This window comes from Streptomyces sp. NPDC093221 (assembly GCF_044753885.1).
Taxonomy (GTDB): domain Bacteria; phylum Actinomycetota; class Actinomycetes; order Streptomycetales; family Streptomycetaceae; genus Actinacidiphila.
On sequence record NZ_JBIVOA010000005.1, the window covers coordinates 475,219 to 532,889 of the forward strand.

Below are 57,671 nucleotides of genomic sequence, written 5' to 3' on the forward strand. Positions count from 1 at the left end.
CGACCGGCTCCTCGGTCCCGACATAGTCCTGGACGATGGCACGCAGCACTTCGAGCCTGCGTTCGCTCAGCATCGCGCACCTCCAGCCGTATGGCCTCGTCCGTCTACCGGTCCTTAAAACCGCCCTGGCCTGGCACTCCTGCGTTTCGAGTGCCAGCCGCCCCGCAGCAAGTGTACGGCGAGGTAGCGAGGGCGAGGCAAGGGCACCGTACGGGTGGGCGAAGTGTGGCGGGATGGGCGGCGGTACGAGGCGACGGAGCGGCGGTCGGCGACGGGCGGCAGGGGACGGCGGCGGACGACGGGCGGCGCGGGCGCGGCGGCGATAGCGTCGGTCACGTGAGATCTGCGGAACCGGCGGAGCCGGTGGAGGGCACGGGGTGGGAGCAGCTGGCTCCCGGTGTCGCGCGGCGGCGGCTGCCGCATCTGGATGTGACCATCGGCCTGGTGGTCGGCGACGACGGTGTGCTGCTGGTCGACACCGGCTCGACGCTGCGGGAGGGCGCCGAGCTGCGGGCCCAGGTCGAGGCGCTGACCGGCAGGACCGTCACCCATGTCGCGCTCACCCACGGCCATTTCGACCACGTCTTCGGCACGGCGGCCTTCCCCGGCGCCGAGGTGTACGGGCAGACGTCGCTGGCCGCGCTGCTGCGGCGCGAGCGGGAGGCGCTGCGCGAGTCGGCGGTCGCCTTCGGCACCGACCCGGCGGAGGCGGCGCGGGCCGCCGAGGCCCTGGTGCTGCCCGGCCACCCGGTCAGCGGTGAGTACGCCCTGGACCTGGGCCGCGACCGTCCGGTGCTGCTGGTCCACCCCGGCCCCGGCCACACCCGCAATGACCTGGTGGTGGTCGTGCCGGGCGCCACCCCGAGCGATCCCGCCGTGGTCTTCTGCGGCGACCTGGTCGAGGAGTCGGGCGAGCCGCAGGCCGACGACGACGCGGCGCCCGACCGCTGGCCCGGCACCCTGGACGCGCTGCTCGCCCTCGGCGGCGAGACGGCCCGTTACGTGCCCGGCCACGGCGCGGTGGTCGACGCCCGCTTCGTACGGGCCCAGCGCGACGCGCTGGCGGCCCGCTTCGGGTCCGTCGCGTAGCCGCCCTGGTTACGATCTCCCTCATGCGCAGCAGGAGTTACGACGACCCCGACCTCACTCCCCCGTGGAAGCGGAGTACGCCCGCGCCCGAGGTGGCCGCGGAGCGGGATCTGGTGGTCGAGGAGGTCGGCACCGGTTTCTGCGGGGCCGTGGTGCGGGTGGAGAAGACCGCCGAGGGGCTGACGGTCACGCTGGAGGACCGCTTCGGCAAGCACCGCGTCTTCCCGATGGAGCCGCGCGGCTTCCTCATCGACGGCAAGCAGGTCACCCTCGTCCGCCCGCAGGCGCCGGGCCCGCGCGGGCCCCTGCTGTCCGCCTCCGGCTCGATCGCGGTCACCGGCGCGAAGGCGCGGGTGGCGCGCGCCGGACGGATCTACGTCGAGGGCCGGCACGACGCCGAGCTGGTCGAACGCGTCTGGGGGCACGACCTGCGCGTCGAGGGCGTCGTGGTCGAGTACCTGGAGGGGGTGGACGACCTCCCGGCCATCGTCGAGTCCTTCTCGCCGGGTCCCGACGCCCGCCTGGGCGTCCTGGTCGACCACCTGGTGCCGGGCTCCAAGGAGTCCCGTATCGCGGCGGCGGTCACCGGGGCGGACGTCCTGATCGTCGGCCACCCCTATATCGACGTGTGGGAGGCCGTGAAGCCGTCCTCCGTCGGCATCCGGGAGTGGCCGCGCGTCCCGCGCGGCGAGGACTGGAAGACGGGGGTCTGCCGCAGCCTCGGCTGGAACATGACGACGGGTGAGGCGTGGCAGCGGATCCTGGCCTCGGTCCACACCTACAAGGACCTCCAGCCGGAGCTGCTGGGCGCGGTGGAGCACTTGATCGACTTCGTGGCGGCGCCGTAAGGAGCCGCCCCGGGGCGGCTCCTGGTCGACTAGTCGACCAGGTCCCTGACGACGGCGTCGGCCAGGAGTCGGCCGCGCAGGGTGAGGACGGCGCGGCCGTCCGCGTAAGGACCGGCCTCCAGGAGGCCGTCCGTTACCGCGCGGGCGGCGGCGCGGGCGCCCTCCTCGGCGAGGAGGTCGAGGGGGCAGCCGTCGGCGAGGCGCAGTTCCAGCAGGACGCGCTCGACGCGGCGGTCCTCCGCGGTGAGGATCTCCCGCCCGGCGCCGGGTGAGCGTCCTTCGCCGAGGGCCTGCGCGTAGGCGCCGGGGTGCTTGACGTTCCACCAGCGCACGCCGCCGACGTGGCTGTGGGCGCCGGGCCCCGCGCCCCACCAGTCGGCGCCGGTCCAGTACAGCTCGTTGTGGGTGCAGCGCCCGGCGGGGGTGGTGGCCCAGTTGGAGACCTCGTACCAGGTGAAGCCCGCGGCGGCCAGCCGCTCGTCCGCGATGAGGTAGCGGTCGGCGTGCACGTCGTCGTCGGTCATGGGCACCTCGCCGCGCCGGATCCGCCGGGCGAGCTGCGTGCCCTCCTCGACGATCAGCGCGTACGCGGACACGTGGTCGGGACCCGCGGCGACGGCCGCGTCCAGGGAGGCGCGCCAGTCGTCGTCGGACTCCCCCGGCGTGCCGTAGATCAGGTCGAGGTTGACGTGCTCGAATCCGGCGGCGCGCGCCTCGGCGACGCATGCCTCGGGCCGCCCCGGGGTATGGGTGCGGTCCAGCACCTTCAGTACGTGCTGCCGCGCGCTCTGCATCCCGAACGACACCCGGTTGAAGCCGCCCGCGCGCAGTTCCGCGAGGTAGCCGGGGTCGACGGACTCCGGGTTGGCCTCCGTGGTGATCTCGGCGCCGTCGGCGAGGCCGAATTCGTCGCGGATCGCGGCCAGGGCGCGGACGAGGTCGGCGGCGGGCAGCAGCGTCGGGGTGCCGCCGCCGACGAAGACCGTCTCGACCGGGCGCGGGTCGTCGCCCAGGACCTTCCTGGCCAGCCGGATCTCGTCGGTGAGCACGTCCGCGTAGTTCTCGCGGGAGGCGAGGGCGCCGCCCGAGCCGCGCAATTCGGTGGCGGTGTAGGTGTTGAAGTCGCAGTAGCCGCAGCGCGTCGCGCAGTACGGCACGTGCAGGTAGAAGCCGAGCGGCCGGTCCGCCGCCCCGTCGAGCGCGTGCGCGGGCAGCGTCCCGTCCGCGGGCACGGGCTCACCATCAGGCAGTACGGAAGGCATCTGTCCAGTATCCGGTACGCGCGAGGTGCCCGAATCCGCGCGGTCGCCGGCCTCGCTCGGGTCGCGGTCCCGATCCCGCTCGGATGCCGGTCGCGGCCCCGCTCGGGTCCCGGTCCCGGTCCCGTTCGGACGCCGGTCCCGGCGCGCTCACCTCGCCTGGAGGACCAGCAGCGCCAGGTCGTCGGCGGGCGGCGCGTCGTCGTACTCGTGGACCGCGCGCCGGATGCGTTCCGCGACGGCGACGGCGTTGAGCCCCACACAGCCGCCGAGCGCCGCCGCCAGGCCGTCGTCGTCGTCGAACTGCCGGTGCCCGCGGCGGCGTTCGGTGACGCCGTCGGTGACGCACAGCAGTGTCTCGCCGGGGGTGAGGTCGAAGGACTCGCAGTCGTACCGTGTGTCGTCGCCGATGCCGAGCAGCATCTGCGGGCTCGCGGCCTCGCGTACCCGCCCGTCCGGGGTGAGGACCAGCGGCAGCGGGTGGCCTGCCGAGGCGAGCGTGCACCGGGCGCCGCGGCCTGTGGCGTACGGCACGATCTCGCCGTAGAGCAGCGACAGGAAGCGGGCCTGGCCGCCCTCCCAGTCGCCGGTCTCGCCGATCAGGGCGGTGGCGGCCTCGTCGGCGAGCGCCTTGTTGAGGCGGTCGAGGACGTCGGGGACGCCGTAGCCCTCGCGGGCCAGCAGCCGCAGGACCGGGCGGGCGATACCGGTCAGCGAGGCGGCCTCGGGGCCGTTGCCGCAGACGTCGCCGAGGGCGAAGCACCAGCGGCCGTCGCCCGCGGGGAACAGGTCGTAGAAGTCGCCGCCGACCCAGTCGCCGGCCGTGGGCTCGTACACCACGGCGTGGTCGACGCCGGGGATGCGGCCCGCGGCGGGCGGCAGCAGGCCGCGTTGCAGGACGGTGCTGATCATCGCCTGGCGGGCGTACTGCCGCGCGGTGTCCACGGCGAGCGCGACCCGGCGCCCGAAGTCCTCGACCAGGCCGACCACCTCGCCCGGCAGACCGAGCAGGCCGGTGCGGCCGAGCAGCAGCGTGCCGTGCCAGCGCCCGGCGGCGACCAGCGGTACGGCCAGCGCGCCGCCGTGCTCCCACATGTCGTCGGTGGCCGGCCAGGGCCACGGCATGGCGCCGCCGAGGCGGGTGCCGGAGCGCAGGCCCGGCGGGGGCGGGGTTTTCTCCAGTACGGCGCGCAGGCCGTCGATACGGTGCTCCGCGCCGTGCCAGACGCTGGACAGCCGTGGCCGGCCGCCGGTCCCGTAGAGCCAGACCGCGCACCAGTCCGCGAGCCGCGGCACGAGGAGCTGGGTCGCCAGCACGGCCACGTTGTCCTCGTCGAGCTGGCCCGCGAGCAGATCGGACGCCTCGGCGAGGAAGGACAGGGAGCCGCGGTTGATCCAGTCGGAGTCCGCTTTCCGGGCGGAGCCGGAGGGCGCGGGCGCCAGGATCTCGGCGGCCCGCAGGCCGCGCCGGAGCGGCTCCTCGCTCTCGTCTTCGCTCTCTTCACTTCCTGCGGCCGGGGGCGGGCCGGTGAGGTCGAGGCGGCACCAGACGGTTTTACGGTCGCGGCGGTAGCTGATGCCCCAGGCGTCGGACAGGGCGGCGACGAGTTGCAGGCCGCGACCGCCTTCCCTGTGGTCGCCGGGGTCCGGCCGGTCGTCGCCGCGCAGCACCCGTGCCGGGTACTGGTCGGACACCTCGATCACCAGACCGGGCTCCCGCGACCCGCTGTCCCCGAACGCCTCCGCCGCCGCCTGCGCTCTCGTCTCCAGTCGGCACAGGACGTCCACGGTGGTGCCCGCGTGGATCACCGCGTTGGTCACCAGCTCGCTGACCAGCAGGATCGCGTCGTCCACGACCTGTTCGGTGAACGCGGCGGCCTCCGGCAGGCCCTGGCTCGTCCAGTCGGCGAGCGCGGCCCGCAGGAAGCGCCGGGCGGCGCCCGCCGCGAGCTGATTGCCGGGCAGCGTGGTGCCGGAAGCGGTGCCGGTGCTGATACCGGCGCCGGTACGGGTGCTGGCGGTACGGGTGCCGGTGCCCTCGCGGGGGCGTGGCGGGTCGAGCCTCACAGGCGGCTCCCGAGGATGCGGCGACAACGCACACACCGTGACACACCGAACCCGTCCGAACGCGCCGCGTGACCCCCGGGGTCCCCCGAATCGGTCCCCGCCCGGCCAACTCCGGGCGCGGCGCGCCCGCGAGGGGTACCCTACGCGCCGCTCGCGGGGGCTTACGCCTCGCGCGCTCCGGCGTACATCTCCTCGATCAGCGGGGCGAATTCGCGCTCGACGACCGGGCGCTTGAGCTTCAGGCTTGGGGTGAGGTCGCCGTGCTCGATGTCGAGGTCGCGGGGCAGGACGCGGAATTCGCGGATCTGCTGCCAGCGCTGGAGGTTGTCGTTGACGCGCTGGACGTAGCCGGCGATGAGTTCGCGGACCTCGTCGGTGCCGACGACATCGGCGTACGAGCGGCCTTCGAGGCCGTGCTCCGCGGCCCAGACGAGGATGGTGGGCTCGTCGAGGGCGAGCAGCGCCGTACAGAAATTCCGGCCGCCGCCGACGACTAGGACGTTGCTGACGAAGGGGCACACCGCCTTGAACTGTCCCTCGACCTCGGCGGGCGCGATGTACTTGCCGCCCGAGGTCTTGATCAGGTCCTTCTTGCGGTCGGTGATCTTCAGGAAGCCGTCGGGCGACAGTTCGCCGATGTCGCCGGTGTGGAACCAGCCGTCGGACTCCAGCACCTCGGCGGTCTTCTCCGGCAGCCCGTGGTAGCCCTGCATGATGCCGGGGCCGCGCAGCAGGATCTCGCCGTCCTCGGCGATCCGGACCTCCAGGCCGGGCAGCGCCTTGCCGACGGTGCCGGTGCGGTAGGACTCGCCGGGGTTGACGAAGCTGGCGGCGCTGGACTCGGTGAGGCCGTAGCCCTCCAGGATGTGGATTCCAGCGCCGGAGAAGAAGTAGCCGATCTCGGGGGCGAGCGCGGCCGAGCCGGACACGCAGGCGCGCAGCTTCCCGCCGAACGCCTCGCGGATCTTGGCGTAGACGAGCTTGTCGGCGATCGCGTGCTTGGTGCGCAGGCCGACCGGCACGGTCGGGACGCCGGTCAGCCGCATGCTGTTCTGCGCGGCCTTGGCGTACTCGCGGGCGACCTCGGCCGCCCACAGGAAGATCTTGTACTTGGCGCCGCCGCCCGCCCTGGCCTTGGCGGCGACCCCGTTGTAGACCTTCTCGAAGATCCTCGGCACGGCGGCCATGTAGGTCGGCTGGACGACCGGCAGATTCTCGATGATCTTGTCGACGCGGCCGTCGACGGCGGTGACGTGGCCGACGGTGATGTGCCCTGCGGTCAGCACCTTGCCGAAGACGTGCGCGAGGGGCAGCCACAGGTACTGAACGTCGTTCTCGTCGAGCAGCCCGATCGCCTCGATGGCGCGCGCCATGTACGCCCAGCAGTCCTGCGGCAGCCGGACGCCCTTGGGGCGGCCCGTGGTGCCGGAGGTGTAGATGAGGGTGGCGAGCTGGTCCTTGGTGATGGCGGCGACGGCGTCGGTGACGGCGGCCGGGTGCTGCTCCAGGTAGGCGGCGCCGCGCTTGATCAGCTCGTCGAGCGACAGCACCCAGCCGTCGCCGTCCGTGTCGGCCGCCCCGGCCGCGTCCATGACCACGACATGCGTCAGCTCGGGCAGCTCCGCGCGGCGCTCGCGGGCCTTGGCGAGCTGCGCCGCGTTCTCCGCGATCAGGACGCGGCTGCCGGAGTCGGCGAGGATGAACGCGGTCTCGTCGGCGTTGGTGCTCGGGTAGACGGTGGTGGTGGCCGCGCCCGCGCACAGGATGCCCAGGTCGGCGAGGATCCAGTCGACCGAGGTGTTGGACGAGATCGCCACCCGCTCCTCGGGCCGGATGCCGAGGTCCATCAGGCCGGCGGCGATGGCGTAGACCCGCTCGGCGGCGGCGCCCCAGGTGAGCGCCTGCCAGGTGTCGGGGCCCTGGCCGCTCTCGGACGGGACGGGGAAGCGGTACGCCTCCGCGTCGGGGGTCGCCGTCACGCGCTCCAGAAAGAGCGTCGCCACGGAGGGCGGCCGATTCTCGATCAACGTCTGTGTGTCGGTCACGACAACCTCCGGGCCCGCGCCTGTGTTCTTAACTCACCAGTAACCTACGTCGGATCAGGGTAGAGGGCCGACGCCCGGCGCGTAAGAGGGGAAGGCCCGCCGGTTGCCCCGGATGCCCCGTTCGCCTCATCCCCTGCCGCTTCGGCCCCGGACCCCGCCCCTCACCTGCTTCTTCTACTTCTTCGCCTTCGACTCGCCCTCGGAGTCGGTCGACAGGACGGCGATGAACGCCTCCTGCGGCACCTCCACGTTGCCGACCATCTTCATCCGCTTCTTGCCTTCCTTCTGCTTCTCCAGCAGCTTGCGCTTACGCGAGATGTCACCGCCGTAGCACTTGGCCAGCACGTCCTTGCGGATGGCGCGGACGGTCTCGCGGGCGATCACGCGGGCGCCGATGGCGGCCTGGATCGGCACCTCGAAGTTCTGCCGCGGGATCAGCTCGCGCAGCTTGGCCACCAGCCGGACGCCGTACGCGTACGCCTTGTCCTTGTGGGTGATCGCGGAGAAGGCGTCCACCTTGTCGCCGTGCAGCAGGATGTCGACCTTGACCAGGTCGGCGCTCTGCTCGCCGGTGGGCTCGTAGTCGAGCGAGGCGTAGCCGCGGGTCTTGGACTTCAGGTTGTCGAAGAAGTCGAAGACGATCTCGGCCAGCGGCAGGGTGTAGCGGATCTCGACCCGGTCCTCGGAGAGGTAGTCCATGCCGAGCAGCGAGCCGCGCCGGTTCTGGCACAGCTCCATGATCGCGCCGATGAACTCGGTGGGCGCCAGCACCGTCGCCCTGACCACCGGCTCGTAGACCTCGGCGATCTTGCCCTCGGGGAACTCGCTGGGGTTGGTGACCGTGTGCTCGGTGCGGTCCTCCATGACGACGCGGTAGACCACGTTGGGCGCGGTCGCGATCAGGTCGAGGCCGAATTCGCGCTCCAGGCGCTCGCGGATCACGTCGAGGTGCAGCAGGCCGAGGAAGCCGACGCGGAAGCCGAAGCCGAGGGCGGCGGACGTCTCCGGCTCGTAGACCAGCGCCGCGTCGTTGAGCTGGAGCTTGTCCAGCGCCTCGCGCAGCTCGGGGTAGTCGGAGCCGTCCAGCGGGTAGAGGCCGGAGAACACCATGGGCTTGGGGTCCTTGTAGCCGCCCAGCGCCTCGGTCGCGCCGCGGTTCAAGGTGGTGATGGTGTCACCGACCTTGGACTGCCGTACGTCCTTCACACCCGTGATCAGATAGCCGACCTCGCCGACGCCGAGGCCGTCGTGCGGCTTCATCTCGGGCGACGAGACGCCGATCTCCAGCAGTTCGTGGGTGGCGCCGGTGGACATCATCTTGATCCGCTCACGCTTGGTGAGCTGGCCGTCGATGACACGGACGTAGGTGACCACGCCCCGGTAGGAGTCGTAGACCGAGTCGAAGATCATCGCGCGGGCGGGCGCGTCGGCGACGCCGACCGGCGGCGGCACGTCCTGGACCACCCGGTCGAGCAGCGCGTCCACGCCGACGCCGGTCTTCGCCGAGACCTTGAGCACATCGGAGGGGTCGCAGCCGATGAGGTTGGCCAGCTCCTCGGAGAACTTCTCCGGCTGGGCGGCCGGCAGGTCGATCTTGTTCAGCACGGGAACGATCGTCAGGTCGTTCTCCATCGCCAGGTAGAGGTTGGCGAGGGTCTGCGCCTCGATGCCCTGCGCCGCGTCGACCAGCAGGACCGTGCCCTCGCAGGCGGCCAGTGACCGCGAGACCTCGTAGGTGAAGTCGACGTGGCCCGGGGTGTCGATCATGTTCAGGATGTGCGTGCTGCCGGTGCCGTCGCCCGTGGTCGGCGCCCAGGGCAGCCGGACGGCCTGCGACTTGATCGTGATGCCCCGCTCGCGCTCGATGTCCATCCGGTCGAGGTACTGGGCGCGCATCTGGCGTGCGTCGACGACGCCGGTGAGCTGGAGCATCCGGTCGGCGAGGGTGGACTTGCCGTGGTCGATGTGCGCGATGATGCAGAAGTTGCGGATCAACGCCGGGTCGGTACGGCTCGGCTCCGGCACATGGGAAGGGGTCGCGGGCACGCAGGGTCCATTTTCTCGGGTCGGGCGGGCTGGTTGCTCGGGGCGAGCGGGGCTGGCGTAAGGGCTATCGTCCCATGGTTGCGGCACCGGCACCGGTTTGGGCCGTCCTGTGAACGGCTGGTAGCCTGGAGCACTGTGCCTCGTGCCCTCTAACCCGAGGCATCTGCTCGTTTCAGTACCAAGCGGCAAACCCCGAGCAGCACACCCCAAGCAGCAACCCAAGTATCAATCGAACCTGAGAAGGCTCTTTCGTGGCGAACATCAAGTCCCAGATCAAGCGGAACAAGACCAACGAGAAGGCGCGCCTGCGCAACAAGGCCGTCAAGTCCGAGCTGAAGACCGCGATCCGTCGCACCCGCGAGGCCGTGGCCGCCGGTGACGCCGAGAAGGCCACCGAGGCCGCTCGTCTCGCCGCCAAGAAGCTCGACAAGGCCGTCAGCAAGGGCGTCATCCACAAGAACCAGGCCGCCAACAAGAAGTCGGCGCTGGCTCAGTCGGTCTCCGCTCTCTGATCTCCGCTCTTTCGATTCATCGCGGGCAACCGGACCCAGCGGCCCCTCTACCGCCCGGACCCGCACTTCGCACCACCGCGGTCGCGCACGATCTGCGTTCGCCACGCGGGCGCGACCGCACCCAGTGAGAGCACTGACGTGAACCGCCCGTCCGGGAGTCCCGGACGGGCGGTTCTGTTGTCCGAGGGCCGCTGTCGGAGGGGTGCTGCCGCTGCACGAGGGGCGCTGCACGAGGGGCGCGCGGTCCGGTCTCCGGTCAGGAGCGGGCGCGGGACGCCTGGGCGATGGTGACGACGGCCTTCTCCAGGGCGTAGGCGGGGTCGGCGCTGCCGCCCTTGACGGCGGCGTCGGCCTCGGCGACGGCCCGCAGGGCGGTCGAGACGCCGTCCGCGGACCAGCCGCGGATCTGCTGCCTGACCCGGTCGATCTTCCAGGGCGGCATGCCGAGGTCCCTGGCGAGCTGGCCGGGGTTGGCGCCGCGCGGCGCGGAGGCGAGCTTGCCGATGGCGCGGACGCCGGAGGCCAGCGCGAAGGTGATGCCGGGCAGCGGCTGGCCGACGGACAGCGCCCAGCGCAGCCGCTCCAGCGCCTCCGCGGTACGGCCGGTGACGGCGAGGTCGGCGACCTCGAAGCCGGTGGCCTCGGCGCGGCCGGTGTAGTAGCGGGCGACCACGGCCGCGTCGATGGTGCCTTCGATGTCGGCGACGAGCTGCGCGCAGGCGCTCGCCAGCTCCCGCAGGTCGCTGCCGATCGAGTCGACCAGGGCCTGGGTGGCCTCGGGCGTCGCGGAGCGGCCCAGCGTACGGAACTCGCCCCGCACGAACGCCAGCCGGTCCGCGGGCTTCGTCATCTTCGGGCAGGCCACCTCGCGCGCCCCGGCTTTGCGCGCCGCGTCCAGCAGCGCCTTGCCCTTGGCGCCGCCCGCGTGCAGCAGGACCAGCGTGATCTCCTCGACGGGCGCGGCCAGATACGCCTTGACGTCCTTGACCGTGTCCGCCGACAGGTCCTGCGCGTTGCGCACCACCACGACCTTGCGCTCGGCGAACAGCGACGGGCTGGTCAGCTCCGCCAGCGTGCCCGGCTGGAGCGCCTCGGGGGCCAGGTCCCGCACATCGGTGTCCGCGTCGGCCGCGCGGGCCGCCATGACCACCTCGCGCACGGCGCGGTCGAGCAGCAGGTCCTCCTGGCCCACGGCGAGCGTGAGCGGAGCGAGCGGGTCGTCTGAAGCAGTCTTCCTGGCCATCGCCGCCCAGCATCCCACGGGGGTCGGACATCGCCGCACCGCGTCGGGGACACTGGTGCGGTGAGCGACGTACGACATGTGCTGGTGCTGCCCGACCGCGACGCCGCGGAGGAGGTCGCCGAGCTGCTGACCGCGCGCTTCGCCCTGCGCGAGGAGCCGCACCTGGTCCGGGACGCCCTCGCGGGCGAGGACGACGCCGAGGACGCCCAGTGGCTGGTGGTCGTCGAGGACAGCGACGCCCGTCTCGACACGTCGGCGCTGGACGCGCTGGCCGCGCAGTTCGAGGGCTGGCTGGAGTAGCGGGGCGGGGTACGCGGGGCGGCCTGCGCGGGGCGGCCTGCGCGGGCCTACGTCGCTGCCGCCGTCTTCCGATCCGCCGCCGCTTCCGTCTCCGCTTGCGCTTCCGCCGCCGGGTCGGGCTCCTCGTCGGGGAGTTCGCGTATGCGCGGTATCGGCGAGGGCAGCAGCCACAGCACGCTGAGCAGGCCGCCGACGGTGGCGATCCACAGCGTCGGGCGCAGTCCGATCGCGCTGCCGAGGGTGCCGCCGACGAGCGCGCCGAGCGGGCGGACACCGTAGTTGACGGTGCGGAAGGCGCCGCTGACCCGTGAGCGCAGGGCGTCGGGTATGACGGCGCTCTGCAAGGAGCCGCTGGCGATGTCGAGCAGCATCAGGCCGAAGCCGGAGGCGAATTCGGCGGCGAAGAAGGCGGCGAGCAGCATCGGTGTCGGCCCGGTCGCCAACGGGATCAGGATCAGCGGCGCGGGGAACCCTATGAATCCCAGGACCAGGGTCGGCCCGACCCCGATCGACCTGGCGATCCGTCCGGTGAGCACCGCGCCGATCACGCTGCCGACCGCGCCGGCCCCGATGGCCATGCCCAACAGCCCCGCGTTCAGGCCGAGCTGTTCGACGGCGTAGAGGATCACCAGGGTGTGGAAGACGAAGTTGAAGAAGTTCACCGTCGCAGCCGCCGCCGCGAGCGGGCGCAGCACGCGGGAGCGGACGATGAAGCGCAGCCCCGCCGTGAAGTGCCCTTTGCGCGGCGGCGCGGCCGGTGGTTCCACCGGGTCTATCCGCGCGAGCAGCACGGCCGAGACCAGATACGAGCAGGCGTCGGCGAGCAGCGCGAGCGGTGCGGCGAGCACCTGCACGAGCAGGCCGCCGACGCTGGGGCCCGCCACGAACGAGAAGGCCCGGCTGCCGCTGGTCAGCGAATTGCCCCGCACATACTCCTCGGGGCGCACCAGCGACACGAACAGCGTGGCGTTGCAGACGTCGAAGACGACGGCGAGCGTGCCGACGGCGAAGGCGACCGCGTAGAGCTGCGCCAGGGTGAGCACCCCGAGGGCGTAACCCACCGGGAGCGAGACCATCAGGGCCGCCCTCAGCAGGTCGACGGCGATCATGGTCTGCCTGCGGCGACCGCGTCGGTCGGCCCAGGCCCCGGCCGGGAGCGAGAACAGCAGCGCGGGCAGCAGGCCCGCCATCGACAGCCAGCCCATCTGGGCCGCGTCGGCGTGCAGCACGAGGACGGCGGCGAGCGGAATGGCCAGGAAGGTGATCTGGTCGCCGAGCAGCGAGACGGTCTGGCCCGTCCAGTACCGCCGGAAGGGGCGCTGCCTGAGCAGTTCCGGCACCACGGCGCTCACCTCTCCTCGGGGTCGGGTTCCGGAGGGCGGCCGTCCTCGGGGTGCTCGGGGTGCTCGGGGTCGACGTAGCCAATCTGGAGGTAGGGCACCCGCCGGGCGCCCTCGGGGCGGCGGGCCGGGTCGTTGATCCGGTCGGCGTACCGGGCCAGGAGCGCGTCGATCTCCTCGCCGAGCGCGGTCAGTTCGTCGGGCGTCACATACAGGGACGTGTCCGTGAAGCGCTCGGCCTCCTGCCATTTCCGGGGCAGTGCGCCGCGCGTCTCGATGGCCCGCGTCATCCGGTGGAAGTAGTTCTCGGCGACGGCTACCGTCAGCGCCTCGGCCGCCGACGCGACCGCCGTGTCCTCGGAGTAGCCGGGCCAACTCGTGAACTCGGCCGTCGCCCGCCACGGCTTCTCCCGCCCGGGTCCTGGCGGTGCCTCTTCCACCAGGCCGTATTTGGCGAGTATCCGCAGGTGGTATGAGCAACTGGCGACGGATTCGCCGGTCAGCTCCGCCGCCCGCGTCGCCGTGAACGGCCCCTCGCGGCGGAGCAGCCCGACGAGCGACATCCGCGTGGGGTGCGCGTAGGCGCGCAGGGCGCGCGGGTCGGTGAGCTGGACCTTGGACTCCATCGGCTTGTCCTCCATGTATCTAAAGCTATCTTTAGAAAGCTTCCCTTACAAGCACTCCTTTACAAAGAATCCTTTACATCCCTGCCCCCTTCCCGGCCACGCTCGTCCGCAGCTCCCCGCGCCCGTCCTCGGCCACCGCGATCGACCCGTCGGTGTCCGTCCGCAGCACCACCGCCCCCAGCGCCCGCAGCGCCGCGACCGTCCGGGCCGCCGGATGACCGTAGGGGTTGTCCGCGCCGACCGAGATCACCGCGAGCCGCGGCCGCACCCGGTCGAACAGCTCCTTGTCCTGATACGCCGAACCGTGGTGCGCCACCTTCAGGACATCGACCCGCGGCAGATCCGGCGCCTGCGCCAACAGCCGCTCCTGCGCGGCCGGTTCCAGGTCGCCCATCAGCAGCAGCGTCAGACCGCCGGTGCGGACCAGCAGCGCCACACTGGCGTCGTTCGGCCCGTTGTCGGGCAGCGCCGCCGCACTGGGCGGCGGCCACAGCACCCGCCACTCCAGCGGGCCGAGACCGCGCCGCTCCCCCGCCGCCGCGAGCACCATCGGCACCCCGGCCGCCGCCGCTTCCCGCCGTACGGCCACGGCCTGCCGCGGCGGCTCGCCCAGCACCGTCGTCTCGATCGCGCCCACCCTGCGGCCCCGCAGCACCCCCGGCAGACCGTCCACGTGGTCGGCGTGGAAGTGCGTCAGGATCAGCAGCGGCACGGAGGTGACGCGCAGGTCCCGCAGGCAGCGGTCGACCTTGTCCGGCTCCGGCCCCGCGTCCACCACGACCGCCGCGCCCGGACCCGCCGACAGCGCCAGGGCGTCGCCCTGCCCGACGTCGCACATCGCGAACCGCCACCCGCCCGGCGGCCAGCCCGCCACGAACCTCGGCAGCTCCACCGGCCGCACCAGCGCGAGCAGCAGCAGGAACGCGCACACCACGCACAGCCACGGCCTGCGCCGCAGCACCCCGCCGCCGACCACGACGGCCGTCGTCAGCACCGCCAGCAGCGCCGCGCCCGCCCAGCCGCCCGGCCAGGCGACCTCGGCGCCCGGCAGCGCCGCGCCGTGCCGGGCCACCGCCGCGATCCAGCCGGTCGGCCAGCCCGCGAGCCACGCCAGCGCGCGGGCGGCGGGCAACGCGACCGGGGCGAGCGCCAGTGCCCCGAACCCGAGGACCGTGGCCGGACCCACCGCCGGTTCCGCCAGCAGATTGCACGGCACCGCGACCAGGCTGAGGCGAGCCGACAGCAGCACGATCACCGGGCCGCACACCGCCTGCGCGGCCCCCGCCGCCGCCAGCGCCTCCGCCAGCCTCGGCGGCACCCCCCTGGCCCGTAACGCCTCGCTCCAGCGGGGCGCCAGCGTCAACAGCGCGCCCGTGGCGAGCACCGACAGCGCGAAGCCGTAGGAGCGGGCCAGCTCCGGCTCGTACAGCACCAGCAGCAGCACCGCCGCGGCCAGCGCCGGGAGCAGGGACCGGCGGCGGCCGGTGCCGATGGCCAGCAGCGTGATCAGCCCGCAGGCGGCGGCCCGCAACACGCTCGGGTCCGGGCGGCAGACCAGCACGAATCCGAGCGTCAGGCCCGTGCCGAGCAGCGCCGTCAGCCGGAGCGGCAGCCCCAAGGAGGCGGCCAGGCCCCGTCGTTCGGCCCTGATCGCCACACCCGGCGGTCCGATCAACAGGATCAGGACGATCGTGAGGTTGCCTCCGGAGACGGCCGTGAGGTGGGTGAGGTCGGTGGCCCGGAAGGCGGCCTTCAGGTCGGGTGTGAGGCCCGTGGTGTCGCCCACGACCAGCCCCGGCAGCAGCGCTCGGGCGTCCGCGGGCAGTGGGCGGCTCGCCTCCCGCAGTCCCGCGCGGAGTCGGCCCGCGACGCGCTGCGGCAGGCTCGGCGGTGCCAGGACGCGGGGCGGTCCCTGCGCCTTGAGCAGGGCGGCGGCCCTGTCCCCCGGCCGGTCCGCCGGGGCCAGCCGGGCCGTGACCGCGATCGTCGTGGACGGCAGCAGCTTCAGCCACCGCCCGACGTCCCCCTCGGCCAGCACCACCACCGGCGTCCGGACGCGCGTGCCGCCGACCCGTAACGCCTCTCCCCCGACGACGGCCGTCCGTGGCGCCTGTGCGGCTCCCCGGACCCGTGGGCGGGCCTCCGTCGGGTCGCCTGTCACCCGCAGCTCGACCTCCGCCACCGCCCCGCGCTCGGCCATCCCCGCCACCGGCCCCCGATACCGGTCCGCCTCCCCGAGCACGGCCGCGCCCGCCCCCACCGCCCCGCACAGCACCACCGCCGCCAGCGCCGCCCCCAACTCCCGCCGCCCGCCGCCCCTCACGCCTGCCGCCATCAACAGCGCCGCGCCCGCGAGGAGCGCCGCCAGCACCACCCCGATCCCGACGCGCGTCCCCAGTCCCGGCCCGACCGCCGCCCCGCCCCACGCCGCGACCGCGGGGCACACCAACCGCCAATCCGGCGGTCCCTCCTGCCGTGGGTTCGCGGCCCCGAGCCGCGAAGCCGCCGCCGCGTGCACAGCGGCCCGCTCGCTCGCCGCGGGCCCAGCGCCCTCCGGGTCGTCGCTGCCGGGCACGGGGCGGGTCATGGGTGGACCAGGGGCTTGAGGGTGGTGAATTTGCGGTCACCGATGCCGGGGACTTGGCGCAGTTGGTCGACGGAGGTGAAGGAGCCGTGCTGGGTGCGGAAGTCGAGGATGTGCTGGGCGAGGACGGGGCCGACGCCGGGCAGGGCGTCGAGTTGGGCGGCGGTGGCGGAGTTGAGGCTGACCGGGGAGGCGGGGGCGGCGGCTGCGGGGTCGCCGGGATCGGCCGGGGCACCGGGGGCCGGGGCGATGCCGACCAGGATCTGTTCGCCGTCCGTGAGGGGGCGGGCGAGGTTGAGGGTGCTGGTGTCCGTGCCGGGGAGGGCGCCGCCGGCGGCGGAGAGGGCGTCGGCGACGCGCGAGCCGGAAGGAAGCCGCCGTAGCCCCGGCTTGGCGACCTTGCCCGCGATGTCCACGGTGAGTTTCGGCGCGGGGGTGGTCGTGGCCGCCGACGCCATGGCCGAGGCGCCCACGGCCGTCAGCGGCCTCCCCGACGACGACAGCGGCGGCGGCACCGCGATCGTCCGGGGACGGCCCGCCACGAAGTGCTGCACCGCGAGGCCACCCGCGATGACCAGTACGGCCACCAACGCCAGCACCGTCTTGAACTCCAGCCCGCAGCGGACGAAGAGCCAGGTGCGCAGGCGTCGTACCGGACCGGTCGGTTCCTCGGCCACCGCGGGCCGCTCGGACAGAGGCAGCGGCAGCGGCTCAGGCGAGGGCTTGGCCGAGAGCGCAGGCGTGGACTCAGGCGAGGGCTCAGGCGTGGACTCAGGCGTGGACTCAGGCGACGGCCCCGACCGTTCCGGTGGTTCCGACCGCGCCCCCGGCGGCCCTTCCCGCGCGCCGCGCTCCACCGCCGTACCGAACAGCGCGGCGGCGCGTTCGCGCACCTCGGCCGGGTCGGGGCCGGACTTTCGTTGCGGACGGATGGCGGTGCGGATCGGTTCCAGAGAGTTCATGGGTCCGATGCTGGACCCGATCACCGCCGAAAGATGATCTTGGTCTGAATCTGTGGACAACTCGGCGATTGTGGATAACTCCGTCACCCGTGAGGGTGATTCAGGCCCCCGGCCGACGGCCCCGCCGACCGCTCACACCGCGCGCATCGCGCAGGCCGCGCACCTCACAGGCCGCGCACACCGCTCACACCGCGCAGGCCGCCCACGCCGCCGAAGCCCCATGCCCCGCGTGCCCCCACCCCGCTCAGTGCGGCGAGATGACGACCCCGAGCAGCCCCGGCCCGGTGTGCGCGCCGATCACCGCGCCCACCTCGCTGACCACCAGGTCGTCGAGGCCCGGCACCCGCTCCCGCAGCCGGTCCGCGAGGGCCGCCGCGCGGTCGGCCGAGGCGAGGTGGTGGACGGCGAGGGTCACCCGGCGGGTGCCCGCCTGCTCGACGACGATCTCCTCCAGCCGGGTGATCGCCTTGGAGGCCGTCCTGACCTTCTCCATCAGCTCGATCCGGCCGTCGACGAGGCGCAGCAGCGGCTTCACGGCGAGTGCGGAACCGAACAGCGCCTGGGCGGCGCCGATCCGGCCGCCCCGGCGCAGATAGTCGAGCGTGTCGACGTAGAAGTACGCGGAGGTGGCGTCGGCCCGCTTCTCGGCGGCAGCGACGATGTCGTCCGGGGTGCCGCCCGCTTCCGCCGTCTCGGCCGCCGCGAGGACGGTGAAGCCGAGCGCCATCGCGACCATTCCGGTGTCGACCACCCGCACCGGTACCGCCGCCTCCTTCGCCGCGAGCAGCGCCGCGTCGTAGGTGCCGGAGAACTCGCCGGACAGGTGGAGCGAGACGATCGCCTCCGCGCCCGCGTCCGCGACGGCCTCGTAGACGGCGGCGAATTCGGCCGGGGACGGGCGGGAGGTGGTGACCGGATGTCGCCGCTGGAGGGCTCGTGCCACGGCGGGGGCGGAGATTTCGGTGCCCTCTTCGAGGGCTTCGTCGCCGATGACCACGGTGAGCGGCACGACGGAGATGTTGTGCCGGCGCACGGCCTCGGGGTGGAGGTAGGCCGTGGAATCCGTGACGATGGCGACATGCGGGGACATGACGGGGAGGTTACCGGTGCGCAGGTCGGGGCGGTACTCGGGCCCTCACTGCCGGGCGGGCCGGTCTCCCCCGGCTGCCGCCGGGAAGTGCCCCACAAACGCCTGACGGGCTGATGGTTCGCTTCCGGCGCCCCGCCCCAGCCCCGGGGCCCGCCCGCACACGCCGGACGGGCTGACACGTCGCCTCTGGCACCCCGCCAGGCTCGGGCTTCGGCCGCACACGCCGAACGGGCCGCATTCCGCTTCTGGCGGCCCGCCAAAAAGGCTCACCCCTCGCACCCCGCCAAAGGGCCTACTCCGCAGTCGGGCTCAGCTTCGGCGGAGCCGCAGGCTCCCAGTGGCGGAGGGCGGCCGATTCGATGTCGATCTGGTGGCGGAGTGCGGTGAGGTCGTCGGAGGCGAACTGGTGGGCGCGGTCCTGGGCGGCCCAGCGCAGGGAGTCCGCGGAGTGGGTGATGCGGTGGGCGCGGGTGGAGAGGTCGGGGAGGAGCGCGGCGAGGCGGGCGCGGTCGGGCTCGCGCTCCAGGAGGGCCAGCTCGCGGTCGAGGGTGCGGGCGTGGTCGTTGAGGCGGGCCATGAGACCGGCGGCCTCCGTCAGCGACGGGTCGTGTTCGAGGGCGCGGAAGGTGCTGTCGATGGCGGTGCGCAGGTCGAGACGGAGCTGCGCGACCTGGCCCGCGGGGCCGGTGGTGGTGTAGCGGCGGGCCTTGAGCTGGGTGTCCTCGATGGCGCGGCGCGCCTGGGCCGAGGCGCGGGCGACACCGCGGCGCGCGGCGCGCACGGTCTTGACGGTGGCCACGACCCCGAGCGTGACGAAGGCGAGGAAGAGCACCAGGACGACGAAGCCTGCGATTTCCACGGGCGCTCTCCTCCAACCTCGAACGGCGGACACTCCACCATCCACCGTAGACGTCTCCACCGTAAACGGGAGGGGCAGGCCGCGGGATCCGGCCGATCCCCCAACCTGCCCCTTAAGGGTCGCGCTCCGCGAGGCGGCGCCCCTGCGAAGAAGCCGCGGCCTCACACCACGATGTTGACCAGCTTCGGCGCCCGCACGATCACCTTGCGCACCGCCGCACCGCCCAGCGCCGCGACGACGGCCGGGTCGGCCAGCGCCTGGGCCTCCAGCTCGGTGTCGGAAATGGTCGGAGGAACCTCCAACCGTGCCCTGACCTTGCCCTTGATCTGGACGACGCACACGACGGCCTCGTCCTGCGCCAGGGCGGGGTCGGCGACCGGGAAGGGCTCGTGCACCAGGGAGGAGGTGTGGCCCAGCCTGCTCCACAGCTCCTCGGCGATGTGCGGCGCCAGGGGCGCGATCAGCAGCACCAGGGGCTCGGCGATGGCGCGCGGCACGGGGCCGCCCGTCTTCGTCAGGTGGTTGTTCAGCTCGGTGATCTTGGCGATGGCGGTGTTGAAGCGCAGGCCCGCCATGTCGCCGGTGACACCGTCGATCGCCTTGTGCAGCGCGCGCAGCGTGGCCTCGTCGGGCTCGGCCTCGGAGACGGTCACCGCGCCGGTGGCCTCGTCCACGACATTGCGCCACAGGCGCTGCAACAGCCGGTACTGGCCGACGACCGCGCGGGTGTCCCAGGGGCGGGAGACGTCCAGCGGGCCCATCGCCATCTCGTACAGGCGCAGGGTGTCGGCGCCGTATTCGGCGCAGATCTCGTCGGGCGTCACGGCGTTCTTCAGGGACTTGCCCATCTTGCCCAGCACACGGCTGACGGGCTCGCCCTGGTAGAACCAGCCGCCGTCCCGCTCCTCGACCTCGACGGCGGGCACCGCGATGCCGCGCGCGTCACGGTAGACGAACGCCTGGATCATGCCCTGGTTGAACAGCCGGTGGAACGGCTCCACGGACGAGACGTGGCCCAGGTCGTGCAGCACCTTGTGCCAGAAACGGGCGTACAGCAGGTGCAGCACCGCGTGCTCGGCGCCGCCGACGTACAGGTCGACGCCGCCCGCGGGCTGCCCCTCGCGCGGGCCCATCCAGTACTGCTCGATGGCCGGGTCGACCAGCCGCTCGCTGTTGTGCGGGTCCAGGTAGCGCAGCTCGTACCAGCAGGAACCGGCCCAGTTGGGCATGGTGTTGGTCTCGCGGCGGTACGTGCGGACGCCGTCGCCCAGGTCCAGCTCGACCGTCACCCAGTCCTCGTTGCGCGACAGCGGCGGCTCCGGGGAGGTGTCCGCGTCGTCGGGGTCGAAGGTGCGGGGGCTGTAGTCGTCGACCTCGGGCAGGGCGACGGGCAGCATCGAGTCGGGCAGCGCGTGCACGACGCCGTCCTCGTCGTAGACGACGGGGAAGGGCTCGCCCCAGTAGCGCTGACGGCTGAACAGCCAGTCGCGCAGCCGGTAGTTGACGGTGCCCTCGCCGATGCCGCGCTCGGCCAGCCAGGCGGTGATCACGGCCTTCGCCTCGACCACGCCCAGGCCGTCCAGGGACACCCCGGACCCGGCCGAGTTGACGATCGTCGCGTCGTACGACCCGAAGGCGTCGTCCCACTGGGCAGGGTCGGTGCCGCGGCCGTCGGTGGGGGCCACGACGCAGCGCATCGGCAGTTCGAAGGCGCGGGCGAAGGCGAAGTCGCGGGCGTCGTGGGCGGGCACGGCCATGATGGCGCCGGTGCCGTAGCCCATCAGCACGTAGTCCGCGATGAAGACGGGGACATTTTCACCGCTGACGGGGTTTACGGCGAAGGCGCCGGTAAAGACGCCGGTCTTCTCCTTGGCGTCGGCCTGCCGCTCCACGTCGGACTTCGAGGAGGCGAATTTGCGGTAGGCGGCGACGGCCTCGGCGGGCGTGGCGTGGCCGCCGGTCCACACCTGGTGGGTGCCCTCGGGCCAGGCGTCGGGGACGATCGCGTCCACCAGGTCGTGCTCGGGGGCCAGCACCATATAGGTGGCGCCGAACAGCGTGTCCTGACGGGTGGTGAAGACCGTGATCGGGCGGTCGGCGCCGGCCACGGGGAAGTCGACGCGCGCGCCTTCGCTGCGCCCGATCCAGTTGCGCTGCTGCTGCTTGATGGCGTCGGGCCAGTCCAGCAGGTCCAGGTCGTCCAGCAGCCGGTCGGCGTACGCGGTGATGCGCATCATCCACTGGCGCAGATTGGCCTTGAAGACGGGGAAGTTGCCGCGCTCGGAACGGCCGTCGGCGGTGACCTCCTCGTTGGCCAGCACGGTGCCCAGTCCGGGGCACCAGTTGACCGGCGACTGGGCGACGTACGCCAGCCGGTGGCCGTCCAGGACACCGGCGCGCTCGGCGACGGTCAGCTCCGCCCACGCGCGGCCGTCGGGGGTCGCGCGGACGCCGCCCTCGTACTGCTCGACCAGCTCGCTGATCGGGCGGGCGCGGGCGGCCTCCTCGTCGTACCAGGAGTTGAAGATCCGCAGGAAGATCCACTGGGTCCAGCGGTAGTACTCCGGGTCGATCGTGGCGAAGGAGCGGCGCTTGTCGTGGCCCAGGCCCAGCCGCCGCAGTTGCGCCGTCATCGTGACGATGTTGGCCTCGGTGGTGACCCGCGGGTGGGTGCCGGTCTGTACGGCGTACTGCTCGGCGGGCAGGCCGAAGGCGTCGAAGCCCAGGGTGTGCAGCACATTGTGGCCGGTCATCCGCTGGTGGCGGGCGTAGACGTCGGTCGCGATGTAGCCCAGCGGGTGGCCGACGTGCAGTCCCGCACCCGAGGGGTACGGGAACATGTCCATGATGAATTTCTTGGGGCGCGCGGCCGTCTCGGGGTCGCCGTCCAGGTCGCCGCTGGGGTTCGGCGCCTCGTAGGTGCCGTGGGCCTGCCAGAAGTCCTGCCAGCGGCCCTCGATGTCCGCGGCCAGTTCGGCCGTGTAGCGGTGGGGCGCAGCCGTCTCGGCGGCCGGGGTGATCTCGCTCATCGTCCTCGGTACTCCATCGATGTCTTGACGGCTGCGGCCCGGAAGCCTGCTGCCCGTCGCTGCCTGCGGAAACAAAAAAGCCCCTCGCGCAGGAGGGGTGCCGCACTGACGGGGTTCTCGGTCAGCGCGGCTCGCTAAGCAGGAGGCTCACAGCTCGCATGGCATCAGGTTACCGCAGCGGGGGCGGGGCCCGCACCGAGGATCGCTCCCCGGTACGGGCCCCGCTTCACCGCGTCCGAAACGCTTCCGAAGCGCGTCCGCACGCCTCGGATCCGCGCCGGATCGGCGTAGAACCATGTCCGAAACGCGGAGGCGCGTCGGACCAGAACCGCGTCACACCGTTCTCAGAACCGCGTCACACCGTTCAGTGCTTGCCGTTCTTCTTCGGCGGCAGGTACGACTTCACGTAGTCGGCACCCGGGGTGCCGACGCCGGTGACGTCGTCGTAGCCGACCGTGGCGTGCAGCGACGCGTCCGCACCGAGGGTACGGAGCGAGGTGATCGTGCCGTCCGAGGCGTCGAAGGCGTTCGCGAAGTCGACACGCACGACGGCGAGACCCTGGCCCTGGCCCAGCGGGTGGTCGGTCACGTCGTGGTACGCGGACGTGCCGTACTTGTTGTAGATGAGCGGGTTGGCGAAGCCGATCGCGATGCCGTTACGGGCCTGCTGCGACAGCGCCTGGACGCCCGCGATCACCGGCGCGGCGAGCGAGGTGCCGCCGATCCGGTACTCGCTGTACTGGAGCGACCCGTCGGGGAAGGTCTGGGTCTGGCCGACGAGGAAGCCGGTGTTCGGGTCGGCGACCGCGGCGATGTCGGGCTCGACACGCTGCTTGACGGTGCCGCCGTTGGCGAGCGCCAGCGAGTCGGGGACGACGCCGCGCTGGTAGTACGGCTGCGCGTACAGCTTGCTGGTGCCGCCGCCCGCGCCCGAGGTGTACGGGCCGGGGAAGCCCACCCAGGACTTGCCGTCGGCCGACAGCGGGGCGCGCTCGGTGCCCCAGCCGGTCTCCCACTTGTACTTGTCGTTCTTGCCGACCGCCAGCGAGGTGCCGCCGACGGAGGTGGCCCAGTCGGAGTTTCCGGGGGTGTCGGCCTGCTTCACACCGGTGGAGGCGACGTTGTCGCCGTTGTCACCGGAGGAGAAGTAGAAGCCGATGCCCTCGACAGCGCCCTGCTGGAAGACCTGGTCGTAGGCCGCGGCCACGTCCGGGGTCTCGTTGGCCTCGACGTCGCCCCACGAGTTGGAGACGATGTCGGCCAGGTGGCCGTCCACGACCTTGTTGAGCGTGTCGAGGAAGTCGTCGTCGTAGCAGGAGGCCGCGCCGAGGTAGACGATGTTCGCGTCGGGGGCGACCGCGTGCACGGCCTCGACGTCGAGCGTCTCCTCGCCGTACCAGCCGGACGCGCCGCACTCGTCGGTGTTGGTGAACTCGCTCGGCAGGACCTGCGAGAGCTGGCCCTTCTTGTACTTCTGGTCGCCGTTGCGCTTGGCGTACTGCGAGGCGTCGGCGGCGATGGTCGGCGAGGCGTACGCGTCGGTGATGGCCACCGTCACGCCCTTGCCGGTGTACTTGCCGGCGCCGTACGCGGCACGGAGCTGCTCACCGGTGTAGCCCTTGATCGCGTAAGGCGCCTTGGTGCCGTACGCGTTGGGGAGCTTGTTGTTGGTGTTCGAGCCGAAGTACGTGGAGAAGGGTCCGGCGTTCTTGAAGACCGCGTCCGGAGGCGGCAGCGTGTCGTCGTGGCTGGACTTCTTGGGTGCGTTGTCCAGGCCGGTGACGGTCAGCACCGCGCCCTTGAGCGAGGCGGGCGCGGACGCCGTGGTCGCCGGGGCGTGGTAAGTGTGGCCCGCCTTGGAGTAGTTGTGGAGCTGGGTGCCGAAAGCCTTCTCCGCGGCGGCCACGTCACCGGTCACGGCGATGTAGTGCTGGGAGGTCGCGGTCACCTTCAGGCCGGAGGACTTCAGCCAGTCGGTGACCTCGGCTATCTGGGCCTTCGTCGCACCGTAGCGCGACTGGGTCTGCGCGGTGGTCAGATAGTGACCGTAGTCAGCCGAGTTCGGATCCGAGACGGACTTGGCGTAGGCCGCGAGGCCCTTCGCGTCCCGTCCGGCCAGATAGACGCGGACGGACACCTTGCCGGTGTTCGCGGTCGCGCCCTTGTCTGCCTGGGTGGTGGCCCACTGCGGCTTGGTGCCGGAGAGGAGTTGGCGTCCGCTGGGCTGGTCGGCCGTGGCGGACTGGGTGCCAAGCGCGAGCGCGCCGGCGACCAGGGGCAGCGCGGCGGCCGCCACCAGTCCCACACGCGTTCTCTTGCGCTCAAATCTCATGAAACCCCCATGCGAAGCGAGTTGTCGCGAAGTGCGGTGTCGCCGCTATCCGTACGGCTCGTACCGCAGAGCGACACTCTTTCGCTGATCGGTTCATGTCAGGGGCATGGTTTTCCCAAGAGCGGGTCAAGGAACGGTAGCCACCGCCCGTCGTGCGTATGGCCGTTCAGGTCGCGTGCCCGATCGGGCACGGGGCCCGTCGGGGCCGCCCGCCCGGTCAGGCGGGGTGCTCGTCCAGCTTCTGGAACAGCCGGTGGAAGCGCAAGGTCGATCCCGCGGGAACGTCGGGAAGTTCACGCGACCGCAATCGCCAGGCGGCCACGACCGCGGCCGTCAACTCCGTACGGCAGGTGTCGCGGTCCATCTCCGGCACGCCCTGACTCTTGGCGTAGGAGCGGTACATGACCATGTCCCGCTCGGTACGCGGGCTGACCGGCCAGCCGCGCAGCAGCGTCTCGACCGCGCGCACCCCGCGCGCGAACCGCTCGTCCCCGGTGCGCGCGGCCAGCGCCTTGAACCCCGGTACGAAACCGGCCATCCGCCACTCGACGTCCCGCTCGTCGCGCAGCGGATCGGCCCACGCCAGATCGGCCAGCGACACCGCGGTGAGCCAGCAGGCGATCTCGGGGCGGCCGGACTTGCCCTCCGCGATCGACCACTCGTAGAAGAACCGCCGGGCCGCCTCACGGGAGTTGACCATCGTACGGATCCGGCCGACATGCTCCTGCGCGACCGCCGTCAGCTCGTCGTTCATGGCGTTGTGCCGCAGCACCACGACGAGGTTGACCACCCGGCGCAGGTCGTCGGGCTCCTCCTCCACGGCCGCGCGGGCGGAGCCGATCGCGTACTCGGGCGAGCTGCTCAGCTTCTGCGACATGTACCGGAACTCCTTGGCGTCCAGGCCGCTTCCGGGCCGGGTCGCCACGCGGATGCCGACGCGGGTCAGGCGCGCGTAGATGTCCTTCATGTCGACGCCGAGGCTGCGGGCGACGCGCAGCGCCGACTCGGCGACCGCGCGGTGCCTGACGAGCAGCCGGTCGCCCGCGCGGGCCGCCGCCGCCTCCTCACCGAGCGGGATGACGATCTCCTCCTCGACCCGGCTCACGTCGATGTTGAGCGCCTCGGCGAGCAGCCGCGGCGACATCTCCCGCACATTGATGCCGTGCAGGGCGGCGATCATGAAGAAGGCGTACGCGAGCGTGCGGCCGTTGCTCAACGGGTAGTGGACCAGGCGTCCGAGCATCTGCTGCACATGGCCGTCGAGCCGGTCGCCGACGCGGACCCGGAGCATGCCGCCGAGCAGCGCGCCGTCCTCCAGGCTGGCCTCCTCGCCGCGGACCGCCGCGAGCAGCGCCGCCACGCGGTCCTCGACCTGGTTGTACGAGGCGAGCTGGCCGAGCGCCTGCGACCGCGTCCACGCCTCGACGATCTCCCGCGCGTCCACGCCGTCCTTGCCGAGGCCGCGCAGGGCGATCCGCTTCGGCGTGACGTTCAGCGTGTTCCACGGCAGCGAGTCGGCCCTGACGGCCCGCCAGTCGGTGTCCCGCGCGGCCAGCAGGAAGTGCAGGTCCGAGCGGCCCTCAAGCCGCCGCAGGACGTCGAAGCAGCCGGTCGCGATCTTCTCCGCGTCGTCCGAGACGAAGAGCGTGTTGCGGTCCGGGTCCAGCTCCGCGATCCACTTCAGGTCCAGGGTGTCGCCGGAGTCCCGCCAGTACACCCGCCAGTCCTCGTGGCTGCTCGCGAGATCGACGGCGACCTGCCGGATCAGCGTCGACTTGCCCTCGCCGCTGGGGCCCACCACCAGGTGCACGGTGCTCGCCGAGCCCCGCTCGTACAGCAGATTCCCGGTGATACGCGAGACCGCCTCGCGGCGCGGCACGTCCGCCAGCACCGTCTCCCAGGTCGGCAGGGCACCGTCGAAGTAGCGGACCAGACTCTCCCGCGAAGCCTCGCGCCGACCGGCGAGGAACTCACGGTCGATCAACTGCCAGTCCAGCTGGTCCAAGAGGTCTCTCCCCCGTCGCTTCCGCCCTGTGCGCCCAGGGTAGTTGACCAGCCGTCAGGCCGGTCGGGTGACGGATCCCGCGGCCGGTCAGAACAGACCGGGCCCGCGGCCGGTCCGAAGCCGCGCCCCGGATCCGCGCCCCTCAGGGTGCGGCCGCCGCGCAACGGAAAAGAGCGAGATCCGTCCGCCTTCTGCGGACAGGTCTCGCTCTCTCACTCGTGGAGCTACGGGGAATTGAACCCCGGACCTCTTGCATGCCATGCAAGCGCTCTACCAACTGAGCTACAGCCCCGCGTGGTGTCGGGCGGTGGGCCCGGCGACTCGGGATACATTACACGGCCGCGGGCCGGGACCGCCAACTCGTTTCCGGCCGGTGGCGGGCCTCCGACCTCGGGGTTCTGTGACGGCGGGAGGAGCGTGGTGGCGTGGGCGCGGTACGGCGGCGGCAGGCGGCGGTGACCGCGGCCGGGGTCGGCTGCCTCGCGTCCTTCGCCGGGTTCTGGGCGGCGCAGCGCGGCGCGCACGTGTCGATGATCGACCTCATGGTGTACCGGGCCGAGGGCCTGACGGTACGCGGCGGCGGTGACCTGTACGCGATGCGCGCGACGTACGCGCGGCTGCCGACGACGTATCCGCCGTTCGCCGCGCTGCTGTTCGTGCCGCTGACGTGGCTGCGGCCCGGAGCGATGCGGACGGCGGCGACGGCCGGGAATCTGCTGCTGCTGGTGGCGCTGGTCGCGCTGTCGCTGCGGCTGGCCGGCCGTCCCGTACGCGCGCCGCGGGCCGCGGCGGTGCTCGCCGTGGCCGCGGCGGCGGTGTGGTGCGAGCCGGTGTGGACGACCCTGCGCTACGGGCAGGTCAATCTGCTGCTCGCGGTGCTGGTGCTGTGGGACCTGACCCGCCCTGCCGCGCACCGCTGGGCGGGGGCCGGGATCGGGATCGCCGCCGGGATCAAGCTGACGCCCGCGCTCTTCGCCGTCTTCCTGGCCGTGGCGGGGGCGGCGGCGCTGCGCCGGGAGGGAAGCGGCGCGCCCTATGTGCGGCGCGCGCTGGTGGCGGGCGGCACCTTCGCCGGTACGGTCGCGGTCGCGGCGCTCGCGCTGCCGTACGGCTCGCGGCGGTTCTGGACCGGGGTGGTGCTCGCGCCGGACCGGGTCGGCTTCGGCGAGGACACCGCCAACCAGTCGCTGCGCGGGGTGGTCGCCCGGTTCCAGCACACCGGGGACCCGGGGACGGTCTGGCTGGCGGGCGCCGCCGTGGCGGGTCTGGCCGGGCTCGCGGTGGCCGTCGCGGCGCTGCTGGCCGGGGACCGGCTGCCGCACGGGCCCGCGTGGGCGGCGGTGGCCTGTGCCATGACGGCGCTGCTGGTCAGTCCGGTGTCGTGGTCGCACCACTGGGTGTGGGCGGTGCCGATACTGGTGCTGCTCGGCTCCGAGGCGCTGCGCCGCGGGGACTGGCGGTGGGCGGCCGGGACGGCCGCGGCCTGCGGTCTCTTCTGCTCCTTCGCGCTGTGGGCGGTGCCGCACGGCCCCGGACGGCTGGAGCTGCGGCAGAGCGCGCCGCAGATACTGCTGTCGGCCGGTTATCCGCTGGCGGCCGTGGCGTTCCTGGCGCTGGCGGGCACGCTGGCCGTCCGCGCGCTGCACACCATGCCCTCCAGGCGCGTGTCAACCGCCGAAAGGCGTCGTCCGGCGCCGATTCCGGAGGCGGCTCCCGACCCCGCGCCGCCCCTGGTCACGGCGCCCGCTCCCGCTCCGGCCGCTCCGGCCGGAAGTTCATGAATCCTCAACATTTCCGGGGCGGATCCGCGGTTACGGTGGCTTTCGGCCGACTACGAGCCCCGCCGCCGGACGAGCCTGGAGACCGCTTTGACCACCGCGTTCGACCCCCTCGACCTCGGCGGTGTGCGGCTGCCGAACCGTATCGTCATGGCACCGATGACCCGCAGCAGGGCGTACGGTCCCGGACTCGCCCCGACCGACGCCGCCGTGCGCTACTACGCGCAGCGCGCCTCCGCCGGGCTGATCGTCACCGAGGGCACCCAGCCCTCCCCCGTCGGCCAGGGCTATCCCGACACTCCCGGTCTGCACAGCGACGAGCAGATCGCCGCCTGGCGCCGGGTCACCGACGCCGTGCACGCGGCGGGCGGCCGGATCTTCGCGCAGCTCATGCACACCGGCCGGATCGGCCACCCCTCCCTGCTGCCCGACGGCCTCGTACCGGTCGGCGCCTCGGCCGTCGCCGCCCAGGGCACGGTCTACACGCGGGACGGGCCGAAGGAGTTCGTCGTCCCCGAGGAGCTGACCGAGGACGGCATCCGGCAGACCGTGGCCGACCACGCCGCCGCGGCCCACAACGCGATCACGGCGGGCTTCGACGGCGTCGAGGTGCACGCGGCCAACGGCTATCTGGCGCACCAGTTCCTCGCGCCCAACTCCAATGTCCGCACCGACGACTGGGGCGGCTCCCCCGAGCGCCGGATACGGTTCGCGGTCGAGCTGGTCACGGCGGTGGCCGGGGCGATCGGCGCCGACCGTACGGGCCTGCGCGTCTCGCCCGGCAATCCGCTCGGCGACCTCCACGAGCCGGAGCCGGGACCGACGTATGTCGCGCTGGTCCAGGCGATCGAAGCGGTCGGCCCCGCGTATCTGCACCTCATCGAGAACGACGACCGGGCGCTCACCCTGGAGCTGCGCAAACGCTTCTCCGGCGCCCTCATCCTCAACGCCCGTACGGTCGGCCGCCCTTCGGGCCCGGAGGAGCTGGCGCTGATCGAGGACGGCACCGCCGACATGCTCTCGTACGGCGCCCTCTTCCTCGCCAACCCCGACCTGCCGCGCAGGCTCCGCGCGGGCGGACCGTTCAACACCCCGGACCGGGCCACGTATTACGGCGGCGACGAGCGCGGCTACACCGACTACCCGTCCCTGGACGCGGAGGCCGCGCAGGACGCGTAGGACGCACCGGCACAGGCCCCGTGCCTCAGGCCCGGCGCCGCCCGCTCCGCCGCCACTCGACCGCGACCACGGCGCCGACCGACGACACCGCCGCCATGGCCGCCGACGTCACGGCGTAGGCGTGGGCCCGAGGACGAGCGGCACGGTGAGCAGCGTCACCGCGGCGCCGAGCACGACCAGGCCCGGCAGGTCGAGACCGCGCCGCACCGCACCCGCCGCCCCCGGGGTCCCGGCGCCCGTGGCCGCGCCGGGCAGGCGGGTCAAGGTCTTCCGGCACCCCGCGGTCGGCACCGTCAATCTGTCGTCCAGCTCGCTGAGCATCGACGGCATGGCCGAGCACCGCGTCGTCGTCTACACCCCGCTCGGCGCGCAGGACACCCGCCGGATCGAGCGCCTGCGCGCCATCCCCGACCCGGTCGTCGGCTGCCCCGAGCACGGCCGCCCGCTCTCCGAGATCCTGCGCGAGAAGGCCGAGCAGGCCACGCGGGAGGGCCGGAACGCAGAGATCCCGCTCCCCCGGTGAGGGAACGGGACCTTCGTACGTCGCGTGTGGACCCTGTCCCCGGGTACTCCCGCCTCGGCGCCCGGCCCGGCCGACCCCACGGTGGCGAAGCCCCCGCGGCGCGAGGCGCAGCCGGGCAGAAACGACAGAGGGCGGAGTGACTCGCGTTATCCGCGAGCACACTCCGCCCTCGACCTTGTGGAGCTACGGGGAATTGAACCCCGGACCTCTTGCATGCCATGCAAGCGCTCTACCAACTGAGCTACAGCCCCGCGTCAGCGCGGGTTTCCCCGGCGACGAGAAGAAGCATAGCCGGTGAGCGCGCCGGAAACGAAATCCGCTGCACCGCCGCGCGCGGACGCGTCCCGGACCCGGTCGAGGGCCGTCCGGAGGCCGCCGCGAGCACGGTCCGGCGCGCGCTCAGGTGTCGTCGCCGAGGACCGGCTCCGGCAGGGTGCCCGCGTTGTGCTCAAGCAGCCGCCAGCCGCGGGCGCCCTCGCCGAGGACGGACCAGCAGCAGTTCGTCAGGCCGCCGAGCGACTCCCAGCTCGTCGACTCCAGGCCGAGCAGCCGTCCGATGGTGGTGCGGATAGTGCCGCCGTGGCTGACGACGACGAGGACGCCGTCGTCGGCGAGCTTGTCGGCGGCGGTCAGCACCACGGGCGCGGCCCGGTCGGCGACCTCGGTCTCCAGCTCGCCGCCGCCGCGCCGCACCGGCTCGCCGCGCTTCCAGGCCGCGTACTGCTCGCCGTAGCGCTCGACGATCTCGGTGTGGGTCAGGCCCTGCCAGGCTCCGGCGAAGGTCTCGCGCAGGCCCTCGTAGTGCGTGACCGGCAGGTGGGTCACCGCGGCAAGCTCCGCGGCGGTGCCCGCGGCCCGGCGCAGGTCGGAGGCGATGATCGCGTCCGGCCGCAGCGCCGCGAGCAGCCGGGCGGCGCGGCGCGCCTGCGCGATGCCCTCGGCGGTCAGCTCGATGTCGGTGTTGCCCTGGAAGCGCTGTTCGAGATTCCAGGCCGTCTGGCCGTGCCGCCAGAGCACGATCCGGCGGCCACGGCCGCCCTTGTTCCCGTTCAGTTCAGGTCTCCCTCGTCCTGCGCCTCCTGCGCCTGGGCGTGCTCGGCGCCCTTGCCGCGGGTCGCGACCGCGTCCTGCGGCAGCTCGATCTCCGGGCAGTCCTTCCACAGCCGCTCCAGGGCGTAGAAGACCCGCTCCTCGGAGTGCTGCACGTGCACCACGATGTCGATGTAGTCGAGCAGCACCCAGCGGCCGTCCCGCTCGCCCTCGCGCCGTACCGGCTTGGCGTCCAGCTCCTTGGCCAGGGTCTCCTCGATGCCGTCGACGATGGCCTTGACCTGTCGGTCGTTGGGCGCGGAGGCCACCAGGAAGGTGTCGGTGATGGAGAGGACGTCGCTGACGTCGTAGGCGATGATGTCGTGCGCGAGCTTGTCGGCCGCGGCCTGGGCGGCGGTACGGGTCAGCTCGATGGAACGGTCCGTGGCGGTCACTGAGGAGACTTTCGGGTCGGGGGCTGGTCACCCAAGGGTCTCACGACCCTCGGACAGCCCCCGACCCCTTTTCGATCACCGCGCGCCGGTCACCATGCGCCGGTGACCGCGCGCCGGTCACCATGCGCCGATCGCCGCGGACCGGTCACCACGCTCGGTCACCGGCGACCGGAGCCCGCGGCGGGCGCTCACTGGCCCGTCTGCTTGTAGTCCTTGCCGAGCACCACCGAGATGTCCGCGGTCGCCGGCACCGTGCCCTTCTTCACCGCGCTCGCGGGCAGCCCCAGGGTGGACGCGACGTCCTTGGCCGCGGCCAGCCGCGCGTCGTCGCCGTAGACGATCTGCGAGAGGGCCTGGGACTTGTCCGCCGTGCCGCCCGGCACATAGGTGTACGTGCCGCCGTTGACGATCGCGGCCTGCGCCATCGGGCCCGACTTCTTGTCCCCGGTGGCGTCCTTGATCTGCACGCGGGCCTGCGCGGTCGCGTCGGAGGTCTTGACCGTGCCGCCGAGGATGTCCTTGACGACGCTGTCGCTGGTCTTCGCGGTGAGCGTGCCGTCCTTCTGCACCGGCAGCATCGCCGTGTCGTACGCGCCGGTCTTGGCCAGCTCCGCGAGCTGCGCGAGCGACGCGCCGAGCTGCTGGTCGGTCAGTGACGGGTCGAGGATCTGGGCCAGCGACTGGACGGTCTTGGTCGCGGACGCCGCGTCGCTGGGCATCTTCTTCAGCAGCGCCTGCATGACCTGCCCGAAGCGGCTGAGCTGCTTGGTCTGCGGCTCGCCCGGCGCGAGGTAGGTGGCGTACGCGACGGCCGCCTGGCCGGTCAGCTCGGTCTGCTTGCCCTGCCGGACCAGCGTCTTGTCCTTGTCCTTGCCGGTGCCCTTCACTTCGGCGTCGGTGTCGACGTAGACGTCGCCGAGCGAGTCGACCAGCAGTTCCAGATACGGGGTGTCCAGCCGCCAGGTGCCCTTGATGTCGGAGCCGAGCAGCGAGTTGAGGGCGTCCCTGGTCGGGCCGACGCCGTCGCCGACCGCCTTGTCCAGGGTGGTCGACGTGCCGTCCTCGGTGGTGACGTTGAGGGAGTTGGGCAACAGGACCGTCGTGCCGCGGCCCTTGGTCTCGTTGTCCACCAGCAGCGCGGTGGCGGGCGCGCCCTTGTCGACCGGCATCAGGTGCACGACTATGACGTCGCGCTTCTGCGCGCCGCCCGCCGCCGCGGCCGGGCCCTTCGAGTCGCCGAGGCCGGGCAGCTTGCCCGCCTGCCACAGGTAGCCGACGCCGCCGAGCATCGCGAGCACGACCAGCAGGATCAGGCCGACCTTGCGGTTCTTGCCGCGCCGCTTGGCCTCCTCGCGGCGCTCGGTGCGCGACTCGGAGAACTTCAGCCAGTCGATGACCTCTTCCGACTCCTCCGAGTCCTCGTCGATGAAGGCGAACTGCTCGGTCAGATACTGCCCGTCGGGCCCCTTCGCCCCGCCCGCGGCGGCCGGCGCCTGCCGCGTCCCGGGCTCCTCGTGGAAGACCGGCTGCTGCCCGGTGTCGTACACGGGCGGCTGCTGCCCTGTCTCGTACACCGGCGGCTGCTGCCCGGTCTCGTACACGGCGTGCCGGCCGGTGTCGTAGACCGGTTGCTGGCCGGTGTCGTAGACGGGCTGCTGTGGACCGGTGTCGTAGACCGGCTGCTGCCGGCCCGTGTCGTAGACCGCGTGCTGGCCGGTGTCGTACACGGGGGGCTGCTGGCCGGTCTCGTAGACGGTGTGCTGCCCGGTGTCGTACGCCTGCGGCTGCCCGGCGCCGTAACCCTGGCCCTGTCCCTGGCTCTGGCCCGGCGCGTGGCCCTGGCCCTGGCCGTAGCCGCCGGGGCCCGGTCCCTGTTCGTAGTACGGCTGTTGGGGCTGCTGCGGGATCCAGCCCTGCTGCTGGCCGGCGTAGGTCTGCGAGGGGTCGCCGTAGTACGGGTCCTGGTAACCGGGGTGCGGCTGCTGCTGGGGGACGTGCGGCGGCGCCTGCTGAGCGGCCTGCTGCCGCGGCTGCTGCCCCTGTTGCTGCTGCGCGGGATGGGGCTGTGCGTACGGGTCGTAACCGTAGGGCTGCTGCTGGTAGTAGGGGTCTTGCGCGTAAGGGTCTCTCTCGTTCTCAGGACCGCCCTCGGCTTGCTGCCAACGGGGGTTTGCGTCGTTCACGAGGAACCCCTTCACGTGGTTCGTTGCGGAGCTACCCGGTCGCGTCCCGGTACAGCGCGCGTTTGTCGATGTAGCGCACTACACCGTCCGGAACCAAGTACCAGACAGGATCCCCCTTGGCCACCCGCTGGCGGCAGTCCGTGGAGGAGATCGCCAGCGCCGGGACCTCCACGAGCGAGACACCGCCCTCGGGGAAGCCCGGGTCCGACAGCGTATGCCCGGGGCGTGTGACCCCGATGAAGTGCGCGAGAGAGAACAGTTCCTCCGCGTCCCGCCAGGAGAAGATCTGGGAGAGCGCGTCGGCACCGGTGATGAAGAACAGCTCGGCGCCCGGGTGCTCGGCGCGCAGATCGCGCAGGGTGTCGATGGTGTACGTCTTGCCCGCGCGGTCGATGTCGCTGCGGCTCACCGAGAACTGCGGGTTGGACGCGGTGGCGATCACCGTCATCAGGTAGCGGTCCTCGGCGGCCGACACCTTCTGGTCGCTCTTCTGCCACGGCTGGCCGGTCGGCACGAAGACCACCTCGTCGAGGTGGAAGAGGCTGACGACCTCGCTGGCGGCGACCAGGTGACCGTGGTGGATGGGGTCGAAGGTGCCGCCCATCACCCCGATGCGGTGCTTCGCGTCCGGCATGGTCAGTCCCGGTTGAAGCGGGTCACGATCCACAGCAGGAGCAGCAGGGCGGCCAGTGCGCCGAAGCCGGTCACGTACGGGCTGAGGCTGTTGTGGTTGCCGCCCCCCTCGGCGAGTGTGGTCAGGGCGGAGGCTGCGTTGGACGACATGATCAGCGGGACCCTTTGCGATATCGGGGACGGGGGAGAAGACTCTCGGGCACATCGTACGGGCGGGCGGAAGGGAACTTCGCGCAGGCTCCGCGCGTCCAGAGTATGTACCGGTTGGCTATCAGGGGGTTGGGCCAGTATGTCCGTGCCGAATGGACCGAACGACACGCAGGACGGTCAGAAGAACCTGCCGGGGCGCAACCGCAAGCGCTTCCCCGGCATCTCGTCGCGGGCGTACGAGCACCCGGCCGACAAGTCCGCGCTGGTGGCGCTCCGCAAGCTCAGCGGCTTCGACACGGTCTTCAAGGCGCTCAGCGGTCTGCTGCCCGAGCGGTCCCTGCGGCTGCTGTTCCTGTCGGACTCGGTGCGGGTCAGCGACGAGCAGTTCGCGCATCTCAACGCGATGCTGCGGGACGCCTGTTACATCCTGGACATGGAAAAGGTCCCGGCGATGTACGTGACGCAGGACCCGCAGCCCAACGCGATGTGCATCGGCATGGACGAGCCGATCATCGTGGTCACCACCGGCCTGGTCGAGCTGCTCGACGAGGAGGAGATGCGGGCGGTCGTCGGCCACGAGGTGGGCCACGCGCTGTCCGGCCACTCGGTGTACCGGACGATACTGCTCTTCCTCACCAGCCTGGCGCTGCGCGTGGCGTGGATTCCGCTGGGCAATCTGGCGATCCTGGCGATCGTCACCGCGCTGCGCGAGTGGTTCCGCAAGTCGGAACTGTCCGCGGACCGCGCCGGTCTGCTGGTCGGTCAGGACGTGCAGGCGTCGATGCGCGGTCTGATGAAGATCGCGGGCGGCAACCATCTGCACGAGATGAACGTGGACGCGTTCTTGAAGCAGGCCGACGAGTTCGAGGCGGCGGGCGATCTGCGCGACTCGGTGCTGAAGATCCTCAATGTGCTGCCGCGCAGTCACCCGTTCACCACGGTGCGCGCCGCCGAGCTGCGCAAGTGGGCGGGCAGCCGGGACTACCAGCGGCTGATGGACGGCCACTACCCGCGGCGCGAGGAGGACAAGGACACCTCGGTGTACGACTCCTTCAAGGAGTCCGCGACGCATTACGCCGATACGGTGAAGAGCAGCAAGGACCCGTTGATGGGGCTGATCCGGGACATCTCGTCCGGGGCGGGCGACATCGGCGGCAAGCTGCGCGACCGCTTCACAGGCTCGGGCTCGACGAACGGGGCGGCGGGGGCGTCAGAAGGCTCGGGCGACTCGCCCGAGGACTCGGGGCCGCCGTCCGAGCCGCAGCCGGGGATGGGCTGACCGAGGGGCTTCCCGGCCCGCCGGGCGCGCCCGCGGCGCCCCGCGGCAGCCATGTGGCGTTCGGCAGCACGCCCTGCGCCGTCGTGCTCGCGGTGGCCGGCGGCTGCCCGGTGGTGGCGTCGGTCAGCGGGGCGCAGACCGCGCCGACCGGCCGGTCGTGGCGGTACGGATCGGCTCCGGCGACCGCGCCGGGCGCCGACTGGCCGGCCAGTATCGGCCGGAAGTAGTTCTGTACGGCCGCGCCGCAGGCCAGCGGTCCCGCCGCCACATCGGCCTGGACGACCTGGATCTGGCGCTGGCGCAGGTCGGCGTGGCTGAAGCGGAATCGCATCTGGCGGCGCACGGTGAACAGCGACACGGCGTTGTCGGCGAATCCCGGCCGGTACAGCGCGTAGACGAACGTGTGGTCCGCGGCGATCTCCAGCTCGTCGTCGCCGGTCTCGGTGGCGTCCAGGGTGCCCTGCACGCGGATGCCGTCCCGGACCAGCCGCACCCGCGCCGCCGGGTCGAAGCGGACCAGCCAGCCGGTCGCCTCGTGGGTGCCGTCGGTGTACGGCCGGGTCAGGCTGCTGTCGAACTGGTCGAGCTGTCCGGGGTCGAGCAGGGCGCGGACACTGCTCACATCACCGCCGGTGACCGTCTCCTGATTGATCGACGAGTCGGTCAGATAGAGCTTCGCGGTGCTGAAGGCCTGCGTCACCTCGCCCACGCCGTAGTCGCCGATCCGGTGGATCGCGGGCATCGTGATGCCCTCGGCGCCGACCCGGTACGCCTCCGCGCGCTGTCCGCGGAAGGGCTCGGTCGCGGAGACCGAGGCGACCTTGCCGGACGGGACCAGCGGGATGACGGTGGCCCTGAGCTGTTCCGTGGCGTCCTGGCCGCGGCCCTTGTAGGGGTGCCTGACGCCCATGTAGATGGCGAAGCCGAAGGCGACGACGATGAGCGTGATGAGGGCGACCGCCTGCCGGGCGAGGCCGCGCGGCAGCGCGTGCCGGACGCGCACCGCCCGGTCGGCGTCGTCCAGCCGCTCCTGGGCGGAGAACTCCTGGATCCGGGCAGCCCGGACGAACGACTCGTCGAACACGACGGATCGGTACTCGTCCTCACCGCCTCCGGGGACGCCCTCGGGCGTGCCCTCAGGAGGATTTCCAGGCCCGCTCATATCACAAGGTTAAGTCTCTGGGCGTGCGAATAAACGCCCTGGTACCGGTCAACTTATGACAGGAGATCAGGGAAGCCGGTTCGCGGCGACCGGAGGCAGGCTGCTCTGTGTGCCGACCGGGCCGCTGGACGGCGGGGGGACCACCGGTGGTCGGGTCGCGCCGCCCGCGCCGCGGTAGACCGCGGCGAAGGTCAGGGCGACCACCCCTATGCCCATGACCACGGCCAGGGCCCAGGCCACCGGACGGTGCCAGCGGGTACTGCTCCCGCGGTACGGCCGTCCGGCCGGGTAGAGGTCGTCGGAATCCGGTACTCCCGCTTCGTCCAGTTCGGGGACAGCGGCGTGAGCACCGGCTCGATTCCGACCCGGCCAGCCGGGCGGTAGCGCGGGACCTTCGGCGACGGCAAGCATCCGTTCCTTGGCCGAGGGCTCATGGAACAGAGCGGACCGTACGAATTCTTCGTCGAGGACTACGGAGGCGAACTCGTCATCGTCCGGCATCTGTCCAGAGTAATGCGGAAGTTGGTCCTTTGGGCAGGGGAATCCGGACTGTCTGTGGGCCGTCCGGAGGACACTTCCGCGTGTCGGCGGGTGTCAGCGGATGTGTCCGTCACCCGTGACGACGTACTTGGTGGAGGTCAGTTCCGGCAGTCCCATGGGGCCGCGGGCGTGCAGTTTCTGGGTCGAGATGCCGATTTCGGCGCCGAAGCCGAACTGGCCGCCGTCCGTGAACCGGGTCGAGGCGTTGACCAGCACCGCGGCGGCGTCCACCCGCTGGGTGAAGCGGCGCGCGGCGGCCTGCGAGGACGTCACGATCGCCTCGGTGTGGCCGGAGGACCACAGCCGGATGTGCTCGACGGCCGCGTCCAGGCTCTCCACGACCCCGGCGGCGATGTCGTAGGACAGATACTCCGTCTCCCAGTCCTCCGCGGTGGCGGGCACGACGGTGGCCTTGCTGCCGCTGCTCTCGGCCAGCGCCTGCACCCGCGGGTCGCCGTGCACGGTGACCCCGGCCTCGGCGAGCGCGTCCAGCGCGCGCGGCAGGAAGCGGTCGGCGATGTCGCGGTGCACCAGCAGGGTCTCCGCCGAGTTGCAGACGCTGGGGCGCTGTGCCTTGGAGTTGATCAGCACCTCCACGGCCATGTCGATGTCCGCCTCGGCGTCCACGTACACATGGCAGTTGCCGGTGCCGGTCTCGATCACCGGAACGGTCGAACCCTCGACGACGGTACGGATCAGGGCGGCGCCGCCGCGCGGGATCAGCACGTCGACCATGCCGCGGGCGCGCATCAGCTCGGTGACGGAATCGCGGCTCTCGCCGGGCACGAGCTGGACGGCGTCGGCGGGCAGTCCCGCGCCGCCGACCGCGTCGCGCAGCACGGTGATGAGAGCGGTGTTGGAGGCGTACGCGGAGGAGGAGCCGCGCAGCAGCACCGCGTTCCCCGACTTCAGGCAGAGCGCGGCGGCGTCGACCGTCACGTTGGGCCTGGCCTCGTAGATGATGCCGACGACGCCGAGCGGGACGCGGACCTGCCGCAGCTCCAGCCCGTTGGGCAGGGTGGAGCCGCGCAGCACCTCGCCGACCGGGTCGGGCAGCCCCGCCACGTGCCGGACGTCGGCGGCGATGGCCGCGACCCGCTCACGGGTGAGGATGAGCCGGTCCACGACGGTGTCGCCGGTCCCGGCCGCGCGGGCCCGCGCCACGTCCTCGGCGTTGGCCGCGACGATCTCCTGCGTGCGGACGATCAGCGCGTCCGCGATGGCCAGCAGGGCGTCGTCCTTGACGGACCGCGGCAGCGGGGCCAGGTCCGCGGCGGCGGCCCGCGCGCGGTACGCGGCGAGCAGCACGGGGGACTTGGGCAGCGGCGAGGGCAGCGGCGGGTGGGTCATGGAAGCAGGGTACCGGCCCGCCACCGGCCGGTTGGCAGGTCCCGCGACAGTGCTCCGCGGGGACGGGCCCTAGAACGGGTGTACGCCCACCGGGACGGCCGGCGGCGGTCCGTAGCCCTCCGCGACGCGCTGGTGGTAGGTCGCGCGGTCGATGACTTCCAGGCCGACGGTCTCCCAGGGCGGCAGGCCCGCCGTCGAGCGGTGCTCGCCCCACAGCCGCAGCGCGATGGCGGCGGCGTCGTGCAGGTCGCGGGCCTCCTCCCAGTAGCGGATCTCCGCGTGGTCGGTGGCGTACCGGCTGGTGAGCAGGAAGGGGTGGTCGTGGGCGAGCTGCTCAAGACCGCGTCTGACCTCGGTCAGCGGGGTCTCGGGGCCCGAGACGCTGAGCGTGACGTGCCACAGCCGGGATATCGCTCGTTCGGCGGGAAGCGCTTCCCGCTCGGGGTCCCCGTCGATGTCGTCACTGATGTCGTTGCCGACGCTGACCAGCGTGCGTTCCCCCGTACCCCTGGTCAATGGCCCTGGGCGCCCTCGTCTCACCGGCGGCCTCCCTGTGGGTTGCGTTCCGCGAGCGCCGTCCGCACCGGTAAGCGCTGACGACTCCTCCGCATCAAAGTTGACCAGGCTCCGGCGGGCCGCGGGGGCGTTTTCGGCAAGAAGGCCCGAACCAAGGTCCTGAGGAGATCCCCGGACATTGACCGGGGAGTCGAGGGTTCCGGGGGCTCAGGGGCGCAGAAGTACCAGGTCGTCACGGTGGACGACCTCGCGTTCGTAGGCGGGGCCGAGTTCGACGGCGAGGTCGCGGGTGGAGCGGCCGAGCAGCCGGGGCAGTTCGCGGGCGTCGAAGTTGACCAGTCCGCGGGCGACCGCGTGCCCGGCCTCGTCGAGCAGGTCGACGGGGTCGCCCGCGACGAAGTCGCCGTCCACGGCGGTGACCCCGGCGGGCAGCAGCGAGCTGTGCCGCTCGGTGACCGCGCGGACCGCCCCGGCGTCCAGCCGCAGCGCGCCACGCGGGGTGGAGGCGTGCGCGAGCCACAGCAGCCGGTCGGCGGAGCGTTTGCCGGTGCGGTGGAAGTGGGTGCCGGTGGGGCGCCCGGCCAGCGCATCGGCGGCGTGCACGGCGGAGGTGAGGACGACGGGGATGCCCGCCTCGGCGGCGATCCTGGCGGCCTCGACCTTGGTGACCATGCCGCCGGTGCCGACCCCGGCCTTGCCCGCGCTGCCGATGGTGACGCCCGCCAGGTCCTCGGGTCCGGCGACCTCGGTGAGCAGGGTCGCGCCCGGCGTACGCGGGTCGCCGTCGTAGAGGCCGTCGACGTCGGAGAGCAGGACCAGCAGGTCGGCGCGGACGAGGTGGGCGACGAGGGCGGCGAGCCGGTCGTTGTCGCCGAAGCGGATCTCGTCGGTGGCGACGGTGTCGTTCTCGTTGACCACCGGGAGGGCGCCCATGGCCAGCAGCTGGTCGAGGGTGCGGTAGGCGTTGCGGTAGTGGGCGCGGCGGCTGACGTCGTCCGAGGTGAGGAGCACCTGGCCGACGCGGACGCCGTACCGGGCGAAGGAGGCGGTGTAGCGGGCGACGAGCAGGCCCTGGCCGACGCTGGCGGCGGCCTGCTGCCTGGCCAGGTCGCGGGGGCGGCTGGCCAGGCCGAGCGGGGCGAGTCCCGCGGCGATGGCGCCGGAGGAGACCAGGACGATCTCCTTGTCCGGCCGGCCGCCCGGTCCCGCGCTCGCGCCGGTGCCCGAGCCGCGGACCGAGGCCAGGACGTCGACGAGCGCGTCCACCCGGTCGGCGTCCAGTCCCCCGGCGGCCGTGGTCAGCGACGACGAGCCGACCTTGACCACGACCCTGCGGGCCTCCACCACGTCCTGCCGTGCCGTTGTCACGTACGTCCCTCGTATCGCCGCTGTCACGCCTGTCCCGAACCGGCGCTCCGGCCGGTGCCGTCGCGCGCCCCGGCCCCCGGCCGTCTCCGGTCCGTTTCCGGTCCCTCTCCCTCTCCGGTCCGTCTCCGGTCCCTCTCCGGTCCGTTTCCGGATCGCGTCCGGAGGACCGGCTACCGCGGCGGGTGCTGGAGCTGCCAGGCCGCCCAGGCCGAGGTGACCATCGCGCGCACGTCGTACTGGGCGGTCCAGCCCAGCTCCCTGCCGATCGCCTCGGCGGAGGCCACGACACGGGCCGGGTCGCCCGCGCGGCGCGGGGCCAGTTCGGGTTCCAGCTCAGTGTGACCGGAGACCTCGCGGATCAGGTCGACCATCTCGGCCACCGAGACGCCCTGGCCGCTGCCGATGTTCAGCACCAGCGACGCCTCGGGGTCGCGGGTCAGGCGGCGGGCGGCGGCCAGGTGCGCGCCGGCCACGTCCTGGACGTGGACGTAGTCGCGCACGCAGGTGCCGTCGGGCGTCGGGTAGTCGGTGCCGAAGATCAGCGGGCGGCGGCCCTGCGAGATCCGCTGGAAGACCAGCGGGACGATGTTGGCGGCGCCGCGGTCGCCCAGTTCGGGCGCGGCGGTGCCCGCCACGTTGAAGTAGCGCAGCGACGCGGTGGCCATGCCGTGCGCCCGGCCGGCCGCGGCGATCAGCCACTCCCCCGCGAGCTTGCTCTCGCCGTACGGGCTCATCGGCGCGCAGGGCGTGTCCTCGGTGACCAGTTCGACGTCCGGCATGCCGTACACCGCGGCGGAGGAGGAGAAGACGAAGCGCCGCACGCGCGCGTCGACCGCCGCCTCCAGCAGGGTCTGAAGGCCGGTCAGATTCTCCCGGTAGTAGAAGAGCGGTCGCTCGACGGACTCGGCGACCTGCTTGCGGGCGGCGATGTGCACGATGCCCTCGACCGCGTGCGCGGCCAGCACCCGGTCGAGCGCGGCCCGGTCCAGGACGCTGGCGCGCTCCACCGGAACTCCGGACGGCAGCCGTTCGGTGTCACCGGCGGTGAGGTCGTCGAGGACGACCACCTTTTCTCCGCCGTCCACCATCGATTTGACGACATGCGATCCGATGTATCCGGCTCCGCCGGTGATCAGCCAGGTCATTGCCCCAGTCTAGTCGGCGTCACCGCGGTGAATTCAGGGGCGCTTGATCGGCACGCGGTCTAGGGTCTGTCGGACCCCTCACCTAGACTCGCCGCGTCCGAACCGGACGGGTCTTCGCATCGGGTTCGGCATTCATCACACTCACATCCCAGGGGGGATTGTGTCCGAAGCACAGCCGGTGCGCTTTTCTAAGCGCCGCCGCCTCGTCGCGGTGTGCACCACCGGCGTCCTCGCTCTCGGCGCTCTGGCGCTGAGCACGAACGCGCAGGCCGACAGCGGCCCGCAGCACAGGATCACCCGGCCGACGGCGCCCAGCGGGCCCGCGCCGACGCTCACGCTGCCCAAGCAGGCCAAGCAGTACTCCACGAAGGCGGCGGCGGGGCCGCTGCGGTACGACCCGGACGGGGACGGCTACGCCGACCAGCTCTACCGGGGCAACAACCGGCACTACTACAACTTGCTCACCAAGGACAACGACGACGACGGCGACCTCGGCGCCAGCAGCGACGGCACCCTGTACAAGGACGTCCTCACCCCGGGCAGCCTGGACGGGCAGGGCACCGGCATCCTCGCGCTGACCAACTCGGGCCGCCTGTCGTACTTCGGGGCGGGGAGCTTCCCCAACGGCGCCGCGCGGTGGACCGGCACCGGCTGGTACGTCTACAACAAGCTGGTCGCGACCGACGACATCACGGGGGACGGCAAGCCCGACATCGTCGCGCGCACGCCGGCCGGTCAGCTCTATCTGTACGAGGGCACCGGCAACGCTTCCGCTCCGTTCAAGGGCAAGGTGCTCGTCGGTTCCGGCTGGAACCAGTACGACCAGCTCACCAGCCCCGGTGACATGAACGGCGACGGCATCAGCGACCTGATCGCCCGTAAGACGGACGGCACGCTGTACTTCTACGCCGGTACGGGCAACGCCACCGGTCCGTACGCGGCCCGCGTCGCCATCGGCACGGGCTGGAACGCGTACAACCAGCTCGTCGGCACCGGTGACGGCTCGGTCCTGGCGAGGGCCACGAATGGCACTCTCTACATCTACCGGCAGAACGGCGCGGGCGGTTTCGCGCCCAAGCAGGGCGGCTACAAAGACTGGAACGTGGAGCTGTTCGCGGGCGCGGGTTCCAACCCGGCCTACGGCAAGAAGGAGCTCTACGGTCTGTCGACCGGCGGCACCTTCTACTGGTACTACACCAACAACAACGGGACGCTCGCCGCGCGCCAGCAGGTGTCGGGCGGCTCGGGGGGGTACAGCACCTTCGCACTGGCCTCGTCGCTGGGTGACTACGGGTACGCCGACCTGCTGTTCCGGGACGGCACCAACCTGTGGAACCTGGATTCCGACGTGAGCAGCCCGCTGGCCACCGGCTGGGGCGGCTACAACCTCTTCGTCGGCCCCGGTGACCTCAGCGGTGACGGCAAGGGCGACCTGCTGGCCCGTGACACCTCGGGCAACCTGTACCTCTACCGGGGCCAGGGCACCGGCGCGGCGCTGACCGGCCGCCTGCTGGTCGGTCCCGGCTGGGGTGCGTACAACGCCATCGTGGGCGCCGGTGACTTCACCGGTGACGGCCTGGCGGACATCGTCGCGCGCACCGGCGACGGCACGCTCTACCTGTACAAGGGGACGGGCGTCAGCTCCCGCCCGTTCGAGACCCGCGTCAAGATCGGCACGGGCTGGAACCGCTACAACAAGCTGGCGTCGCCGGGCGACATGGACGGTGACGGCCGCGCCGACCTGCTCGGTGTGGACGCCAGCGGCAATCTGTTCAGCTACAGCTCCACCGGCACGGGCCAGTTCAAGGCTCCGGTGAAGCAGGGCGGCGGCTGGAACGGCTACAGCCGTCTGTTCTGAGACGTCCTGTGGTGTCCGCCGCCTGTTGAGTGGACGGACGAGGGCGCCCGCACCTTCCAGGTGCGGGCGCCCTCGCGCGTCCCGGCCGACAACCCGTGCTATCTCGTGGCCAGTTGGGTGAACGTGCCGGTGCCGTGGACGCGGGTGACGCCCGGGGTGGCGTTCACGGTGAAGGAGACCAGGGCCGTACGGTCGGTGCCCGCGACGAGCACGTCGGGGCGGCCGACCGCGAAGGGCTCCGTCGGGGTACTGGCTGTGGCGGCGGCCGGTCCCCTGCCGTATTCACCGTGCACCAGCAGCGCGTTGCCGAAGTCGGCGCGTACGGCCAGCAGCGGGTTGGTCTCCGCGCCCCGGCCGCTGAGCAGGGCGACCGGGCCGAAGCCCGCGTCGCGCACGGCGGAGGCCGGAATCCAGCGACCATGCCGTCCCGCGGTGAGGCGTTCGACCGCGATCTCGGCGGTCTCCGGCCTGCGGAAGGCCAGCAGCAGCGAACCGTCCGCCGCGGTCACCGCTTCGGGCACTTCGCCGGGCACGCCGGTGTGCCGCAGGGGACGGCCGACCAGTTCGGCGCTCGGGGTGGACTGAGTCCACTGGTGGACCCCTTGGTGGCCCGCGGCGAAGACGTGGATCCGGCCGTCGTGGTCGACGGTCGCGGTCAGTCCCTCCTGGACCTGGCCGCCGGCGAGTTGCTGCCACGGCGACCACTGACCGGAGGCGTCGCGGACCCGCGTGCTCAGACCCTTGGAGGCGTTGCGGACGAAGACGTGGATCCGGCCGTCCTTGCCGATCACAGCGGTCGGCGGCCCGACCCTGCGGCCGCGGACCGGATTCGCCTCGGGGCTGCCGAGGCTGCGCCAGCCCCGGATCGCCCGGTCGCCGTCTTCGGCGGCGGACTTGCCCGAGGCACCCACCTGCTGGTCGAGCACCACGACCTCCCGGGTGTTGTCGCCCGGCGCGGCCGACAGACCGGAGAAGCGCAGGCCGAACAGCAGATGGTGGCCGTGCTTGTCGGTGACGACGCTGAGCGCGGGGGTCAGCGGGCCCCCGCCGAGGTCCTCAGGCGCATTCCAGTGTCCGCTTGCCGGCGCGGTCTCGGTCCAGCGGGCGGCCCGGGTGCCGAGCACGCCGTACACGGTGAGCCTGCCGTCCTTGGCGGCCACCGCCTGCGGACCAGAGGTCGGGTAGCGGTAGTGGGTGCTGCGGACCCAGCCGCGCGGGGACTTCAGCGCGTCGCCCTGGCCGACGCTGTAGTCACCGCAGCCGCCGGTGTCGCCGCACTTCCAGCCCGGAGCGCCGCCGTACACATCGAGCACGTCCGCCTTGAAGCGGACGGTGGCCTGCGGGAGATTGTGCGGCCAGCGCTGGTTGTAGTAGCCGCGGTAGGCCTCGGTGAGGAAGGTCGGGACCGGGCCGCCGCTCGCCGCGGCCTTCTCGGTCCACTGCGCCATGGCCCGCCAGGTGAACAGCGCGGTGGCGGTGTGGTCACGGTGGTCGGAGTAGCCGACCTGGTCGCTGTCGCGCGGGTACCGCGCGTTGTGGACCTGGATGTCCGGGTCGGGGTCCATGGTGCGGATCAGCGTCGGCCGGAAGGTGGTGAACAGGAAGGCGAGCGCGTCGATCAGCGTCTGCCGGTCGAAGGTGTGGGCGGCGCGTACCGGGCCGTCGGGCAGCGGTACCGTCCGTACCGTCCCGTCCACGGCCCAGAGCTTGTCGATACCGAAGGTGCCGCCGCCGCGCACCGGAGTGTGCATGTCGATCCGCAGGAAGACCAACTCGGCCCGCCTGCCGTCGTGTTCGAGGGTGTTGACCTCGGCGGCGCCGCCGTGAGGCAGGGCGAGCGCGGTACGCGTCCACGGCGTGAAGATCTCCGCGCCGAGCATCCGCGCGTACGCCTGCCGCAGCCCCTGCTGCCGCGCGGAGACGTACGCGGGTACGTTCGGCAGCGGGCGCGGGTGGCCGGGGGCGCGGTTCACGCCGAAGGAGTCGCCGCTGGTCACGTAGACCGTGACGACCGGCACATGACGGTCGAGGGTGGCGGCGGTGTCCGGATTCATGAAGTACAGGTCGTCGTCGGGGTGCGCGACCACTTGCATCACGAGCGGTGCGGCGGGGGCGCCGAAGGTGACCCGCGCGGAGGCGGGCAGTACACCGCCGGTCGGGGGCGGCCCGAAGACGACCGGCGCTCCCGTCATCCTCGGCTTGGCCGCGGTGCTCCGACCCGTACAACCCGCGACCGTGGCCGCCGCGAGTGCGCCCGCCATCGAACCCACCACGACCCGGCGTCCGGGACCCCTGCTTCCTTGTTCCAGCATTCGGTCCAACGTTCCGGCTCCGTTCACCTCTCGTGTGATCATTTCGACCACCCGCTGCACAAGAGGGACAATTTCGAGCCGGGGTTTCTTCGCTTTGATGTGACCGTCATCACATGTCCGGGTCAGGCAAGTACCGGAAGCAAAAGCCGAAAAGGCCGGAATGCATTGACCTGCGGAACCGGCTGGTCAGCCGCATGAAAAAGGGGAGCCGGACTCACCGCGAGTGAGTCCGACTCCCCGAATCGGAATGGCGCGCCCCGGTTACTCCGGGTGTCGCAACTGCCAGCCCGCCCAGGCCGAGGCCACCATCTCGCGCACGTCGTAGACGGCCTTCCAGCCCAGTTCCCTGCCGATCGCGTCGGCGGACGCCACGACCCTGGCCGGGTCGCCGGGCCGACGCGCGGTGACCTCCGGGGCGATCCCGGTGTGACCCGAGATCTCCTGGATGATGCCGACCATCTCCGCCACGGAGACGCCCTCGCCCCGGCCGATGTTCAGCACCAGGGCCGCCTTCGAGTCCTCGGTGAGCCGGCGGGCGGCGGCGACGTGCGCGGACGCGATGTCCTCGACGTGGATGTAGTCGCGGATGCAGGTGCCGTCCGGCGTCGGGTAGTCGTCGCCGAAGATGAGCGGAGTCCGGCCGCGGGAGAGCCGGTCGAAGACCATCGGCACCAGGTTGAAGATCCCCGGGTCACCCAGCTCGGGGGCGGCCGCGCCCGCGACGTTGAAGTAGCGCAACGACGCGGTGGCCATCCCGTGCGCCCGCCCGACCGCGGTGACCAGCCACTCGCCGGCCAACTTGGTCTCGCCGTACGGGCTCATCGGCTCGCACGGGGTCTGCTCGGTGACCAGGTCCACGTCGGGCATTCCGTATACGGCCGCGGAAGACGACAGGACGAAGCGCTGCACCCGCGCCTCGACGGCGGCCTCGAGTACGGTCCGCAGACCCTCGACGTTCTCCCGGTAGTACCACAGCGGGCGCTCGACGGACTCTCCGACCTGCTTCTTCGCCGCGATGTGCACGATGCCCCGGACGTCGTGTTCGCTCAGCGTCCGGTCGAGCAGCGCCCGGTCCAGGACGGTGCCGCGCACCAACGGCACACCGGCCGGCAGGCGTTCGGGATCTCCGGTGCTCAGATCGTCGACGACGACCACCTGCTGTCCATCGGCAACGAGCGCCCTGACAACGTGCGAACCGATATAACCAGCGCCGCCGGTAATCATCCAGGTCATGGCCGAACCCTACCAACGGCGACCACGGGGAAGACCTGCCGGACCGAGCCGCCGCTCAGGGCGCGCACGGCAAGCGGGGCCGCACGGACGACTCCGGGAATCGACTCGGCGTTCCCGCCGCGTTCACCCGCTGTGCGATCATTTCCACCGCCTCGACTCACAGCGGGTGGCAGTGACACGGCTCCGGCGGAACCAGTGATCCACTTCACACATTCGATTGGCCCGCAGGTGAACAGCCATGGTCAGGAATTGCAACATTCGGCCAACTTGCTGATGTTTGGCATCCTTGACAGGATGCGTTGGCTGACCAATGAGAATGGGAGACACGTGCGCCGTGAGTGATTCGCTCCTGCCCTACGCGGTGGGCGCGGTAAAGCGCGCCCGCACCCTGGCGGTACGAGCCCGCCGCAAGGTCGAGCGGATGAACACTGTGCCCGCACTCGGTACAGGCATCAGACCGCGACCGATGATCACCCCGGTCCACCTCTCAGTGCTCGGCGGCCGCACGCTGAACCTCGCGGTGCCCGTCTCCCGGCACACCGCCGACCCCTCCGCGGCCCGCCTCGAACTGATCCACGGCAACCATCGGGTCAGTGTCGACCTCGCCCTGGAGCCGGAGTCCGACACGTCCCTGCTGCTCACCGCGACGGTACCGCTGCGGTACACCGAAGGTGAGAACGACACGGGGCGCGGGCTGCTGCTCAGTGCGGGGCTCTGGCGGTTCTGTGTCGTCGTCACGGACGAGGGCGGTCGTGAGACCAGATCCGACCTGGCCGCCCTGGCGTTCGCCGCGGTGCACGGCCCGATGCTCCCGACCTCGCCGTCCGAGTCCAGCGGCGCGGTCTTCCGGCCGGTGCGCTCGGTGGACGGCCGCGCCATGCTCAAGGTCACAGCCCCCGCCCACCAGGCCGAACTCGTCAGATTCGACCTGCTCTGGGACCGGGTGACCGTGCACGGCCGACTGCTGGCCGCACGGCACCCGGTGACCGAGTACACCGCCGAGGTCGTACGCCGGGGAGCCAACAAATCCGTCTCGGCGGCGCTCGATTGGGACGGCGACAACTTCACCTTCGACCTGCCGTTGCGAGCCATGACCGACGGTCCGGGCGTCCAGCGCACCTGGGACGTCCAACTGCGCGGGGGGCGCGCCAAACTGAAGGTCGCCAAGCGGCTCACCCAAGTGCGTCATCCCAAGCAGGTCTTCCGGACTCCCTTTCGCATCATCGCCCTGGACGACGGTTCCTTGACCCGTGCGCACGTCTATCTCACGCCTGCCGGTGCCCTTGCGGTGGCCTGCGCGGCCATCGGAACCAACGAGGACGCATGAAGATCACATTTCTGCTCACCTGGGGCGACGAGATGGGCGGCACGGAAATGGCCGCCTACACCCAAGCGATCCATCTCTCCGCCCGGCACGAAGTCGAAGTGCTGAGTGTCTTCAAGACCCGCCTGGAGCCGTTCTTCGCGGAGGCGAAGCAGATCAAGCGGCGCTACCTGGTGGACAGGACCGGCGCCTACGGGCGTCCGGTACGCCGCAGCACGCTGGACGAGGAAGCGTGCAGGACGCTGCAGTCGCTGCCCAGCGAACTGATCAAGCCGGTCTGGGAGAACACCTTCGACCAGCTCTCCGACATCGAGATGACCGCCGCGCTGCCCGCGCTCGACTGCGATGTGCTGATCACCACCTCCCCGGCCCTGATGGCCGCCGCCGCGGAACTGGCTCCGGCCCGTGTGGTGACCGTGCACGAAGAGCACCGCGCTTCCCAACTGCGCGGCGTAGCCGGTGAACCGCTGCTGGTGTACGGGCCGCGGATCGACGCCCTGGTGTCGCTGACCGAGCGCACGAACGACTGGTTCGCCGACTCGCTCGGCGACGCGGCGCCCGAGCTCGTCACCATTCCCAACGCGGTGTCCGACGGCTACCGCCCGCGCTCCGACCTCCAGAACAAGGTCATCGTGCTGGCCGCCCGCATGACCCCGGAAAAACAGCTCAACCACGCCATCCAGGCGTTCCACCAGATCTCCGGCGACTTCCCCGACTGGAAGCTCCGGATATTCGGCGACGGCCCCCAGGAAGTGCGGCTGCGCCAGCTCGTCGAGGGATTCGGCCTGCAACTGCGGGTCGAACTGGTGGGCCGCTCGCAGCAGATGGACGAGGAGTGGGCCAAGGCCGGGCTCTGTGTCCTGCCCTCGCGCAACGAAGCCTTCCCGCTGGTGCTCCTGGAGATGTTCGCCGCCGGTGTGCCGGTAGTGGCCTACGACATCGTCACCGGCCCGGCCGAGATCATCAGGCACGACGTGGACGGGCTGCTGGTGCCGCCCGGTGAGATCGACCTGCTGGCCGAGGCGATGGCCCGGCTGATCGGTGACGAGCAGACTCGGCACGCCTTCGGCAAGGCGGCGCGCGAGGGCGTCTACGAGCGCTTCAGCGGTGAGGACATCACCGCCCGCTGGGAGGAGTTGTTCACCCGGCTGGTGGCCGAGCGCGACAACCCGCAGCGCCTGGGACGACGTGCCGACCGGGCGGCGCTGCGGGTGGTGGCGGGCGGCACGCGCAACTTCACCGTGGCCGCGCCCGTCTCGCCGCTGGCGAATTCCACCGACGAGCAGAAGGCCCGGGAGGTGATGATTCAGGCGCAGGACCGCAAGCTGGTGCGCTCCGCGGGGCGGCTCGCCGAGGTCCGCGACGACGTCAACGGGCCCCAAATGCTCGCGACCAACCTGGAGATCAGCGCCACCGTCCTTGAGGACGTCGGCATTCCGTACGTCCTGCTGCGGGCCGACGGCGTCCAGCACCGGCTCGCGGTACCGGTCGAGGAACGGCCCCGGGTGCTTGAGGCGCTGGCCACCGCCCTGCACGGCAAGGCGGTCTACGCCGAGCTGATCTCCCCGCGTGGCGCCGCGCCCGGAGCGGTGCTGGCGGAACGGCTGCGGGACGTCGGCGAGGTGGCCGGGCTGCGGATCTTCAAGCCGGTGGTCACCGGCAGCCGTACCCTGCGCTACGGGCCCGCGTACGGCTGCAGCGTGGAGTTCTGGTCCGTCGACGAGGAAGACGGCTGGCGTTCCACCCCACGGGCGACGACGCTGCTTGGGCGCCGGTTGCCGTCCCTCGAACCCACCGCGAAGCTGCGGGTGGGCAAGCGGGACTACCCGACGCTCTCGCAGTTCACCAAGCAGTTGATGTGGGATGTCGACCAGCCCATCGACGTCGTCTACACCTGGGTGGACGGCGACGACACCGCATGGCAGGACCGCCGCAACGAGGCGCGCCGCCGACGCGGACTGCCGGTCTCGGAGAACACGGACGTCGACAACGGCGACGTGAGGTTCCGCAACCGTGACGAACTGCGCTACTCACTGCGGTCGCTGGAGATGTACGCGCCCTGGGTGCGCAACATCTATCTGGTGACCGACGACCAGGTGCCACCCTGGCTCGACACGTCGTGCCCCGATGTGAAGGTGGTGAGCCACCGGGACATCTTCGCCGACCCGAGTTGCCTGCCCACCTTCAACTCGCACGCCATCGAGAGCCAGATCCACCGGATCGAGGGCCTGTCCGAGCACTTCCTTTATCTCAACGACGATGTCTTCATGGGCCGCCCGGTCACACCCGAGCTGTTCTTCCTCAGCAACGGCATGGCGAACTTCTTCCGGTCGCCGACCGCCGTACCGCCGACCGAGCCGTCGGACGAGGACGAGGGCTACTTCGCCGCGGCCAAGAACAACCGCAAGCTGCTGGAGGACGCCTTCGGACGGACCGCCACGCAGAGCTTCCTGCACACGCCGCACGCGCTGCGCCGCAGCGTGCTCGCGGAGATCGGCGAGAGGTTCCCGGAGGAGGTGGCCAGGACCGCGGCCAACCCCTTCCGCGGCAACAGCGACCTGTCGATCACGTCGTCGCTGCACCACCACTACGGCTACCTGACCGGCCGCTGCGCGCCCGGCAGGATCTCGTGCAGCTACGTCAACGTCGGCAACTACGACCACCACTCGGTGCTCGGCCGACTGCTCGCGTCCCGCAACTACGATGTCTTCTGCATCGGCGAGTCGCCCGACGCCGAGGTGCCCGCCGAGGAGCAGGCGCGCGTGATGTACGCCTTCCTCAACGCCTACTACCCCGTGAAGTCCCGCTTCGAGCGGGACTGAACGGGGCAGGCGCCGGCGACAGCCCGCCCGGTGCCGGGCTACTCCTTCTCGAAGGGGCTCGGCACCGGGAAGTACGCGTCGAGGAACGGGGTGATCAGGTCCTTCTGGCCGGTCGCGTCGTTCTCCGTGGAGACCGTGTCATTGATGCAGAAGACGGTCTTGTCGCGGTTGGCGAGCAGCCGGCCGAGCCGGGTCTCGGTCCAGGGGTGGGTCAGGTCCAGGTAGGTGTACGGCAGGTCGTTGGACGGGATCGCGCGCCTGGTGTGGAAGGCGTAGTAGTGGTGCAGCGACGAGGCGACGGAGATGTCGTCCATGCTGCGGAAGTGGCTGGACTCGGTGTGCCGGTACTCGGCGGCGAACTCGTCCTCGATCTCGTCCAGGACGCTGCGCCGCAGGGCGTGCGGCATGTGCTTCATCTTCTGCACGAGGACGGCGCCGTAGCGCTCCTCGATCAGCCGCCGGTTGTTCTTCCCGGCCGCCGCGACCGGCGGGTCGGCCTCCGTCTTCTCGCCCAGCGGCACCAGCGCGGGTGAGGGGAAGAACTTCGTCAGGCCGTTGGCGAGGAAGAAGTCCTGCGGCGTCACCTCGTTGCCGAGCAGCACGTCGTCGTTGAAGTACAGGAAGTGCTCCGACAGGCCCTCGATGTGGTGCAGTTGGCTCTCGATGGCGTGCGAGTTGAAGGTCGGCAGCGAGCCGGGCGAGCGGAAGATCTGCCGGTGGCTGACCACCTCGATGCCGGGGTGCTCGGTCTTCAGCCAGGACGGCGTCTGGTCGTCGGTGACCAGGAAGATCTTCCGGACCCACGGCGCGTACATGTGCAACGAGCGCAGTGAGTACCGCAGTTCGTCACGGCTGAGGTAGCGCGCCGCGTTGGCCGCCTCGTCGTGGTACGCCGCGCCGGTGAAGTCCGCGCGGCGGCGCAGCCACGCCGGGTCCGCGCCGTCCACCCAGGTGTAGACGACGTCGACCGGGAAGCGGATCTCGTCGGTGGTGTGGATCGCGAAGTGCTCGCGGGTACGGACCTCGAAGCGCGGGCCCGCGCCGGTGTCGCGCGGCGCGAGGTCGGTGAAGAACGCCTCGGGCGCCTGCACGGTCTTGGCGTCGGCGGGGACGGCCTCGGCGAATTTGCCGGGGCGCGGCGCCACGAGCGCGCCGTCCTCCTCGCGCCAGAACTCGATGTCGCAGCCGTAGCGGGTGCCGAGCGCCAGGCCCTTGCTCTCGTCGGTGCGGTACCAGGTGAGGCGGAAGACCCCGGCGCCCGCCAGACGGCGCCAGGACGGCTGCTCGTAGCCCGGCAGCGACTCCTCGGGCACCGGGGAGTTCCCCTTGACCGCGGTCACGTAGCCGGGCTCCTCGGCGCACAGCGCGGTCAGCGCGGCGAGCACCGCCTCCCGGTCGCTCTCGTGGACGGCCACGGCCGAGGCGGTGTGCGAGCGGCCCCGTACGCAGAAGTGGTCGAGACCGGCGGCGGACAGGCAGCCGAGGACCGCGTCGAGGTTGGCCCTGCGGGCCGCCAGCGGGGTCACGCCGGGGACGATCAGCGCGACCTTCGCCTCGCGGTTGACCGTGATCACCGTGCGGTCCGGACGGTCCACCAGCGCCTGGTGGCGCTTGCCGACCCTGGCCGCCCTGGCCCGCTCGGCGGCGGCGGTCGCGCCCGCGATGCGCAGCTTCACCTGCTTGCGCAAGTCCGAGTCGACGCGGGAGGCGATCTTCCGTCGGGCGCTCTCCGGTACTGCTCGTCGGTAGACCCCCAGCAGTCGGGGTGCCTCGGGATTACGCACGGCGGGCGGCTCCTCATCGATTGCGGGGCCCGCCGCGACGCGGGCCGTTGACGTACGACGACGGCCCGTACGGTGGTCCGGGCCGATACCTCAAGTATGCCTTGCGTTCTCCAAGGGGCCGCGTGCGGTATACCTGTCCGGAACTCCGGCCGCGCGCGACGTTACACGTAATGCGGAATCAGGAATTCGGTTGCCCATCGTTGGGTGAATTCTTCATTGAGCCGCAAGGGCGCTTCGCGTAACTTTCCCCGACGCCTTGTTCGGCGCCCAAAGCAGGGCCACGGGCCGTCCTACGCTGACGCAGAGCGTGCGGGATCACGTGCGGATCCGTCCGCCGGGACCGCACTCACTCAGCACTTACCCAGCACTCGCCCTGAATCCGCACCGCATCCGCCCTGCATCCGCGTACGGCGCCGAAAGTGATCTCATGCGACTGTCGATCGTAGTTCCCTGCTACAACGAAGAAGCCGTGATCGAGCTCTTCGACGTACGCATCCGGGAGACCCTCACGGCGCTCTCCGTCGATTACGAGCTGTGCTACGTCGACGACGGCAGCTCCGACCGCACCCTGGAGCGGCTGCGGGCCCTGGCCGAGAACCGCGAGGCGAGCACGCGATACGTGTCCTTCAGCCGGAACTTCGGCAAGGAGGCGGGCATCCTGGCCGGGCTCAAGGAGACGACCGGGGACGCGGTGGTCGTGATGGACGCCGACCTCCAGCACCCGCCGGAGCTGATCGCGCGCATGCTGGAGCTGCACCGCGCCGGGCACGACCAGGTGATCGCGCGGCGCACCCGCGAGGGCGACAAGAAGCTGCGCACGGCCGCCAGTCGGCTCTACTACCGGATGATCAACAAGTGGGTGGACGTCGAACTGACCGACGGCGTCGGGGACTTCCGGCTGCTGTCGCGGCGCGCGGTCGACGCGCTGCTCGCGATGCCGGAGTACAACCGCTTCTCCAAGGGCCTTTTCTCCTGGATCGGCTTCGACACCGTCACCTTCGACTACCGCAATGCCGCGCGGGAGGCGGGCGAGACGAAGTGGCACTTCGGCGCGCTCATCAATTACGGCATGGACGGGCTGATCTCGTTCAACAACCGGCCGCTGCGGCTGGCCATCTATCTGGGAATGGCGCTCAGTGCCGTCGCGGCGGCGTATGCCGTGGTCGTCACCGTCATGGCGATGATCAAGGGGCCCGACGCGCCCGGTTATGTGACGCTGCTCGTCGCCGTCGTCGGTCTGGGCGGGCTCCAGATGCTGATGCTGGGGTTGATAGGCGAGTACATTGGGCGCATCTACTACGAGACCAAGCGACGGCCGCACTTCCTGGTCAAGGAGACGAACGCGCCGCGGGCCTTCGGGGTGGCACGGCAGGCCGGCGCCGCACCGACGAGCGCGTCGCTGCCCCGGATGGAGATCCGTTGAGCCTGGCCGGCACCCGCTCACCGCAACTGCTCCAGATCGTGCGGTTCGCCCTCGTGGGCGGGGTCAACACCGCCACCTTCTACGGCTTCTACCTGGCCCTGCACCCGTGGATGCCGTACTTCGCCGCGTACACCCTGGCGTTCGTGCTCAGCATGATCGGGTCGTTCTTCCTGAACACGTACTTCACGTACCGGACGCGGCCCACCTGGCGGAAGTTCCTGCTCTTCCCGCTGACCAACCTGACCAATTACGTGGTCACGAGCGTCGGCGTCTACGCCCTCGTGGAGTGGGCGGGCATGAACGACAAGATCGCCCCGCTGGCCGCCGCGGCAGCCGCCATCCCCTTCACCTACCTGCTGAGCCGCCGGATTCTCACCCCGCCGTCCGCGCTCGCCGAGCCCGACCCGAACCGCCCCTCCCCGGCCCACGCGGACGCCTGACCCACCCCGACCGGCCCCCTTCCCAGGGGGCCGGTCGCGCGTTTACTTGAACGGGTCGAAGCCGTGGTACTCCTCTTCGGCGTCGTCGCGCTCGGCCTGCTTGTCGCGGCGGCGGGTGACGGCGGCGCGGGGGGCGTCGAAACGGTGGTCCTCGCCGCGGCGGCCGAGCATTTCGGCACCGGCGGCCATGCTGGGCTCCCAGTCGAAGACGACGGCGTCCTCGTCGGGGCCGATGGCGACGGCGTCGCCGGCGTTGGCGCCGGCCTTGAGGAGGGCGTCCTCGACGCCGAGGCGGTTGAGGCGGTCGGCGAGGTAACCGACGGCCTCGTCGTTGGAGAAGTCGGTCTGGCGGACCCAGCGTTCGGGCTTCTCGCCGTGCACGCGGTACAGGCTCTCGCCGTCGTGGGTGACGGTGAACCCGGCGTCGTCGACGGCCTGCGGGCGGATGACGACGCGGGTGGACTCCTCCACCGGCTTGGCGGCCCGCGTCTCGGCGACGATCTTCGCCAGGGCGAACGACAGCTCGCGCAGCCCCTCGTGGGAGACGGCCGACACCTCGAAGACCTGGTAGCCGCGGCTCTCCAGCTCCGGCCTGATGATCTCGGCGAGGTCGCGCCCGTCGGGCACGTCGATCTTGTTGAGCACGATCAGCCGCGGCCGGTCCTCCAACCCGCCGCCGTACGCCCGCAGTTCCTCCTCGATGATGTCGAGGTCGCTGGCGGGGTCGCGGTCGGACTCCAGCGTCGCGGTGTCCAGCACGTGCACGAGCACCGAGCAGCGCTCGACGTGCCGCAGGAACTCCAGGCCGAGGCCCTTGCCCTGGCTGGCGCCGGGGATCAGCCCCGGTACGTCCGCGATCGTGTAGACGGTCGAACCGGCCGTCACCACACCGAGGTTGGGCACCAGCGTGGTGAACGGGTAGTCGGCGATCTTCGGCTTGGCGGCCGACAGCACCGAGATCAGCGAGGACTTGCCCGCGCTCGGGTAGCCGACCAGCGCCACGTCGGCGACCGTCTTCAGTTCCAGGACGATGTCCCGCGCCACACCGGGCTCGCCGAGCAGCGCGAAGCCGGGCGCCTTGCGGCGGGCCGAGGCCAGCGCCGCGTTGCCGAGGCCGCCGCGACCGCCCTGGCCCGCGATGAAGGTGGTGCCCTGGCCGACGAGGTCGGCCAGCACATTGCCGTCCTTGTCCTGCACGACCGTGCCGTCGGGCACCGGCAGCACCAGGTCCGTACCCTCCTTGCCCGACCGGTTGCCGCCCTCGCCGGGCTTGCCGTTGGTCGCCTTGCGGTGCGGGCTGTGGTGGTAGTCGAGCAGCGTCGTGACGTCCTGGTCGACGACGAGGATCACGTCGCCGCCCCGGCCGCCGTTCCCGCCGTCGGGGCCGCCCAGCGGCTTGAACTTCTCCCGGTGAACGGAGGCGCAGCCGTGGCCTCCGTTACCCGCGGCGACATGCAGCTCGACGCGGTCCACGAAGGTGGTCATGGCATTCCTCCAGATACGTACGGGGTGGTGCGGATGTGCACGGGGTGGTGCGGTACGCGCGCTTTCACGCGTTCCAAGACGTAACACGCCGAGGGCGGCCCCGCTTCCCTGGTCGGGAAGCGAGGTCCGCCCTCGGAGGTGAAACTGTGTCGCTCTACGGTGCCTGGATCAGGCGGCCGGAACGATGTTCACTACACGACGCCCACGCTTGGTGCCGAACTCGACCGCACCGGCGGAGAGGGCGAACAGCGTGTCGTCCTTGCCGATGCCGACGCCGGAGCCGGGGTGGAAGTGCGTGCCGCGCTGGCGGACGATGATCTCACCGGCGTTGACGACCTGGCCGCCGAAGCGCTTGACGCCGAGCCGCTGAGCGTTGGAGTCGCGACCGTTCCGAGTGGACGATGCGCCCTTCTTGTGTGCCATCTCTCCTCAGTCCCTTACTTCGCAGCCGTGGGGATGCCGGTGATCTTCAGCGCCGTGTACTGCTGGCGGTGACCCTGGCGACGGCGGTAGCCGGTCTTGTTCTTGTAGCGCAGGATGTCGATCTTCTGGCCCTTGTGGTGGTCCACGATTTCGGCCTCGACCTTGACACCGGCCAGCACCCACGGGTCGCTGGTGACGGCGTCGCCGTCGACGACGAGCAGCGTCGAGAGCTCGATCGCGTCGCCCACCTTGCCCGTGGGAATCTTGTCAACCTCAACGATGTCGCCGACAGCCACCTTGTGCTGACGACCACCGCTACGCACGATTGCGTACACGCGGATCTCACTCTCTCGCTCTTGAAATCGGACCCCTGATGCCAGCCGTCCCGATGGTGCGCGGGGGGCCTCTCCCGGCGGACCGGGAGGGATTTGCTCAGAAGTGGGCGCACAAACGCCGAAGGTCAAGACTACGGAGGGCCTCCGGCCCGGTCAAATCCGCCCTCCCGCACCCGTGAACGGTCGCGCGCCCCGTCACGGCACCGGCAAAGTGCGCTGCCATCGCGCAAGGGCATGTTTTTAGGGGCGCGGGGAACTGCGCGGCCGGCCCCCACCGGACTGTCAGCCCGAAGACCAGCGCATCTGCCCCGCTGGGGCCGGTTCCTGGGCCGCGCCACCGCCGGTGGCCGAGCGCGCGGTTCCCCGCGCCCCCGGCGGGGCACAGCCCACCCGCAGGGTGGACACGCGTGGCCCGCGCCCGGGGCAGGGCGCGGGCCACGCGGGGCCGGACTACTCGGAGGGCGCGGCCGACTTCTTGGCGGCAGCCTTCTTCGTGGTCGTCTTCTTGGCCGCGACCTTCTTCGTCGCCGTCTTCTTGGCGGCAGCCTTCTTCGTGGCGGCCTTGCGCGGCGCCCGCTTCTTGGGCTCCGCGTCAGCGGCATCGGCGGCCGGTGCCTCGGCCGGGACGACCACGACAGCCGCGTCGTCGGCGCCCGACGGCGACCCGGCGGGAGCCGTCACCTTGCGCGTGGCACGACGACGGGCG

The 57,671-nt window shown here is 71.6% G+C and carries 46 protein-coding genes and 2 tRNA genes (2 of these 48 only partly in view); 13 read left to right on the forward strand and 35 right to left on the reverse strand.

The window, feature by feature from the left end; all coding sequences use genetic code 11:
* A protein-coding gene (gene hrcA / locus ACIQCJ_RS22490; protein WP_355348857.1) for a heat-inducible transcriptional repressor HrcA crosses the window boundary here: on the reverse strand, positions 1-73 show its start. 944 nt of this gene lie to the left of the window's left edge; only the first 73 of its 1,017 coding nucleotides appear in the window; it begins with the start codon at positions 71-73; its stop codon lies off the left edge, out of view.
* 263 nt (positions 74-336) lie between these two features.
* Between hrcA and ACIQCJ_RS22495 the strand changes: the two genes are divergently transcribed.
* Complete coding sequence (locus tag ACIQCJ_RS22495) at positions 337-1,089, forward strand: MBL fold metallo-hydrolase (RefSeq protein WP_391047523.1); 753 nt, start codon at positions 337-339, stop codon at positions 1,087-1,089.
* Between the two features lie 23 nt (positions 1,090-1,112).
* A complete protein-coding gene (locus ACIQCJ_RS22500; RefSeq protein ID WP_391047525.1) occupies positions 1,113-1,937 on the forward strand; it encodes a DUF3097 family protein in 825 nt (274 codons plus the stop codon).
* 29 nt (positions 1,938-1,966) lie between these two features.
* Here the strand turns inward: ACIQCJ_RS22500 and hemW are convergent, their stop codons facing one another.
* The 4 genes from hemW to lepA all read right to left on the reverse strand — a co-directional run bounded on the left by hemW (position 1,967) and on the right by lepA (position 9,354).
* Positions 1,967-3,199, reverse strand: coding sequence for a radical SAM family heme chaperone HemW (gene hemW, locus ACIQCJ_RS22505; RefSeq protein ID WP_355348866.1), 1,233 nt, complete (start codon positions 3,197-3,199; stop codon positions 1,967-1,969).
* Positions 3,200-3,346: 147 nt separating this feature from the next.
* Complete coding sequence (locus ACIQCJ_RS22510; protein WP_402712313.1) at positions 3,347-5,263, reverse strand: SpoIIE family protein phosphatase; 1,917 nt, start codon at positions 5,261-5,263, stop codon at positions 3,347-3,349.
* A 161-nt stretch (positions 5,264-5,424) separates the two neighbouring features.
* Complete coding sequence (locus tag ACIQCJ_RS22515) at positions 5,425-7,308, reverse strand: AMP-dependent synthetase/ligase (protein ID WP_402712314.1); 1,884 nt, start codon at positions 7,306-7,308, stop codon at positions 5,425-5,427.
* A gap of 174 nt (positions 7,309-7,482) precedes the next feature.
* The gene (gene lepA / locus ACIQCJ_RS22520; protein WP_355348872.1) at positions 7,483-9,354 is read right to left on the reverse strand and encodes a translation elongation factor 4; all 1,872 of its coding nucleotides are present in this window, start codon (positions 9,352-9,354) and stop codon (positions 7,483-7,485) included.
* 251 nt (positions 9,355-9,605) lie between these two features.
* Between lepA and rpsT the strand changes: the two genes are divergently transcribed.
* Positions 9,606-9,866: a 30S ribosomal protein S20 gene (gene rpsT / locus ACIQCJ_RS22525; RefSeq protein ID WP_188280821.1), complete on the forward strand. Its 261-nt coding sequence runs from the start codon at positions 9,606-9,608 to the stop codon at positions 9,864-9,866.
* Positions 9,867-10,122: 256 nt separating this feature from the next.
* Here the strand turns inward: rpsT and holA are convergent, their stop codons facing one another.
* Positions 10,123-11,109 (reverse strand): DNA polymerase III subunit delta, encoded by a 987-nt coding sequence (holA, locus tag ACIQCJ_RS22530; RefSeq protein ID WP_355348876.1) that lies wholly within the window; start codon positions 11,107-11,109, stop codon positions 10,123-10,125.
* A gap of 60 nt (positions 11,110-11,169) precedes the next feature.
* Between holA and ACIQCJ_RS22535 the strand changes: the two genes are divergently transcribed.
* A complete protein-coding gene (locus ACIQCJ_RS22535; protein ID WP_391047534.1) occupies positions 11,170-11,409 on the forward strand; it encodes a hypothetical protein in 240 nt (79 codons plus the stop codon).
* 47 nt (positions 11,410-11,456) lie between these two features.
* On the opposite strand, the gene ACIQCJ_RS22540 is transcribed toward ACIQCJ_RS22535, so the two are convergent.
* The 10 genes from ACIQCJ_RS22540 to ACIQCJ_RS22585 all read right to left on the reverse strand — a co-directional run bounded on the left by ACIQCJ_RS22540 (position 11,457) and on the right by ACIQCJ_RS22585 (position 26,528).
* On the reverse strand, positions 11,457-12,761 hold the full coding sequence (locus tag ACIQCJ_RS22540; RefSeq protein ID WP_355348882.1) for an MFS transporter: 1,305 nt from the start codon (positions 12,759-12,761) through the stop codon (positions 11,457-11,459).
* Positions 12,758-13,390 carry a helix-turn-helix domain-containing protein gene (locus ACIQCJ_RS22545; protein ID WP_355348885.1) on the reverse strand — a complete coding sequence of 211 codons (633 nt, stop codon included), beginning with the start codon at positions 13,388-13,390 and terminating at the stop codon, positions 12,758-12,760. The genes ACIQCJ_RS22540 and ACIQCJ_RS22545 overlap by 4 nt, the downstream gene beginning before the upstream one ends.
* 58 nt (positions 13,391-13,448) lie before the next feature.
* Positions 13,449-15,962, reverse strand: a complete 2,514-nt coding sequence (locus ACIQCJ_RS22550; protein ID WP_402712315.1) for a ComEC/Rec2 family competence protein — start codon at positions 15,960-15,962, stop codon at positions 13,449-13,451.
* The gene (locus tag ACIQCJ_RS22555; protein ID WP_402712316.1) at positions 15,959-16,921 is read right to left on the reverse strand and encodes a helix-hairpin-helix domain-containing protein; all 963 of its coding nucleotides are present in this window, start codon (positions 16,919-16,921) and stop codon (positions 15,959-15,961) included. Before ACIQCJ_RS22555 ends, ACIQCJ_RS22550 begins: the two co-directional genes overlap by 4 nt.
* 244 nt (positions 16,922-17,165) lie before the next feature.
* Positions 17,166-18,011, reverse strand: coding sequence for a DegV family protein (locus tag ACIQCJ_RS22560; protein WP_355348894.1), 846 nt, complete (start codon positions 18,009-18,011; stop codon positions 17,166-17,168).
* Between the two features lie 292 nt (positions 18,012-18,303).
* The gene (locus ACIQCJ_RS22565; RefSeq protein ID WP_391047544.1) at positions 18,304-18,870 is read right to left on the reverse strand and encodes a hypothetical protein; all 567 of its coding nucleotides are present in this window, start codon (positions 18,868-18,870) and stop codon (positions 18,304-18,306) included.
* Between the two features lie 161 nt (positions 18,871-19,031).
* Positions 19,032-21,899, reverse strand: a complete 2,868-nt coding sequence (gene leuS / locus ACIQCJ_RS22570) for a leucine--tRNA ligase (protein WP_402712317.1) — start codon at positions 21,897-21,899, stop codon at positions 19,032-19,034.
* A 364-nt stretch (positions 21,900-22,263) separates the two neighbouring features.
* Entirely contained in the window at positions 22,264-24,231 is a 1,968-nt protein-coding gene (locus ACIQCJ_RS22575; protein WP_355348903.1) for a S53 family peptidase, read from the reverse strand.
* 217 nt (positions 24,232-24,448) lie between these two features.
* The gene (locus tag ACIQCJ_RS22580) at positions 24,449-26,236 is read right to left on the reverse strand and encodes a hypothetical protein (protein ID WP_355348906.1); all 1,788 of its coding nucleotides are present in this window, start codon (positions 26,234-26,236) and stop codon (positions 24,449-24,451) included.
* A gap of 219 nt (positions 26,237-26,455) precedes the next feature.
* A tRNA-Ala gene (locus ACIQCJ_RS22585) sits at positions 26,456-26,528 on the reverse strand.
* A 133-nt stretch (positions 26,529-26,661) separates the two neighbouring features.
* On the opposite strand from ACIQCJ_RS22585, the gene ACIQCJ_RS22590 reads away from it, so the two are divergent.
* From ACIQCJ_RS22590 to ACIQCJ_RS22600, 3 genes are all read left to right on the forward strand, one after another.
* Positions 26,662-28,017 carry a glycosyltransferase 87 family protein gene (locus tag ACIQCJ_RS22590; protein ID WP_402712318.1) on the forward strand — a complete coding sequence of 452 codons (1,356 nt, stop codon included), beginning with the start codon at positions 26,662-26,664 and terminating at the stop codon, positions 28,015-28,017.
* 87 nt (positions 28,018-28,104) lie between these two features.
* The gene (locus ACIQCJ_RS22595) at positions 28,105-29,193 is read left to right on the forward strand and encodes an alkene reductase (protein ID WP_402712319.1); all 1,089 of its coding nucleotides are present in this window, start codon (positions 28,105-28,107) and stop codon (positions 29,191-29,193) included.
* A 145-nt stretch (positions 29,194-29,338) separates the two neighbouring features.
* Positions 29,339-29,716: a hypothetical protein gene (locus tag ACIQCJ_RS22600; protein ID WP_402712320.1), complete on the forward strand. Its 378-nt coding sequence runs from the start codon at positions 29,339-29,341 to the stop codon at positions 29,714-29,716.
* A gap of 178 nt (positions 29,717-29,894) precedes the next feature.
* Here the strand turns inward: ACIQCJ_RS22600 and ACIQCJ_RS22605 are convergent.
* The 6 genes from ACIQCJ_RS22605 to ACIQCJ_RS22630 all read right to left on the reverse strand — a co-directional run bounded on the left by ACIQCJ_RS22605 (position 29,895) and on the right by ACIQCJ_RS22630 (position 34,166).
* Positions 29,895-29,967: transfer RNA gene (locus ACIQCJ_RS22605), tRNA-Ala, on the reverse strand.
* Between the two features lie 148 nt (positions 29,968-30,115).
* Positions 30,116-30,769: a histidine phosphatase family protein gene (locus ACIQCJ_RS22610; protein ID WP_401715847.1), complete on the reverse strand. Its 654-nt coding sequence runs from the start codon at positions 30,767-30,769 to the stop codon at positions 30,116-30,118.
* Positions 30,766-31,200, reverse strand: a complete 435-nt coding sequence (gene rsfS / locus ACIQCJ_RS22615) for a ribosome silencing factor (RefSeq protein WP_355348921.1) — start codon at positions 31,198-31,200, stop codon at positions 30,766-30,768. Before rsfS ends, ACIQCJ_RS22610 begins: the two co-directional genes overlap by 4 nt.
* A 188-nt stretch (positions 31,201-31,388) precedes the next feature.
* Complete coding sequence (locus tag ACIQCJ_RS22620; protein WP_402712321.1) at positions 31,389-33,383, reverse strand: LytR C-terminal domain-containing protein; 1,995 nt, start codon at positions 33,381-33,383, stop codon at positions 31,389-31,391.
* Between the two features lie 31 nt (positions 33,384-33,414).
* The gene (gene nadD / locus ACIQCJ_RS22625; RefSeq protein ID WP_355348927.1) at positions 33,415-34,017 is read right to left on the reverse strand and encodes a nicotinate-nucleotide adenylyltransferase; all 603 of its coding nucleotides are present in this window, start codon (positions 34,015-34,017) and stop codon (positions 33,415-33,417) included.
* A gap of 2 nt (positions 34,018-34,019) precedes the next feature.
* Positions 34,020-34,166 carry a hypothetical protein gene (locus tag ACIQCJ_RS22630; RefSeq protein ID WP_355348984.1) on the reverse strand — a complete coding sequence of 49 codons (147 nt, stop codon included), beginning with the start codon at positions 34,164-34,166 and terminating at the stop codon, positions 34,020-34,022.
* A 145-nt stretch (positions 34,167-34,311) separates the two neighbouring features.
* Between ACIQCJ_RS22630 and ACIQCJ_RS22635 the strand changes: the two genes are divergently transcribed.
* On the forward strand, positions 34,312-35,445 hold the full coding sequence (locus ACIQCJ_RS22635; protein ID WP_355348930.1) for a M48 family metallopeptidase: 1,134 nt from the start codon (positions 34,312-34,314) through the stop codon (positions 35,443-35,445).
* Here ACIQCJ_RS22635 and ACIQCJ_RS22640 read toward each other — a convergent pair.
* The 6 genes from ACIQCJ_RS22640 to galE (ACIQCJ_RS22665) form a co-directional block, all read right to left on the reverse strand.
* Positions 35,339-36,607: a hypothetical protein gene (locus ACIQCJ_RS22640; protein WP_402712322.1), complete on the reverse strand. Its 1,269-nt coding sequence runs from the start codon at positions 36,605-36,607 to the stop codon at positions 35,339-35,341. The two genes, ACIQCJ_RS22635 and ACIQCJ_RS22640, sit on opposite strands and share 107 nt — an antisense overlap.
* A gap of 66 nt (positions 36,608-36,673) precedes the next feature.
* Positions 36,674-37,108 (reverse strand): hypothetical protein, encoded by a 435-nt coding sequence (locus ACIQCJ_RS22645; protein ID WP_188283116.1) that lies wholly within the window; start codon positions 37,106-37,108, stop codon positions 36,674-36,676.
* 93 nt (positions 37,109-37,201) lie between these two features.
* Complete coding sequence (locus ACIQCJ_RS22650; RefSeq protein ID WP_402712323.1) at positions 37,202-38,497, reverse strand: glutamate-5-semialdehyde dehydrogenase; 1,296 nt, start codon at positions 38,495-38,497, stop codon at positions 37,202-37,204.
* 69 nt (positions 38,498-38,566) lie between these two features.
* The gene (locus ACIQCJ_RS22655) at positions 38,567-39,037 is read right to left on the reverse strand and encodes a hypothetical protein (RefSeq protein WP_355348939.1); all 471 of its coding nucleotides are present in this window, start codon (positions 39,035-39,037) and stop codon (positions 38,567-38,569) included.
* Positions 39,038-39,220: 183 nt separating this feature from the next.
* Entirely contained in the window at positions 39,221-40,381 is a 1,161-nt protein-coding gene (proB, locus tag ACIQCJ_RS22660; protein ID WP_355348942.1) for a glutamate 5-kinase, read from the reverse strand.
* Between the two features lie 170 nt (positions 40,382-40,551).
* Entirely contained in the window at positions 40,552-41,526 is a 975-nt protein-coding gene (galE, locus tag ACIQCJ_RS22665; protein WP_355348945.1) for a UDP-glucose 4-epimerase GalE, read from the reverse strand.
* Between the two features lie 160 nt (positions 41,527-41,686).
* Between galE (ACIQCJ_RS22665) and ACIQCJ_RS22670 the strand changes: the two genes are divergently transcribed.
* A complete protein-coding gene (locus ACIQCJ_RS22670; protein WP_402712324.1) occupies positions 41,687-43,384 on the forward strand; it encodes an FG-GAP repeat domain-containing protein in 1,698 nt (565 codons plus the stop codon).
* A 98-nt stretch (positions 43,385-43,482) separates the two neighbouring features.
* Here the strand turns inward: ACIQCJ_RS22670 and ACIQCJ_RS22675 are convergent, their stop codons facing one another.
* Both ACIQCJ_RS22675 and galE (ACIQCJ_RS22680) read right to left on the reverse strand, forming a co-directional pair.
* Positions 43,483-45,645, reverse strand: a complete 2,163-nt coding sequence (locus ACIQCJ_RS22675; RefSeq protein WP_402712325.1) for a PIG-L family deacetylase — start codon at positions 45,643-45,645, stop codon at positions 43,483-43,485.
* A 312-nt stretch (positions 45,646-45,957) separates the two neighbouring features.
* Positions 45,958-46,929 (reverse strand): UDP-glucose 4-epimerase GalE, encoded by a 972-nt coding sequence (gene galE / locus ACIQCJ_RS22680; RefSeq protein WP_391047568.1) that lies wholly within the window; start codon positions 46,927-46,929, stop codon positions 45,958-45,960.
* Positions 46,930-47,263: 334 nt separating this feature from the next.
* Here galE (ACIQCJ_RS22680) and ACIQCJ_RS22685 point away from each other — a divergent pair, with 334 nt between their 5' ends.
* Positions 47,264-48,256 carry a hypothetical protein gene (locus ACIQCJ_RS22685; RefSeq protein WP_355348956.1) on the forward strand — a complete coding sequence of 331 codons (993 nt, stop codon included), beginning with the start codon at positions 47,264-47,266 and terminating at the stop codon, positions 48,254-48,256.
* Positions 48,253-51,075: a stealth conserved region 3 domain-containing protein gene (locus ACIQCJ_RS22690; RefSeq protein WP_402712326.1), complete on the forward strand. Its 2,823-nt coding sequence runs from the start codon at positions 48,253-48,255 to the stop codon at positions 51,073-51,075. The genes ACIQCJ_RS22685 and ACIQCJ_RS22690 overlap by 4 nt, the downstream gene beginning before the upstream one ends.
* Before the next feature lie 38 nt (positions 51,076-51,113).
* Here the strand turns inward: ACIQCJ_RS22690 and ACIQCJ_RS22695 are convergent, their stop codons facing one another.
* Positions 51,114-52,859, reverse strand: coding sequence for a stealth family protein (locus ACIQCJ_RS22695; RefSeq protein WP_355348962.1), 1,746 nt, complete (start codon positions 52,857-52,859; stop codon positions 51,114-51,116).
* A gap of 427 nt (positions 52,860-53,286) precedes the next feature.
* On the opposite strand from ACIQCJ_RS22695, the gene ACIQCJ_RS22700 reads away from it, so the two are divergent.
* The gene (locus ACIQCJ_RS22700) at positions 53,287-54,282 is read left to right on the forward strand and encodes a glycosyltransferase family 2 protein (RefSeq protein WP_355348965.1); all 996 of its coding nucleotides are present in this window, start codon (positions 53,287-53,289) and stop codon (positions 54,280-54,282) included.
* Positions 54,279-54,722, forward strand: a complete 444-nt coding sequence (locus tag ACIQCJ_RS22705) for a GtrA family protein (RefSeq protein ID WP_355348968.1) — start codon at positions 54,279-54,281, stop codon at positions 54,720-54,722. Before ACIQCJ_RS22700 ends, ACIQCJ_RS22705 begins: the two co-directional genes overlap by 4 nt.
* Before the next feature lie 42 nt (positions 54,723-54,764).
* Here ACIQCJ_RS22705 and obgE read toward each other — a convergent pair whose 3' ends face one another.
* The 4 genes from obgE to ACIQCJ_RS22725 form a co-directional block, all read right to left on the reverse strand.
* On the reverse strand, positions 54,765-56,207 hold the full coding sequence (gene obgE, locus ACIQCJ_RS22710; RefSeq protein ID WP_355348971.1) for a GTPase ObgE: 1,443 nt from the start codon (positions 56,205-56,207) through the stop codon (positions 54,765-54,767).
* A 168-nt stretch (positions 56,208-56,375) separates the two neighbouring features.
* Positions 56,376-56,630, reverse strand: coding sequence for a 50S ribosomal protein L27 (gene rpmA / locus ACIQCJ_RS22715; RefSeq protein ID WP_031514533.1), 255 nt, complete (start codon positions 56,628-56,630; stop codon positions 56,376-56,378).
* A 14-nt stretch (positions 56,631-56,644) separates the two neighbouring features.
* Complete coding sequence (gene rplU, locus ACIQCJ_RS22720) at positions 56,645-56,965, reverse strand: 50S ribosomal protein L21 (protein ID WP_355348975.1); 321 nt, start codon at positions 56,963-56,965, stop codon at positions 56,645-56,647.
* A 450-nt stretch (positions 56,966-57,415) separates the two neighbouring features.
* Positions 57,416-57,671: the end of a ribonuclease E/G gene (locus ACIQCJ_RS22725; RefSeq protein WP_402712327.1), read on the reverse strand. The gene runs 3,935 nt beyond the window's last position; 256 of the gene's 4,191 nt are visible here — the last part of the coding sequence; the start codon falls outside the window, past its right edge — the gene reads right to left on this strand; the stop codon is at positions 57,416-57,418.

Coding starts and splice junctions, on each gene's coding strand:
- ACIQCJ_RS22555 (WP_402712316.1), bottom strand. CDS start 16,921: ATGAACTCTCTGGAACCGATCCGCACCGCCATCCGTCCGCAACGAAAG.
- ACIQCJ_RS22650 (WP_402712323.1), bottom strand. CDS start 38,497: ATGACCCACCCGCCGCTGCCCTCGCCGCTGCCCAAGTCCCCCGTGCTG.
- ACIQCJ_RS22560 (WP_355348894.1), bottom strand. CDS start 18,011: ATGTCCCCGCATGTCGCCATCGTCACGGATTCCACGGCCTACCTCCAC.
- obgE (WP_355348971.1), bottom strand. CDS start 56,207: ATGACCACCTTCGTGGACCGCGTCGAGCTGCATGTCGCCGCGGGTAAC.
- hemW (WP_355348866.1), bottom strand. CDS start 3,199: ATGCCTTCCGTACTGCCTGATGGTGAGCCCGTGCCCGCGGACGGGACG.
- ACIQCJ_RS22640 (WP_402712322.1), bottom strand. CDS start 36,607: ATGAGCGGGCCTGGAAATCCTCCTGAGGGCACGCCCGAGGGCGTCCCC.
- nadD (WP_355348927.1), bottom strand. CDS start 34,017: ATGCCGGACGCGAAGCACCGCATCGGGGTGATGGGCGGCACCTTCGAC.
- galE (WP_355348945.1), bottom strand. CDS start 41,526: ATGACCTGGCTGATCACCGGCGGAGCCGGATACATCGGATCGCATGTC.
- galE (WP_391047568.1), bottom strand. CDS start 46,929: ATGACCTGGATGATTACCGGCGGCGCTGGTTATATCGGTTCGCACGTT.
- ACIQCJ_RS22550 (WP_402712315.1), bottom strand. CDS start 15,962: ATGACCCGCCCCGTGCCCGGCAGCGACGACCCGGAGGGCGCTGGGCCC.
- ACIQCJ_RS22545 (WP_355348885.1), bottom strand. CDS start 13,390: ATGGAGGACAAGCCGATGGAGTCCAAGGTCCAGCTCACCGACCCGCGC.
- ACIQCJ_RS22675 (WP_402712325.1), bottom strand. CDS start 45,645: ATGGCGGGCGCACTCGCGGCGGCCACGGTCGCGGGTTGTACGGGTCGG.
- ACIQCJ_RS22690 (WP_402712326.1), top strand. CDS start 48,253: ATGAAGATCACATTTCTGCTCACCTGGGGCGACGAGATGGGCGGCACG.
- leuS (WP_402712317.1), bottom strand. CDS start 21,899: ATGAGCGAGATCACCCCGGCCGCCGAGACGGCTGCGCCCCACCGCTAC.
- ACIQCJ_RS22630 (WP_355348984.1), bottom strand. CDS start 34,166: ATGTCGTCCAACGCAGCCTCCGCCCTGACCACACTCGCCGAGGGGGGC.
- ACIQCJ_RS22575 (WP_355348903.1), bottom strand. CDS start 24,231: ATGAGATTTGAGCGCAAGAGAACGCGTGTGGGACTGGTGGCGGCCGCC.
- ACIQCJ_RS22645 (WP_188283116.1), bottom strand. CDS start 37,108: ATGCCGGACGATGACGAGTTCGCCTCCGTAGTCCTCGACGAAGAATTC.
- rpmA (WP_031514533.1), bottom strand. CDS start 56,630: ATGGCACACAAGAAGGGCGCATCGTCCACTCGGAACGGTCGCGACTCC.
- ACIQCJ_RS22700 (WP_355348965.1), top strand. CDS start 53,287: ATGCGACTGTCGATCGTAGTTCCCTGCTACAACGAAGAAGCCGTGATC.
- holA (WP_355348876.1), bottom strand. CDS start 11,109: ATGGCCAGGAAGACTGCTTCAGACGACCCGCTCGCTCCGCTCACGCTC.
- ACIQCJ_RS22500 (WP_391047525.1), top strand. CDS start 1,113: ATGCGCAGCAGGAGTTACGACGACCCCGACCTCACTCCCCCGTGGAAG.